The sequence below is a fragment of the Streptomyces sp. NPDC029836 genome (genome assembly GCF_055574495.1).
Map to the genome: position 1 here is coordinate 286,174 of NZ_JBVHZI010000008.1, position 56,707 is coordinate 342,880.

General features: G+C 73.0%; 48 protein-coding genes and 1 tRNA gene (3 of these 49 only partly in view). 20 read left to right on the plus strand and 29 right to left on the minus strand.

Going from position 1 to position 56,707, the window contains the following annotated elements; all coding sequences use genetic code 11:
* Window positions 1-1,699 carry the 3' portion of a 1-deoxy-D-xylulose-5-phosphate synthase gene (dxs, locus tag ACZ4XJ_RS23915; protein WP_362882308.1) on the plus strand. It extends 218 nt beyond the left edge of the window, so 1,699 of the gene's 1,917 nt are visible here — the last part of the coding sequence; the start codon falls outside the window, past its left edge; it ends in the stop codon at window positions 1,697-1,699.
* A gap of 130 nt (window positions 1,700-1,829) precedes the next feature.
* Window positions 1,830-3,332, plus strand: coding sequence for an amino acid permease (locus ACZ4XJ_RS23920; protein WP_362882310.1), 1,503 nt, complete (start codon window positions 1,830-1,832; stop codon window positions 3,330-3,332).
* Between the two features lie 42 nt (window positions 3,333-3,374).
* Here ACZ4XJ_RS23920 and ACZ4XJ_RS23925 read toward each other — a convergent pair whose 3' ends face one another.
* Window positions 3,375-4,517: an LCP family protein gene (locus ACZ4XJ_RS23925; RefSeq protein ID WP_383994816.1), complete on the minus strand. Its 1,143-nt coding sequence runs from the start codon at window positions 4,515-4,517 to the stop codon at window positions 3,375-3,377.
* A 173-nt stretch (window positions 4,518-4,690) separates the two neighbouring features.
* Here ACZ4XJ_RS23925 and ACZ4XJ_RS23930 point away from each other — a divergent pair, with 173 nt between their 5' ends.
* A complete protein-coding gene (locus tag ACZ4XJ_RS23930; protein ID WP_468497272.1) occupies window positions 4,691-5,854 on the plus strand; it encodes a PLL family lectin in 1,164 nt (387 codons plus the stop codon).
* Here the strand turns inward: ACZ4XJ_RS23930 and ACZ4XJ_RS23935 are convergent.
* The 4 genes from ACZ4XJ_RS23935 to ACZ4XJ_RS23950 form a co-directional block, all read right to left on the minus strand.
* Entirely contained in the window at window positions 5,828-6,889 is a 1,062-nt protein-coding gene (locus tag ACZ4XJ_RS23935) for a hypothetical protein (protein ID WP_468497273.1), read from the minus strand. The genes ACZ4XJ_RS23930 and ACZ4XJ_RS23935 overlap by 27 nt on opposite strands.
* On the minus strand, window positions 6,886-7,806 hold the full coding sequence (locus tag ACZ4XJ_RS23940; protein WP_468497274.1) for an N-acetylneuraminate synthase family protein: 921 nt from the start codon (window positions 7,804-7,806) through the stop codon (window positions 6,886-6,888). Before ACZ4XJ_RS23940 ends, ACZ4XJ_RS23935 begins: the two co-directional genes overlap by 4 nt.
* Window positions 7,807-7,809: 3 nt before the next feature.
* Window positions 7,810-8,583 carry an acylneuraminate cytidylyltransferase family protein gene (locus tag ACZ4XJ_RS23945; protein ID WP_362882317.1) on the minus strand — a complete coding sequence of 258 codons (774 nt, stop codon included), beginning with the start codon at window positions 8,581-8,583 and terminating at the stop codon, window positions 7,810-7,812.
* Window positions 8,584-8,725: 142 nt separating this feature from the next.
* A complete protein-coding gene (locus ACZ4XJ_RS23950; protein WP_468497275.1) occupies window positions 8,726-10,000 on the minus strand; it encodes a DUF6716 putative glycosyltransferase in 1,275 nt (424 codons plus the stop codon).
* A gap of 309 nt (window positions 10,001-10,309) precedes the next feature.
* On the opposite strand from ACZ4XJ_RS23950, the gene ACZ4XJ_RS23955 reads away from it, so the two are divergent.
* Together ACZ4XJ_RS23955 and ACZ4XJ_RS23960 are read left to right on the plus strand one after the other, a co-directional pair.
* The gene (locus ACZ4XJ_RS23955; RefSeq protein WP_468497276.1) at window positions 10,310-11,287 is read left to right on the plus strand and encodes a glycosyltransferase family 2 protein; all 978 of its coding nucleotides are present in this window, start codon (window positions 10,310-10,312) and stop codon (window positions 11,285-11,287) included.
* Complete coding sequence (locus tag ACZ4XJ_RS23960; RefSeq protein WP_468497277.1) at window positions 11,284-13,023, plus strand: polysialyltransferase family glycosyltransferase; 1,740 nt, start codon at window positions 11,284-11,286, stop codon at window positions 13,021-13,023. Before ACZ4XJ_RS23955 ends, ACZ4XJ_RS23960 begins: the two co-directional genes overlap by 4 nt.
* Before the next feature lie 94 nt (window positions 13,024-13,117).
* On the opposite strand, the gene ACZ4XJ_RS23965 is transcribed toward ACZ4XJ_RS23960, so the two are convergent.
* The 6 genes from ACZ4XJ_RS23965 to ACZ4XJ_RS23990 all read right to left on the minus strand — a co-directional run bounded on the left by ACZ4XJ_RS23965 (window position 13,118) and on the right by ACZ4XJ_RS23990 (window position 20,440).
* On the minus strand, window positions 13,118-15,247 hold the full coding sequence (locus ACZ4XJ_RS23965) for a 3-hydroxyacyl-CoA dehydrogenase NAD-binding domain-containing protein (protein WP_362882324.1): 2,130 nt from the start codon (window positions 15,245-15,247) through the stop codon (window positions 13,118-13,120).
* A complete protein-coding gene (locus ACZ4XJ_RS23970) occupies window positions 15,244-16,470 on the minus strand; it encodes a thiolase family protein (RefSeq protein WP_362882326.1) in 1,227 nt (408 codons plus the stop codon). Before ACZ4XJ_RS23970 ends, ACZ4XJ_RS23965 begins: the two co-directional genes overlap by 4 nt.
* A gap of 137 nt (window positions 16,471-16,607) precedes the next feature.
* Complete coding sequence (locus ACZ4XJ_RS23975) at window positions 16,608-17,366, minus strand: ferritin-like domain-containing protein (protein ID WP_468497278.1); 759 nt, start codon at window positions 17,364-17,366, stop codon at window positions 16,608-16,610.
* 109 nt (window positions 17,367-17,475) lie between these two features.
* Entirely contained in the window at window positions 17,476-18,756 is a 1,281-nt protein-coding gene (locus ACZ4XJ_RS23980) for a ribonuclease D (protein WP_362882329.1), read from the minus strand.
* An 89-nt stretch (window positions 18,757-18,845) separates the two neighbouring features.
* Window positions 18,846-19,508 carry a helix-turn-helix transcriptional regulator gene (locus tag ACZ4XJ_RS23985; RefSeq protein WP_007267191.1) on the minus strand — a complete coding sequence of 221 codons (663 nt, stop codon included), beginning with the start codon at window positions 19,506-19,508 and terminating at the stop codon, window positions 18,846-18,848.
* A 275-nt stretch (window positions 19,509-19,783) separates the two neighbouring features.
* Window positions 19,784-20,440, minus strand: coding sequence for a DUF3000 domain-containing protein (locus tag ACZ4XJ_RS23990; protein ID WP_362882330.1), 657 nt, complete (start codon window positions 20,438-20,440; stop codon window positions 19,784-19,786).
* Between the two features lie 91 nt (window positions 20,441-20,531).
* Here ACZ4XJ_RS23990 and hemE point away from each other — a divergent pair, with 91 nt between their 5' ends.
* Window positions 20,532-21,596 (plus strand): uroporphyrinogen decarboxylase, encoded by a 1,065-nt coding sequence (gene hemE / locus ACZ4XJ_RS23995; RefSeq protein WP_362882332.1) that lies wholly within the window; start codon window positions 20,532-20,534, stop codon window positions 21,594-21,596.
* A gap of 90 nt (window positions 21,597-21,686) precedes the next feature.
* On the opposite strand, the gene ACZ4XJ_RS24000 is transcribed toward hemE, so the two are convergent.
* Both ACZ4XJ_RS24000 and ACZ4XJ_RS24005 read right to left on the minus strand, forming a co-directional pair.
* Complete coding sequence (locus tag ACZ4XJ_RS24000; RefSeq protein WP_468497279.1) at window positions 21,687-23,066, minus strand: FAD-dependent oxidoreductase; 1,380 nt, start codon at window positions 23,064-23,066, stop codon at window positions 21,687-21,689.
* 61 nt (window positions 23,067-23,127) lie between these two features.
* Window positions 23,128-24,189: a DUF4349 domain-containing protein gene (locus ACZ4XJ_RS24005; protein ID WP_468497280.1), complete on the minus strand. Its 1,062-nt coding sequence runs from the start codon at window positions 24,187-24,189 to the stop codon at window positions 23,128-23,130.
* Between the two features lie 139 nt (window positions 24,190-24,328).
* Between ACZ4XJ_RS24005 and hemG the strand changes: the two genes are divergently transcribed.
* Together hemG and hemQ are read left to right on the plus strand one after the other, a co-directional pair.
* Complete coding sequence (gene hemG, locus ACZ4XJ_RS24010; RefSeq protein WP_468497281.1) at window positions 24,329-25,777, plus strand: protoporphyrinogen oxidase; 1,449 nt, start codon at window positions 24,329-24,331, stop codon at window positions 25,775-25,777.
* Between the two features lie 23 nt (window positions 25,778-25,800).
* Complete coding sequence (hemQ, locus tag ACZ4XJ_RS24015; RefSeq protein WP_362883806.1) at window positions 25,801-26,514, plus strand: hydrogen peroxide-dependent heme synthase; 714 nt, start codon at window positions 25,801-25,803, stop codon at window positions 26,512-26,514.
* A gap of 98 nt (window positions 26,515-26,612) precedes the next feature.
* Here hemQ and ACZ4XJ_RS24020 read toward each other — a convergent pair whose 3' ends face one another.
* From ACZ4XJ_RS24020 to ACZ4XJ_RS24040, 5 genes are all read right to left on the minus strand, one after another.
* Window positions 26,613-28,331 (minus strand): alpha/beta fold hydrolase, encoded by a 1,719-nt coding sequence (locus ACZ4XJ_RS24020; protein WP_468497282.1) that lies wholly within the window; start codon window positions 28,329-28,331, stop codon window positions 26,613-26,615.
* A gap of 173 nt (window positions 28,332-28,504) precedes the next feature.
* Window positions 28,505-29,254, minus strand: coding sequence for a TIGR04222 domain-containing membrane protein (locus ACZ4XJ_RS24025; protein ID WP_468497283.1), 750 nt, complete (start codon window positions 29,252-29,254; stop codon window positions 28,505-28,507).
* An 83-nt stretch (window positions 29,255-29,337) separates the two neighbouring features.
* A complete protein-coding gene (locus ACZ4XJ_RS24030) occupies window positions 29,338-30,357 on the minus strand; it encodes a TIGR04222 domain-containing membrane protein (protein WP_468497284.1) in 1,020 nt (339 codons plus the stop codon).
* Complete coding sequence (locus ACZ4XJ_RS24035) at window positions 30,354-31,733, minus strand: MbnB/TglH/ChrH family RiPP precursor modification enzyme (protein WP_468497285.1); 1,380 nt, start codon at window positions 31,731-31,733, stop codon at window positions 30,354-30,356. Before ACZ4XJ_RS24035 ends, ACZ4XJ_RS24030 begins: the two co-directional genes overlap by 4 nt.
* A gap of 122 nt (window positions 31,734-31,855) precedes the next feature.
* Entirely contained in the window at window positions 31,856-32,665 is an 810-nt protein-coding gene (locus tag ACZ4XJ_RS24040) for a peptidyl-tRNA hydrolase (RefSeq protein ID WP_468497286.1), read from the minus strand.
* Window positions 32,666-32,736: 71 nt separating this feature from the next.
* Here ACZ4XJ_RS24040 and ACZ4XJ_RS24045 point away from each other — a divergent pair, with 71 nt between their 5' ends.
* Window positions 32,737-33,411: an AIM24 family protein gene (locus ACZ4XJ_RS24045; RefSeq protein WP_362883797.1), complete on the plus strand. Its 675-nt coding sequence runs from the start codon at window positions 32,737-32,739 to the stop codon at window positions 33,409-33,411.
* A 44-nt stretch (window positions 33,412-33,455) separates the two neighbouring features.
* The gene (locus ACZ4XJ_RS24050) at window positions 33,456-33,647 is read left to right on the plus strand and encodes a hypothetical protein (protein ID WP_362883795.1); all 192 of its coding nucleotides are present in this window, start codon (window positions 33,456-33,458) and stop codon (window positions 33,645-33,647) included.
* Window positions 33,648-33,710: 63 nt separating this feature from the next.
* Here ACZ4XJ_RS24050 and ACZ4XJ_RS24055 read toward each other — a convergent pair whose 3' ends face one another.
* The gene (locus ACZ4XJ_RS24055; protein WP_468497287.1) at window positions 33,711-34,619 is read right to left on the minus strand and encodes a polysaccharide deacetylase family protein; all 909 of its coding nucleotides are present in this window, start codon (window positions 34,617-34,619) and stop codon (window positions 33,711-33,713) included.
* Window positions 34,620-34,636: 17 nt separating this feature from the next.
* Complete coding sequence (locus tag ACZ4XJ_RS24060) at window positions 34,637-35,575, minus strand: PPK2 family polyphosphate kinase (protein WP_468497288.1); 939 nt, start codon at window positions 35,573-35,575, stop codon at window positions 34,637-34,639.
* Between the two features lie 236 nt (window positions 35,576-35,811).
* Between ACZ4XJ_RS24060 and ACZ4XJ_RS24065 the strand changes: the two genes are divergently transcribed.
* Both ACZ4XJ_RS24065 and ACZ4XJ_RS24070 read left to right on the plus strand, forming a co-directional pair.
* A complete protein-coding gene (locus tag ACZ4XJ_RS24065; RefSeq protein WP_468497289.1) occupies window positions 35,812-38,394 on the plus strand; it encodes a hypothetical protein in 2,583 nt (860 codons plus the stop codon).
* Complete coding sequence (locus ACZ4XJ_RS24070; RefSeq protein ID WP_468497290.1) at window positions 38,391-39,266, plus strand: immunity 49 family protein; 876 nt, start codon at window positions 38,391-38,393, stop codon at window positions 39,264-39,266. Before ACZ4XJ_RS24065 ends, ACZ4XJ_RS24070 begins: the two co-directional genes overlap by 4 nt.
* Window positions 39,267-39,291: 25 nt before the next feature.
* On the opposite strand, the gene ACZ4XJ_RS24075 is transcribed toward ACZ4XJ_RS24070, so the two are convergent.
* The 3 genes from ACZ4XJ_RS24075 to zapE all read right to left on the minus strand — a co-directional run bounded on the left by ACZ4XJ_RS24075 (window position 39,292) and on the right by zapE (window position 42,478).
* Window positions 39,292-40,671, minus strand: coding sequence for an alkaline phosphatase PhoX (locus ACZ4XJ_RS24075; RefSeq protein WP_468497291.1), 1,380 nt, complete (start codon window positions 40,669-40,671; stop codon window positions 39,292-39,294).
* A gap of 217 nt (window positions 40,672-40,888) precedes the next feature.
* Entirely contained in the window at window positions 40,889-41,314 is a 426-nt protein-coding gene (locus tag ACZ4XJ_RS24080; RefSeq protein WP_362883784.1) for an OsmC family protein, read from the minus strand.
* Window positions 41,315-41,374: 60 nt separating this feature from the next.
* A complete protein-coding gene (gene zapE, locus ACZ4XJ_RS24085) occupies window positions 41,375-42,478 on the minus strand; it encodes a cell division protein ZapE (protein ID WP_468497292.1) in 1,104 nt (367 codons plus the stop codon).
* A 36-nt stretch (window positions 42,479-42,514) separates the two neighbouring features.
* On the opposite strand from zapE, the gene ACZ4XJ_RS24090 reads away from it, so the two are divergent.
* The 4 genes from ACZ4XJ_RS24090 to msrB all read left to right on the plus strand — a co-directional run bounded on the left by ACZ4XJ_RS24090 (window position 42,515) and on the right by msrB (window position 45,835).
* Window positions 42,515-43,297, plus strand: a complete 783-nt coding sequence (locus tag ACZ4XJ_RS24090; RefSeq protein ID WP_362883780.1) for a pyrimidine reductase family protein — start codon at window positions 42,515-42,517, stop codon at window positions 43,295-43,297.
* Window positions 43,298-43,446: 149 nt separating this feature from the next.
* On the plus strand, window positions 43,447-43,914 hold the full coding sequence (locus ACZ4XJ_RS24095) for an indole-3-glycerol phosphate synthase (RefSeq protein ID WP_362883778.1): 468 nt from the start codon (window positions 43,447-43,449) through the stop codon (window positions 43,912-43,914).
* A gap of 94 nt (window positions 43,915-44,008) precedes the next feature.
* Window positions 44,009-45,403: a UDP-N-acetylmuramate--L-alanine ligase gene (gene murC / locus ACZ4XJ_RS24100; RefSeq protein ID WP_383994899.1), complete on the plus strand. Its 1,395-nt coding sequence runs from the start codon at window positions 44,009-44,011 to the stop codon at window positions 45,401-45,403.
* 15 nt (window positions 45,404-45,418) lie between these two features.
* Window positions 45,419-45,835, plus strand: a complete 417-nt coding sequence (msrB, locus tag ACZ4XJ_RS24105; RefSeq protein ID WP_362883774.1) for a peptide-methionine (R)-S-oxide reductase MsrB — start codon at window positions 45,419-45,421, stop codon at window positions 45,833-45,835.
* 303 nt (window positions 45,836-46,138) lie between these two features.
* Here msrB and ACZ4XJ_RS24110 read toward each other — a convergent pair whose 3' ends face one another.
* The 3 genes from ACZ4XJ_RS24110 to ACZ4XJ_RS24120 form a co-directional block, all read right to left on the minus strand.
* A complete protein-coding gene (locus ACZ4XJ_RS24110) occupies window positions 46,139-46,612 on the minus strand; it encodes a pyridoxamine 5'-phosphate oxidase family protein (protein ID WP_362883772.1) in 474 nt (157 codons plus the stop codon).
* Between the two features lie 84 nt (window positions 46,613-46,696).
* Entirely contained in the window at window positions 46,697-47,248 is a 552-nt protein-coding gene (locus ACZ4XJ_RS24115; RefSeq protein ID WP_468497293.1) for a hypothetical protein, read from the minus strand.
* 63 nt (window positions 47,249-47,311) lie between these two features.
* The gene (locus tag ACZ4XJ_RS24120; RefSeq protein WP_468497294.1) at window positions 47,312-49,948 is read right to left on the minus strand and encodes a GTPase-associated protein 1-related protein; all 2,637 of its coding nucleotides are present in this window, start codon (window positions 49,946-49,948) and stop codon (window positions 47,312-47,314) included.
* A 456-nt stretch (window positions 49,949-50,404) separates the two neighbouring features.
* Here ACZ4XJ_RS24120 and ACZ4XJ_RS24125 point away from each other — a divergent pair, with 456 nt between their 5' ends.
* Both ACZ4XJ_RS24125 and ACZ4XJ_RS24130 read left to right on the plus strand, forming a co-directional pair.
* Window positions 50,405-52,468 carry a phosphocholine-specific phospholipase C gene (locus ACZ4XJ_RS24125; protein WP_468497295.1) on the plus strand — a complete coding sequence of 688 codons (2,064 nt, stop codon included), beginning with the start codon at window positions 50,405-50,407 and terminating at the stop codon, window positions 52,466-52,468.
* A gap of 165 nt (window positions 52,469-52,633) precedes the next feature.
* Window positions 52,634-53,389, plus strand: a complete 756-nt coding sequence (locus ACZ4XJ_RS24130; protein WP_468497296.1) for an alpha/beta fold hydrolase — start codon at window positions 52,634-52,636, stop codon at window positions 53,387-53,389.
* Window positions 53,390-53,470: 81 nt separating this feature from the next.
* On the opposite strand, the gene ACZ4XJ_RS24135 is transcribed toward ACZ4XJ_RS24130, so the two are convergent.
* Window positions 53,471-53,543, minus strand: a tRNA-His gene (locus tag ACZ4XJ_RS24135).
* 209 nt (window positions 53,544-53,752) lie between these two features.
* Window positions 53,753-55,504 (minus strand): malto-oligosyltrehalose trehalohydrolase, encoded by a 1,752-nt coding sequence (gene treZ / locus ACZ4XJ_RS24140; RefSeq protein ID WP_468497297.1) that lies wholly within the window; start codon window positions 55,502-55,504, stop codon window positions 53,753-53,755.
* A 110-nt stretch (window positions 55,505-55,614) separates the two neighbouring features.
* On the opposite strand from treZ, the gene ACZ4XJ_RS24145 reads away from it, so the two are divergent.
* Both ACZ4XJ_RS24145 and ACZ4XJ_RS24150 read left to right on the plus strand, forming a co-directional pair.
* Window positions 55,615-56,178 carry a DUF1707 and FHA domain-containing protein gene (locus ACZ4XJ_RS24145; protein ID WP_362883704.1) on the plus strand — a complete coding sequence of 188 codons (564 nt, stop codon included), beginning with the start codon at window positions 55,615-55,617 and terminating at the stop codon, window positions 56,176-56,178.
* Window positions 56,179-56,249: 71 nt separating this feature from the next.
* On the plus strand, window positions 56,250-56,707 hold the 5' portion of the coding sequence (locus ACZ4XJ_RS24150) for a GNAT family N-acetyltransferase (RefSeq protein ID WP_468497298.1). The gene runs 4 nt beyond the window's last position; only the first 458 of its 462 coding nucleotides appear in the window; the start codon lies at window positions 56,250-56,252; its stop codon lies off the right edge, out of view.
* On the minus strand, window positions 56,693-56,707 hold the end of the coding sequence (locus ACZ4XJ_RS24155; RefSeq protein ID WP_362883713.1) for a M14 family zinc carboxypeptidase. The gene runs 1,305 nt beyond the window's last position; only the last 15 of its 1,320 coding nucleotides appear in the window; its start codon lies beyond the right edge, outside the window; its stop codon occupies window positions 56,693-56,695. The two genes, ACZ4XJ_RS24150 and ACZ4XJ_RS24155, sit on opposite strands and share 19 nt — an antisense overlap.

The window sequence follows — 56,707 nt, forward strand, 5'->3', positions numbered from 1 at the left end:
GGCCTACGTGCACAAGCTGCTCACCGGCCGCCAGGACTTCGCCGACCTGCGCTCCCGGGGCGGCCTCTCCGGCTACCCCTCGCGCGCCGAGTCCGACCACGACATCATCGAGAACTCCCACGCCTCCACGGTGCTGGGTTGGGCCGACGGTCTCGCCAAGGCCAACGAGGTGCTGGGCCGCGAGGACCACCACGTCGCCGCGGTCATCGGCGACGGCGCGCTGACCGGCGGCATGGCCTGGGAGGCGCTGAACAACATCGCCGCCGCCAAGGACCGTCCGCTGGTCATCGTCGTCAACGACAACGAGCGGTCGTACGGCCCCACCATCGGCGGCCTCGCGAACCACCTCGCGACCCTGCGCACCACGGACGGCTACGAGCGCTTCCTGGCCCGCGGCAAGGACCTCCTGGAGCGCACCCCGGTCGTCGGGAAGCCCCTCTACGAGACCCTGCACGGCGCCAAGAAGGGCCTCAAGGACTTCATCGCCCCGCAGGGCATGTTCGAGGACCTGGGCCTGAAGTACATCGGGCCCATCGACGGCCACGACATCGAGGCCCTGGAGTCCGCCCTCACGCGCGCCAAGCGCTTCAGCGGCCCCGTCATCGTGCACTGCCTCACCCAGAAGGGCCGCGGCTACACCCCGGCCCTGGAACACGAGGCGGACCGCTTCCACGCCGTCGGCGTCATCCACCCGGACACCGGCCTGCCGGTGAAGACCGCCGCCGCCAGTTGGACCTCCGTCTTCGCCGACGAGATGGTCAAGCTCGGCCACGACCGGCCCGACGTCGTCGGCATCACCGCCGCGATGCTCCACCCGGTCGGCCTCAACAAGTTCGCCGAGGCCTTCCCGGACCGGATCTACGACGTCGGCATCGCCGAGCAGCACGGCGCCACCTCGGCCGCCGGCCTCGCCACCGGCGGCGTCCACCCGGTGTTCGCCGTCTACGCCACCTTCCTCAACCGCGCCTTCGACCAGGTCCTGATGGACGTCGCCCTGCACAAGTGCGGGGTCACCTTCGTCCTGGACCGGGCCGGCGTCACCGGCGACGACGGCGCCTCCCACAACGGCATGTGGGACATGTCGATCCTCCAGGTGGTTCCCGGGCTGCGGCTGGCCGCACCCCGGGACGCCGAGCAGCTGCGCGCCCAGCTCCGCGAGGCCGTCGAGGTCAAGGACGCGCCGACGGTCGTGCGCTACTCCAAGGGCGTCGTCGGCCCGGCCGTACCGGCCGTCGGCCGGATCGGCGGCATGGACGTGCTGCGCACCCCGGCCGCCGACGTCACCCGCCCGGACGTACTCATCGTCTCGGTCGGCGCGCTCGCCCCGATGTGCCTGGAGATCGCCGACCTGCTCGACAAGCAGGGCATCACCTCGACCGTCGTCGACCCCCGTTGGGTCAAGCCGGTGGACGAGGCGCTGGCCCCGCTCGCCGACGGCCACCGGGTCGTCGTCACCGTCGAGGACAACGGCCGCACCGGCGGCGTCGGCGCCGCCGTCTCGCAGGCCCTGCGCGACGCCGGGGTGGACGTCCCGCTGCGCGACTTCGGCATCCCGCAGCGCTTCCTCGACCACGCGACGCGCAAGGAGATCATGGCCGAAATCGGCCTGACCGCTCCGGACATCGCGCGGCAGGTCACCGGTCTCGTCGCCAAGCTCGACGGCCGTTACGACAGCGAGCAGGCCGCCATCGTCGACTAGTCGACGCCGGGCCACCCGCCCGGGTCACGCGCGGTTGCACGTCACGGGCCGGGAGATCACCCTTGAGGGGTGGGCCTCCCGGCCCGTTCGCGTCCGCGTGCTGCGTACGCCACCTTTCGGAGGTGCGTCGGTGAGTACGGATCTGAACAGTCCTTTCCGCACCAAATCGGTCGAGCAGTCGATCCGTGACACGGAGGAGCCCGAACACGCGCTCCGCAAATCGCTCTCGGCCTGGGACCTGACGGTCTTCGGCGTCGGCGTCATCATCGGCACCGGCATCTTCGTCCTCACGGGCATCGCCGCCCGGAACAACGCCGGACCGGCCACCGCCCTCGCCTTCGTGGCGGCGGGCATCGTCTGCGCCCTCGCGGCCCTGTGCTACGCGGAGTTCGCATCGACCGTGCCGGTGGCCGGCTCGGCCTACACGTTCGCGTACGCCTCCATCGGCGAGCTGCCCGCCTGGATCATCGGCTGGGACCTGGTGCTGGAGTTCGCGCTGGGCACCGCGGTCGTGGCCGTCGGTTGGTCCGGGTACGTACGCCACCTCCTGGAGACCAACCTCGGCTGGGAGTTGCCGAGCGCGCTGGCCGGCCCGGACGCCGGGGGCACCTTCGACCTGCTGGCGTTCCTGCTGATCCTGGCGCTGACCGCGGTCCTGGTCATCGGGACGAAGCTGTCGGCCCGGATCACCGCCATCGTGGTCGCCATCAAGGTCACCGTGGTGCTGCTGGTCATCGTCGCCGGCCTGTTCTTCATCAAGGCCGACAACTACTCCCCGTTCATCCCGCCGGCCCAGGCGCAGGAGGCGGGCGGCGGCATCCACGCGCCACTGGTCCAACTGCTCTTCGGGTACGCGCCCACGAACTTCGGCGTGATGGGCATCTTCACCGCCGCCTCGCTGATCTTCTTCGCCTTCATCGGCTTCGACGTCGTGGCCACTGCGGCCGAGGAGACCAAGAACCCCCAACGGGACATGCCGCGCGGCATCCTCGGCTCGCTGATCATCTGCACGGTGCTCTACGTCGCGGTGACGCTGGTGGTCACCGGCATGCAGAAGTACTCGGAGATGTCGCCGACGGCGCCACTGGCCGAGGCGTTCAAATCGGTGAACCAACCGTTCTTCGCCGGCGCCATCAGTCTCGGGGCGTCCGTCGGCCTGATCACCGTCTGCATGATCCTGCTCCTCGGGCAGACCCGCGTGTTCTTCGCGATGAGCCGTGACGGACTGCTGCCCCGGTTCTTCTCGGTCACCCACCCCAAGTACCGCACGCCCTACCGGGCGACGATGCTCCTCGGCGTGCTCATCGCGGTCCTCGCCGGCTTCACCAGCCTGGAGAAGCTCGCGGAACTCGTGAACATCGGCACCCTGTTCGCCTTCGTGATCGTCGCCCTCGGCGTGATCATCATGCGGCGGACCCGCCCCGACCTGCACCGGGCCTTCCGCACCCCGTGGGTGCCGTTCGTCCCGATCGTGTCGATCGCGGCGTCGCTGTGGCTGATGCTCAACCTGCCGGCCGAGACCTGGATCCGGTTCGGGATCTGGATGGCCGTCGGCGTCGTCGTCTACTTCCTGTACGGCCGGTCCCACAGTCGCCTCGGTCGCGGCGAGGTGGGCCCGCGCACGGACCGTTAGGGACGACGGGGACGACCCGCACGACCGCCGCGGGCCCGGCGGCTACGAAGAGGACGACGGCTTGGGCGCCGGGGACTTGGCGGCCGGGCCGCCGCCCTTCGCGGGGGAGTCCTTCGCCGCCGCGGGCACCTTCTGGTCGCTGCGCAGCGCGTCCCACAGTTGGGTGGCCTGCGGCTCGGCGACGACCACCCGGTTGCGGTCCACCTTGTCGTAGGCCACCGGCAGCATGATGGTCTCCATCGTCGCCGGGTCCACGCCCTTCATGCTCTGCGCGAAGTCGGAGAGCGCGGTGAGCGAGGCCAGGTCGGAGTCGGTGGTCAGCGACTTGGTGCCGGCGTCCGCGAGCTTGTAGAGGCGCGCCGGGTTGCCGAGGGCGTCCTGCTTCTTGATCTCGGAGAGCATGGCCAGCATGAACTGCTGCTGGAGGCCTATGCGTCCGAGGTCGCTGCCGTCGCCGTAGCCGTAGCGGGTCCGGACGAACTTCAACGAGTCCGTGCCGTTCAGCCGGTGCGTGCCCGCGTCGAGCTTGAGTCCGCCCTTCGCGCCGGTCATCGGCTGGTCGAGGGTGACGGTGACCCCGCCGAGGGCGTCCACCAAGCCCTTGAAGCCGGCGAAGTCCACCTCCACGAAGTGGTCCACGCGGATCCCGGACATCTGCTCGACGGTCTTGACCACGCACGCCGGACCGGCCAGCGTGTAGACGGAGTTGAACATGACCCGGTTGGCGGCGGAGACGGCCTTGCCGTCCTTGTCCTTGCACTCGGGCCGGGAGATCAGGGTGTCGCGGGGGATGCTCACCGCGGTGGCCCTGGCCCGGCCCTCGGGTATGTGCACCAGCATCGCGGTGTCGGAGCGGGCGCCGCTGACGTCGCCGCGGTCGAGGTCGCCGTTGGCGCCGGCCCGCGAGTCGGAGCCGAGCACGAGGACGTTCTGCGCGTTGCGCACCACCTTCGGCGGCCGGTTGTCGGCGCCGATCGCCTGGTTCAGGTCGACGCTGTCGATGTTGCCGTTCAAGTGGCTGTACACCCACCAGCCGGTGCCGGCCGCGCCGAGGACCACCACGGCCGCGCCCCAGGCCAGCACCCGCCGGATCCGGCGGCCGCGCGAACGGGGCGGGCGCGACGCGCGCCCGGGCGCCGGCGAGCCCTCCGGGAGCGTCGTCGTGGCGGTGCTGTCTGAAGTCATGCCCGGGGACCGGCCTTCCGAACGGGGGTGCGGGGGGATGCCGCGGCTGCAGGAGCGGGTGATGCGGCGGGTGATGCGGCGGGCTACAAGATAAGCGCACGAACGGGCCGCAAGGGCCCCGGGGTATCCTCAATTTGTTCGAATGGCGATGGGTAAGGGGTTGCGGGCGGGCCATGGCGACGCGATCCAGGCGCAAGGCGCGCACCTCCGCTCCCGACACCCCCCGACCGGGCACCGCCCGCGCACCCGCCTCCGGACCGGCGCCGACCCCCGCCGTCGCCTGGGACTCGGTGGCCCTGGGCCCCCTGACCGGGCGGTGGCTGCTCGCGGGCCGGGACGGACGCCTCACCGCCTACGCCCGCACCGAGGGCGGCTTGCTGCGCTGGACCGAGCGGACGCCCGGCGGCCCCGACTGGAGCGGCCCCGACCTGTTCCCCGTACCGGAGCTGACCGACCTCGCGGTGGGCCAGGGCCCCGACGGGTACGCCCACTTCGTGGGTCGGCGCCGGCGCCGCTCACCGAACGGCGAGGCCGTCACCGTCACCTACCACCACGCGGTGCAGTACCAGAGCGGCCGGCCGCTCGGGCCGTGGCAGGACCTCGGCACCCTCTACCGGAGGCCGGAGATGTCCCACCGGGGCGGACCTCCTGTCGTCGCCGTCGACGCCCGGGGCGCGGCCCACGTCTTCGTGCGCAACGCGGGCCGCGGGATCCACCTGAAGTGCCAGGGCGCGAAGGGCGACTGGGGCGACTGGCAGGACCTGCACGGCAGCAAGGCCTTCGAGGGGATCAGCGCCGGCTCCACCGCCGACGGCCGGGTCGAGCTCTCGGCCCCCGGCGAGAAGGGCATCTCCCGCTGGACCCGGAGCGCTCCGGGCGGCCCCGTGGACCGGGCCGAGGACCTGCCGTTCCTGGCCCGGGACGGATCGTCGGTCGTCCTGGAGACGGCCCCCGGGCGCGTCACCCACTTCTGGCACGCGGCCGACGGCAGCGGGGTGTTCGCCCACCGGGAGGGCGCCGGCGCGCACTTCCTCGGCGGCGGTCCCGCCTGCGGCGCCGTCGCCGCGACGCGCGGTGCGGTCGACGGGCACGACTGCACGGTGCTGGCGCTGCGCACGGTGGGCGGCCGCACCGCCCTGGCCGCCTATCCCACCGAGCACGAGGCCGCCGGGCTCTGGTGGACGGAGATCGGGGAGGAGGGGCTGGAGTCCCCGGCCCTCGCCGTCGACGCCCGCGGCAGGATCGTCGTCGCCTCGCTCAGTGCCCGCGGCGAACTGCTCGTCAACCGGCAGAAGGACCGCTCCGCGCTCTCACTGGGACGCTGGCAACGGTTCTGACGGGCGCCGGCAGCGCCCCCGCGGCGGGATCCTCGTCAGCCCGTGGCGGTGCACGGCCTGGGCGGAGATCCTGCGCAGGAAGTCCACCGAACGCGCCGGGGTGTCCGGGGTGATCCAGGCGTCGTCCAGCTCGCACAGCTCCACCCGCACCGGCGAACCGGCGAGCACGAGGGGCAGGGTGTAGGCGACGGTGGACGCGAAGGTCAGCACGGACAGCCCGATGGGTTGGGTCAACGCGTGCAATTCCAGCGGGAGTTCGGGCTGCACGATCTCCATCGCGGTGGCGTCGGCGATCCGGTCCAGTTTTTGCCGGCTCTCCCTGCGGTGCGCCAGGTACCGGGCGGCGCGGCGGCTCTCCGCGATCCAGCCGACCGCCTCGACGTACCGGTCCTCGTCGATGACGCCGGTCTCCACGAGGGAGCTGCCCGCGAGGTCGGACCCGGGACGCGCCCGCACCGGCCCGAAGGTCTCCCGGCTCCACGCGTACGTGTTGGCCCGGACCTCGGTGCCCGGCGGCGCCACCACCGGCATGCAGGTGAAGAAGGTGGCGCGGTCCAGGCCCGCGCGGGCCAGCCAGCGGTTGACCGGGCCCGCCTTCGCGGAGGGCCTGACCTCGCCCTGGTGCCAACGCGTCAGCTGCTGCCCGGAGGCCAGCAGGCCGACCAGCTCCGTGGTGGCCGTGCCGTCGTCCACGAGGACCACCTCACGGGCCTTGGAACGCGGCAGCAGGAGCTGGATCGTACGGGAGAACAGGTCGCCGATCACCAGGCGTTCGGCGGCCGCGACCGCCCGGCCCAGGCGCACCAGCTCCTGGGCCCGCTCCAGGTACCCGGCGCGCACCTCGTAGCGCCGCCACACCACCCCCGTCCGCGAGGCGTACCGGCACAGCAGGCGGACCTGCGCGCGCGAGCGCGGGTCCGTCGGCTGGAGGACGGCGACGGTGAGGGACGCTGCCTCGCCCGGGTGGACGTGGGCCCACTCCAGGACGTTCAGTAGTTGAGCCGGGCTCTCCACCAGGGCGAGGGTGCCTCTCATGCCGAGGCCGTCACGCCCTCGTCGGCGAGGGCGCCCTGGACGCGGCGGAGCTTCTTCATCGGCGCGAGCTCGGAGTCGTAGACCCGCTTCACGCCGTCGCCGAGGGCGGTCTCGATGGTGCGGATGTCCCGCACGAGGCGGGTGAGGCCGCCGGGTTCGACGGAGGCGGCCTGGTCCGAGCCCCACATCGCGCGGTCCAGGGTGATGTGCCGCTCGACGGCGCAGGCACCCATGGCGACGGCGGCGACGGTGGTCTGGAGTCCGGTCTCGTGCCCGGAGTAGCCCACGGGGACGTTCGGGTACGCCGCCTCCAGGCTCTGGATGACCCGCAGGTTCAACTCCTCGGCGCGGGCCGGGTACGTCGAGGTGGCGTGCAGCAGCACGATGTTCTCGCTGCCCAGCACCTCCACGGCGTGCCGGATCTGGCGGGGCGTGGACATGCCGGTGGACAGGATGATCGTCCTGCCCGTGGCGCGCAGGGCGAGGAGCAGCTCGTCGTCGGTCAGGGACGCGGAGGCCACCTTGTGGGCGGGGACGTCGAACTTCTCCAGGAAGGCCACGGCCTCGGTGTCCCACGGGGAGGCGAACCAGTCGATGCCGCGCTCGGCGCAGTGCGCGTCGATGGCGCGGTACTCGTCCTCGCCGAACTCGACGCGGTGGCGGTAGTCGATGTACGTCATCCGGCCCCAGGGGGTGTCCCGTTCGATGTCCCACTGGTCGCGCGGGGTGCACATCTCGGGGGTGCGCTTTTGGAACTTCACCGCGTCACAGCCCGCGTCGGCGGCCGCGTCGACGAGCGCCAGGGCGTTGGCGAGCTCGCCGTTGTGGTTGATCCCGATCTCGCCGATCACGTAGGTGGGCCGGCCCGCGCCGACCTCCTTGTTCCCGATCCGGCGGATGCGGCTGCTGTGTACCACTGTTCAGATTTCCTTTCCGATGTGCTGCGGGGGTACCGGCGGAGCCGGTACCCGGGGTGCGCCCTCGGGCGCGTCGAGCAGGGGGACGAGGGCCCGGGCCCGGGCGAGGTCGCCGGGTTCGTCGATCTCGATGGCCCGCTCCGGGGCCGTGGGGACGAGCTGGGTCCGGCCGAAGAAGCGGTGGCCGTGCCGGCGGAAGCCGTCGGCACGCATCGCGTAGACGGCGCCCGACTCCAGGTACTCGGGGGTGCGGTCCTGGCGGCGCAGGCGTACGGAGCTGTCGTGGTTGACGCCGTGCGCGCGGTGGCCGGGGCCGGTGGGGGAGCCGGCGGCGGGGCCTTCGGTGCCCCACAGGAACCCGTGGAACGGGACGGCGGTGAACGCGGAGTCGGCCCCGTCGCGCAGGACGGCCAGGACGGTCGCGTCGACCTCCTCGGCGGTGACGAACGGGCTGGTGCACTGGACGAGGACCAGGACCCCGACGGGTTCCGGGTACCGCTCCTCCAGCCGGTCCAGGGCGTGCAGCAGCGCGGACTCGCTGGAGGCCAGGTCGGAGCCCAGCGCGGCGGGGCGCTCGACGACCTCGGCGCCGGCCTCGCGGGCGGCGGCGGCGATGGCCGCGTCGTCGGTGGAGACCACGACCCGGGTCACGTGCGCGGCGCCGCGGCAGGCCAGCACGGCCCGGGCGACCAGGGGCACGCCCCCGACCTCGGCGACGTTCTTGCCGGGGATGCCCTTGGAGCCGCCCCGGGCGGGTATGACGGCGGTGACGTTCACGGGTTCTCCCCCTGCTCCACGGCGATCGGTGCGACCGCCGGATCGGCTGTCGGTACAGCCTTCGGTACGGCCTTCGGTACGGCCATCGGTACGGGCGTCGGTGCGGGCTCCGCGTCCGGGCGCGGCGCCCGGTGGGGCCCGCTCATACGCCGCCCCACTGCTGCATCTTCGGCGCCACCCGCTGGACCCCGAACCGGTAGGCGCCCTTCAACATCCGGCGGGAGGTGCGCCGCATCGGGCCGGCGGTGCGCGTCGGGGTTCCCGCGCCGGGGGAACCGTCCGGGTCGAGGCCCCTGCGGCGCAGCAGCGTACCGACGTATTCCGGGGCGCTCGCGGCCGTGTAGTACGGGGTGATGGGCGGCAGCGGAACGCCCCACAGTTCGTCGATACGGGTGCGGAGTTCCCCGTACGGATCGAGGGGACGGATTCCCTGGTCGGTCGTCCAGGATTCGCGGGCGAGCGGGGCCGCGCCCTCGTCTATCGCCGACCAGTCGGTGACGCAGCCGGAAGCGACGAAATAGTGGTTGCCGTGTATCTCGCGCACGCCGAGATCGCTCAATATGGCGGTCGGCATGCCCCGGTGCATGGATTCGAGGGCGGCGGTGGAACTGACGGTGACCAACAGGTCCGTACGGTCCAGGGTTTCCGACATGTTGCCGTACACGAAATGCAGATTCGGGGGCAGCGGTTCTTCGAGTTGTTCCGCCAGGACCTGGTAGTGGTGGGCTTCCACATGGGTGGTCGCCTCACCCGGTTTGCTGCGGAGTTTGACGAGCACGTCGCGGCCCGGGCGCAGTCGTGCGTGGGATATCGCCCGACGCAGCAGATAGAGGCGGCCATTTCGGTCCGCGGGTACCGAGGGTTGGACGGCGAAGCAGACCGTATAGGGGTGCCGGGCGTGCGTCCGGTTCGCGTCGTAGGGCCGCTGGTCGAGAAAGGGGAGCGCGGTCTGGACGATGCAGGAGGCGGGAATTCCCAGGGGCTCGTAGATCTCCGCGAACCGGCGCCGGTCGAAAGGGCTGTTGGCGAGGACGATGTCGGCGCCCGCGCGCAGGAGCAGCCCGTCGGCCATCTTCTCGTAGACGACGCCGACGTAACCGGTCATCACGATCGGCCGGCGCCGGGCGGTGCGGAAGCGCCGGGCCAGTGCGTGCAGGGCGGCGTGCGTGGCGCCGCCGACGGTGCCCAGGATGACCAGGTCCGCCTCGTCGAGTTCCGGGGCCGCGGCGAAGCTCGCGAGGGTGACCTCGGTGAGGGAGGCGGGGGAGATGCCGACTTCCGTGAGCTGTCGGGCCGTCGGGGTGCTGCGGCCACGCACCATGTGGGCGTGGACCGCGCTGCCGGGTGCCAGTCCCACCGCCAGACCCGCGCCCCATTTCCAGCGGGTGTCGGAGTCTGCGAGCACGTGGATGCGCACTGGTGATTCCTGGTCGGTCGGTCGGGGCCCAACTGCCGTCGGGATAGCCGCAGCTGGGCGCGGACACAGGCGGATTGCCGAGGGGTCCGTTAGACCTTACATGCTGATCCGAGCCCTACATGTCACGAATGGGCTTCGGTGGCCGCGGGAGTTGTACGTCACACCGAGGTGCCCGTACGGGGCTTCCGCGTGGTTCTGTCATGATGGCGACCTGTTACGCGAACGTAGACTGGAGGGTCGTGCGGACGGCCCGCGCGGGAGCCCTCCCGGAGTCGTGTGTGGAAAATGGGGAGAAGGTGAGTGCCTCCGATGGTGACCCTTTCGGTGATCGTCGCGATGTGTGATGTCCGGGATTATTGCCGGACGGCGCTCAAATCCTTGGTGTTGAATGCCCGGGAGGATTTCGAGTTCATCGTCGTGGACGACGGTTCCACCGACGGGACGTCCGAGATCCTGCGCGAGATGGTGCCGCGCATTCCCGGTGCGGTACTGATCAGCAATCAGCGGAACCTGGGAATATCGGCCACCCGGAACATCGGCCTCACGGCCGCCCGCGGCCGGTTCTTCACCTTCCTCGACGGTGACGACTGGTACGCGCCCGGTTACCTCGCCCAACTGGTTGGCTGGATGAGCCAGTCGGGAGTCGACTTCCTGCGCACCGGCCACGTCCGGGTGTACGGGAGGAAGCGCAAGATAGTCATGGCGCCGCTCGCCCCCCGGGCCCTTCCGCTGAATCCCGTGGACTGGATAGGCCCCGTGGACGCCTCCACCTTCATGGACTACCCCCAGTCCTGGGCGGGCATCTACGACCGCCGGCGCCTCCTCGACGTCGACGCGCTCCACTTCGACGAGAGCCTGCGCACCGCCGAGGACCGGCCCTGGTTCTACAAGCTGCACCTGCGGACCGAGTCATTCGGCGTCGTCGACCTCCACGGCATCTTCTACCGCCGCGACGTGTCGACTTCCCTCACCAAGGCCCCGGACGAACGCCAGCTCGACTTCCTCCCCGCCTTCCGGTTGATTTTCCAGGAGCTGGCCCACCACCCGCGCGGATATGAACTGTCGTTCAAGGCGATGCGCACCCTGTGCGCGCTCATCGTCATTCACCTGGACCGCGCCGAGTCCTACGAGGAGGCCACCCGCCAACTGCTGCGGGAACGCGGCGCCGGGATCCTGTGGGAGCTGCCCCAGGACGTCGTCGAGGGCACGCTGGCGGGAATGGACTCCGGACGCGTGAACAAGCTCAGGGCGCTGATGGCCCGACACCAGGGCGCCGCCGCCCGATGACCCGCGTATTCGCCGCCTCCACCCTCTACGGCGCCATGACGGTGGCCGCCGCCATCGACGCCGGTCAGCTCGGCCGGGACGACCGCGAACGCGTCCTGCTGGTGTGCAACAACGTCGAGATCCCCGAGGTCGCGACGCCCCTGCACCACATGCCGGGCGCCGCCGCCGTCCTCGCGCGCTTCCACCGCGTCGTCTACTGGAACGACCTGATCTACCCCTTCCACCCGGCGCTGTGGGCCCCGCGCGACGAGGACGCCCCGCTCTGGCGCACCGTCATGGCGGAGAAGATGGGCATCCGACCCGGTCCCCTGGAACTCGTCGTCGAATCGATCCAGGTCAAACCCGCCCAGACGCTCTGCAAGATCTTCTCGGACGCCACGCTCGCCGTGTACGCCGACGGCGTCATGAGCTACGGCCCCACCCGCAACGACCTCCCCCGGGCGATCCACGGCCGGATCGGTCAGGTCCTCTACCTGGACCTGGTCCCCACCCTGCTGCCCATGCTCCTCACCGAGTACGGCATCCCCTCCCAACCGGTGCACACCGGGGCCGTCCTCAAGCTGATGGCGGAGGTCACCGACGAGTGCCGGGCCATCCTCGACCGGGTGATCCCGCCACAGCTCGCCCGCAACGGCCCCGACACCGCCGTCCTCCTCGGCCAGTACCTCTCCCCGCTCGGCATCCTCACCGAGGAGGAAGAGGAGGACCTGCACCTGCGGATGTTCCACAACGCGCTGCGGCTCGGCTTCACCTCGGTCGTGTTCAAACCGCACCCCAGCGCCCCCTCCAGCCTCGCCGACACCCTCGGCGTCGCCGCCCGGGAGGCCGGGGTCGCCTTCCTCGTCCTGGACGTGCCCGTCCTCGCCGAGACGGTCTTCGAGTACCTCGCCCCGCGCCAGGTCATCGGCTGCTTCTCCACCGGCCTGTTCACCGCCCGCGCGCTCTACGGGATCCCCGTCGCGCAGATCGGCGCGCTGGAGGTCATCCGCAGGATGCGCCCGTACGCCAACAGCAACCGCATCCCCGCCACCCTCACCCACGCCCTGCTGCCCGACCTGGAGGCGCCCACCGGCCATCCGAGCGACCGGGTGCTGGACATCGGGCACATCCGGGCGGAGGTCACCCCGTACGTCCAGGCCGTGGGCTACTGCATGCAACCCAAGCGGTACGCCTTCCTGCGTCCGGTGGCCGAGGAGTACGTCGCCGCGGCCGTCGACCAGTGGGAGGGCCGCCCCGAGCTGTCCATGCACTTCAACGAACGCACCCGGACCCGGCTGGACCTGCCCGGGCCCCGCACCTGGAAGTGGCGCAAGGGCAAGGGCTGGACCCTCCGCGGCAGCCGGGACCGCAGCGAGCCGGACGACGTGCCCTTCACCGACATCACGCTCAGCGGCTTCGCCTCGCTCGTCGAGGCGAAGGACGACCGGGGCGTGCTGGAGGTCGGCGCCCGGCTGCTCGCCGAGCACGAGAACCTCGACCTGCTCATCGGCATGGCCCAGGCCCACATCCGCCGCAAGGAGACCGACCAGGCCGTGCGGCGCCTGAAGCGGGCCGTGGACATCTCGGCCGGCAGCGGGCGCGCGCTGGTGTGGCTGCGGATCTCGGAGACCGCCGCGAAACTCGGCAAGCCCGGTGACGAACTGCGCCGCGATGCCGCCCGCAGGGCGCTCGGCATCAACCCCGATTCACCGGCCGCCCGGCGCCTCGTCAAGAACGGCCGCCCCGGCCGCAAGTAGGGCGGGCACCGCACGGGACCCGTCCACGAGGCGCGCACGCGAAGGGGCCCGTCCGCACGAGGTGCGGACGGGCCCCTTCCTGCGCGTACGGGTGTTACGCGGGAACGCTCGCCACGCCCGGGGCGAGGAACTTCTTGCCGTTCACCCGCTCCGAGACGCCCTCACGGTCCAGGTACGGCGTGACGCCACCCAGGTGGAAGGGCCAGCCGGCGCCGGTGATGAGGCAGAGGTCGATGTCCTGGGCCTCGGCCACGACACCTTCCTCCAGCATCAGACCGATCTCCTGCGCCACCGCGTCCAGGACGCGGTCGCGGACCTGCTCCTCCGTCAGGACGGAGTCGCCCTGCACCAGGAGGGCGGCGACCTCGGGGTCCAGCTCCGGCTTGCCGGAATCGTAGACGTAGAAGCCGCGCTTGCCGGCCTTGACCACGGCCGCCAGGTTCGGGGAGACGGTGAAGCGCTCCGGGAAGGCGCGGTTCAGGGTCTCGGAGACGTGCAGACCGATCGCCGGGCCCACGAGCTCCAGCAGCACCAGCGGGGACATCGGCAGGCCGAGCGGCTCGATGGCCTTCTCGGCGGTGACCACCGGGGTGCCCTCGTCGATGACGTTCTGGATCTCGCCCATGAAGCGGGTCAGGATGCGGTTCACGACGAACGCCGGGGCGTCCTTCGTCAGCACCGCGGTCTTCTTCAGCTTCCTGGCGACACCGAAGGCCGTGGCCAGCGAGGCGTCGTCGGTCTGCTCACCGCGGACGATCTCCAGCAGCGGGAGGATCGCGACCGGGTTGAAGAAGTGGAAACCGACCACGCGCTCCGGGTGCTGGAGCTTGGAGGCCATCTCGGAGACCGACAGCGAGGAGGTGTTGGTGGCGAGGATCGCGTGCGCCGGGGCGACCGCCTCGACCTCCGCGAACACCTTCTGCTTGACGGACATCTCCTCGAACACGGCCTCGATGATGAAGTCCGCGTCCGCGAAGCCCTCGGCCTTGTCCAGCACACCGCTGACCAGGGCGGTCAGGCGGTTCGCCTTGTCCTGGTTGATGCGGCCCTTGCCGAGCAGCTTCTCGATCTCGGCGCGGACGTAGCCCACGCCCTTGTCCACGCGCTCCTGGTCGATGTCGGTGAGGACCACCGGCACCTCCAGACGGCGCAGGAACAGCAGCGCCAGCTGCGAGGCCATCAGACCCGCGCCGACGACGCCGACCTTGGTGACCGGACGGGCCAGCGACTTGTCCGGGGCGCCGGCCGGGCGCTTGGCGCGCTTCTGGACCAGGTTGAAGGCGTAGATGCCCGAGCGCAGCTCGCCGCCCATGATGAGGTCCGCCAGCGCGGTGTCCTCGGCGTCGAAGCCGGCCTGGAGGTCGCCGTCCTTGGCCGCGGCGATGATGTCCAGCGCGCGGTAGGCGGCCGGAGCGGCGCCGTGCACCTTGGAGTCCGCGATGAAGCGGCCCTTGGCGACGGCCGCGTCCCAGGCCTCGCCGCGGTCGATGTCCGCGCGGACGACCTCGGTGGTGCCGTTCAGGACGTTCGCGGTCCACAGGAGCGACTGCTCCAGGAAGTCCGCGCCCTCGAAGAGCGCGTCGGCGATGCCGAGCTCGAAGACCTGCTTGCCCTTGAGCTGACGGTTCTGGTTCAGCGAGTTCTCGATGATGACCGAGACCGCGCGCTCCGCGCCGATCAGGTTCGGCAGCAGGGCGCAGCCGCCCCAGCCCGGAACCAGACCGAGGAAGACCTCGGGCAGCGAGAACGCCGGGATGGCCTTGGAGACGGTGCGGTAGGTGCAGTGCAGACCGACCTCGACGCCGCCGCCCATCGCCGCGCCGTTGTAGTAGGCGAAGGTCGGGACCGCGAGGGCCGCCAGACGCTTGAAGACGTCGTGGCCGCCCTTGCCGATGGCGAGCGCCTCGTCGTGCTTCTTCAGCAACTCGACGCCCTTGAGGTCGGCGCCGACCGCGAAGATGAACGGCTTGCCGGTGATGCCCGCGCCGACGATGGAGCCCGCGAGGGCCTCCTGCTCGACCTGGTCGATCGCCGCGTTCAGGTTGGCGAGGGACTGCGGACCGAAGGTGGTCGGCTTGGTGTGGTCGAAGCCGTTGTCCAGCGTGACGAGCGCGAAGCGCCCGGCGCCGAACGGCAGGTCCAGGTGACGGACGTGCGCGGACGTGACGACCTCGTCCGGGAACAGCTCGGCCGCGCCCTTCAGGAGCTCAGCGGTGGTGCTCACTTGGAGTCTCCCTCGGCGTTGAAGTTCGGGTTCTCCCAGATGACCGTGGCGCCCATGCCGAAGCCGACGCACATGGTGGTCAGGCCGTAGCGGACGTGCGGCTGCTCCTCGAACTGGCGGGCCAGCTGCGTCATCAGGCGGACGCCGGAGGAGGCCAGCGGGTGACCGAACGCGATCGCGCCGCCGTACTGGTTCACGCGGGCGTCGTCATCGGCGATGCCGTAGTGCTCCAGGAAGGCCAGCACCTGCACGGCGAAGGCCTCGTTGACCTCGAACAGGCCGATGTCCTCGATCGTCAGCCCGGCCTGGGCCAGGGCCTTCTCGGTGGCCGGGATCGGGCCGTAGCCCATGACCTCCGGCTCGACGCCCGCGAAGGAGTACGAGACCAGGCGCATCTTGACCGGGAGGTTGTTCTCCCGGGCGAAGTCCTCGGAGGCGATGATCGCGGCGGTGGCGCCGTCGTTGAGCCCGGCGGCGTTGCCCGCGGTGACCCGACCGTGCGTACGGAACGGGGTCTTCAGGCCGGCCAGGTTCTCCAGCGTGGTGCCCGGGCGCATCGGCTCGTCGGTGGTGACCAGGCCCCAGCCCGTCTCACCGACCGCCTCGTTGGTGTTGCGGACCGAGATCGGGACCAGGTCCTGCTGGATCTTGCCGTCGGCGTACGCCTTGGCGGCCTTCTCCTGCGAGCGCACGGCGTACTCGTCGGCGCGGAGCTTGGTGATCGTCGGGTACCGGTCGTGCAGGTTCTCGGCGGTCATGCCCATGAACAGGGCGGACTCGTCGACCAGCTTCTCGGAGACGAAGCGCGGGTTGGGGTCCACGCCCTCGCCCATGGGGTGACGGCCCATGTGCTCGACACCGCCGGCGAGGGCGACGTCGTAGGCACCGAAGGCGACACCGCCCGCGACGGCGGTCACGGCGGTCAGCGCGCCGGCGCACATGCGGTCGATGGAGTAGCCCGGTACGGACTGCGGGAGGCCCGCGAGGATGCCGGCCGTACGGCCCAGCGTGAGGCCCTGGTCGCCGATCTGCGTGGTCGCGGCGATGGCGACCTCGTCGATCTTCTTGGGGTCCAGGTCCGGGTTGCGGCGCAGCAGCTCCCGGATCGCCTTCACGACGAGGTCGTCGGCGCGGGTCTCGTGGTAGATGCCCTTCGGGCCCGCCTTGCCGAACGGGGTGCGGACGCCGTCGACGAAGACGACGTCCCTGACGGTACGAGGCACGTTGGCTCTCCTCCAGGTGCGGGTGTGCACTGCTGCGCGGGGGCGTCCCGGGACGTGGTCCTGAGCGCCCGCTCACCCGGCCCATGCTACTTGTGGGTAACCAATGTGCACACCCCCTCCCCGAGGAGCGGCGAAGGTCACACCGCCGGGCGCCCCGCCACCGGCTCCGTCACGGGCCCGTCGGCCATCGCCGAGGCCATGACCGCCGAGGAGCGCAGCACGTCCGCGACGAACGTACGACGCCCCACGCCCAGCGCGCGCAGCGCCGGGCCGTGGTCGACGGCCACCACGACGGCCGCCCCCGCGAGCAGCGCCCGCCAGCCCGCGGTCACCGCCCGCCGCGCGGGCCGGGGGAGCGGCGCCAGGCCCTCGTTCAGTCGCCGGCAGTGGAAGGGGACGTGCCGCTCCTCGTCCGCCAGCAGCCGGCGCGCCACCTCCGCGGCCAACGGGTCCGGGCTGCCGTCGCGCAGGGCCCGGTAGTAACGCAGCGACACCACCTCGGCCACCATCAGCACCAGCAGCTCCTGCTTGAGCCCCATCAGTCGGCGCAGCCGCACGAACGCGGCGTCGCTCCAGTGCCCCTCCAGCGTTCCCGCGCCGCCGGCCGTCAGCAGCAGGGCCAGCATCCGCGCGTGGTTCTGCTCCTCGGCGACGAACAGCCGCACCGCCGCGGCGTACACGCCGTCGCCCGCCCGGTCCGCCTTGCCGGTCAGCGCGGAGCCGTCGCCGTCCTCGCCCACCTGGAACTTCTGGACGCTGCGGACGATCGCGGCGGGCAACCGTGCCCCCGGTCCCCAATCGGGGTCCCCCAGCGCCGCGCGGCGCTCCCCCTCGGCCTCGAACTCCTCGACCCACGCCGCGTACCCGGTGTCGTTCGGGCTCCCCGTTTTGATCATGTTCAAGAAACTAGCGATTGTTGAGCGTGTTCAAAAGGGCTGGGGTGTCATGGACGCGTAACAAAAAAGCCCCCGGCCGACGGCCGGGGGCTCTTTTGGGGGAACGGGCTCAGTCGGTCGCCGCGAGGGCCGTGGCGAGGGCTGCGCCGACCTGCTCGATCTGCCAGGGTCGGGCGCCGTGGGCCGCGAGGGCCTCGGTCACCGTGCCGGCGTCCAGCCGCTGCGGCGGCTCCCAGCACAGCCGGCGCACGGTGTCCGGGGTGATCAGGTTCTCCTGGGGCAGGTTCAGCCCCTCGGCGAGCGCGGACACGGCCGTACGGGCGGCCGACAGCCGGGCCGCGGCGGCCGGGTCCTTGTCCGCCCAGGAACGCGGCGGCGGCGGGCCCGCCGTACTGGCCCCGGGCTGCGGCAGCTCGTTCTCGGGCAGGGCCTTCGCCCGGTCCACGGCCGCCATCCACTGGTCCAGCTGACGCCGACCCATCCGCTGCCCGTACCCGGGCAGGGCCGACAGCGCGTGCACGTTCGCCGGCAGGGCCAGGGCGGCCTCGACGATCGCCGCGTCACCCAGCACCTTGCCGGGCGACACGTCCCGACGCTGGGCGATCTTGTCGCGGGACTCCCACAGCTCCCGTACGACGGCCATCTGCCGGCGCCGGCGCACCTTGTGCATCCCCGAGGTGCGGCGCCACGGGTCCTTGCGCGGCGGCGCGGGCGGGGCGGAGGCGATGGCGTCGAACTCCTGGTGGGCCCACTCCAGCTTGCCCTGTCGGTCGAGCTCCTTCTCCAGCGCGTCCCGCAGGTCCACCAGCAGTTCCACGTCCAGGGCGGCGTAGCGCAGCCAGGGCTCGGGGAGCGGTCGGGTGGACCAGTCGACGGCGGAGTGGCCCTTCTCCAGCACGTAGCCGAGAACGCTCTCGACCATGGCGCCGAGTCCGACCCGGGGGAACCCGGCGAGCCGGCCCGCGAGTTCGGTGTCGAACAGGGAGGTGGGCGTCATGCCTATTTCGCGCAGGCACGGCAGGTCCTGGGTGGCGGCGTGCAGGATCCACTCGGTGCCGTTGAGGGCCTCGCCCAGGGCGGAGAGGTCCGGGCAGCCCACCGGGTCGATCAGCGCGGAGCCGGCCCCCTCGCGGCGCAGTTGCACCAGGTAGGCGCGCTGCCCGTAGCGGTAGCCGGAGGCGCGTTCGGCGTCGACCGCCACGGGCCCGGTCCCGGCCGCGAAGGCCGCGACCACCCGGGCGAGGGCGTCGGCGTCGGCCACGACCGGCGGGATGCCCTCGCGGGGCTCCAGCAAGGGGATCGGCTGCCCATCGGACGAAACCGTGTCGTCCGGGGGGCCGCCCCCGGTGGTGGTGCGCAGGTCTGCTGCGGTCTCTTGGGCGTCGGTCACCGGTCAAGGGTATCCGTGGATGTGACGCGCCCGTCGCCGGAACGTTCCGGCGACGGGCGCGGGGGGGAAGAGCGGACGATCTCCGGGTCCTAGTGGATGATCCCGGTCCGCAGGGCGACGGCGACCATCCCGGCCCGGTCGCCGGTGCCCAGCTTGCGGGCGATCCGGGCGAGGTGGGACTTGACGGTCAGGGCGGACAGGCCCATCGAGACGCCGATGGCCTTGTTGGACTGGCCCTCCGCGACGAGGCGCAGGACCTCGACCTCGCGGCCGGAGAGCTCGCGGTAGCCGCCCGGGTGGCTCGGGGCACCCGGGGGGCGGCGGTGCATACGGGCGGCGGCGGCACCGATGGGGGCGGCGCCGGGCCTGGTGGGGAGCCCGATGTTGGTGCGCGTACCGGTGACGACGTAGCCCTTCACGCCGCCCGCGAGGGCGTTGCGCACGGCGCCGATGTCGTCGGCGGCGGACAGGGCCAGGCCGTTCGGCCAACCGGCGGCCCGGGTCTCGGAGAGCAGGGTGAGACCGGAACCGTCGGGCAGGTGCACGTCGGCCACGCAGATGTCGCGCGGGCTGCCGACGCGGGGGCGGGCCTCCGCGATGGACGACGCCTCGATGACGTCACGGACTCCGAGCGCCCACAGGTGACGGGTCACGGTGGAGCGGACGCGCGGGTCGGCCACGACGACCATGGCGGTCGGCTTGTTCGGGCGGTAGGCGACCAGGCTTGCGGGCTGCTCGAGAAGAACGGACACCTAGGCCTCCTGGGGGAGTGGCGGGACGAGCCGGCGGGGGAAGGGAGCCGGTGCGAACCGTGCGGATGGTCACTGACTCCTTCGGCACGTCACCCGCCCGGCTTTAGGGAATGATCACGATTTAGTGAGTAACAATTCGGGCAATTCGGACGCACGATCGATCAGGGGGCGATCAGAAGCCCGCAACGGATGCGATGTTCTGACACTCCGTGACGGACCCGATCGGTCGTTCGCGCCGCGCACGTGCGGCCGGACGGCCCCGCGGGGCCGTCCGGCTACGGGTGGTGCGGACCGCGGCGCTGTGGCAGGGACACCACGCCCGTGACGGTGTCCGTCGGCCCCGCCGGGGGCAGCCCCGCGATCTGGCAGAGCAACTCGCACCAGGCGGCGAGGTGCGCCGAGGTCTCCGGCACCCCACCCGCCCCCTCCCGCGGCGTCCACGAGGCCCTGATCTCGATCTGCGTCGCGGGGCGCCGCTCCGCGAGCCCCCCGAAGTAGTGGGAGCTCGCCATGGTGACGGTGCCGCTCGGCTCCCCGTACGTGAGCCCCCGCGCGTCCAGCGCCCCGGTCAGCCAGGACCAGCACACCTCCGGCAGCAGCGGGTCCGCGGCCATCTCCGGCTCCAGTTCCGCCCGTACGAGCGTCACCAGGCGGAAGGTCCCGTGCCAGGCGTCGTGCCCCGACGGGTCGTGGAGCAGGATCAGCCGGCCGTCGGCCAGGTCGTCCTCGCCGTCGACGACCGCCGCCTCCAGGGCGTAGGCGTACGGTGCCAGTCTCTGCGGCGGCTTCGTCGGGTCGATCTCGATCCCGGGACGCAGCCGCGCCATCCTCAAGCCGTCGACCGCCCGCCGGAACGGGAGCGGGACCGAGCTCTCCTTCGCGCTGTCCACACCGTCAGCGCCATCTGAAAATCGTCCCTGAGCCGCAGCCATGCCGGGAAGACTAGGCGGAACGAGCGCCCCTACGGCGCAGGGACACCCGCACCGGGTCGGACACTTCTTCATACGTGCGAAGATTTGGGTCGTGAGTGCCAACGAACGCCCCACGGGCCAGCCGAGCCAGACGTACGATTCCGCCTTCCTGAAGGCGTGCCGGCGGGAGCCGGTTCCGCACACGCCGGTGTGGTTCATGCGGCAGGCGGGGCGCTCGCTTCCGGAGTACCGCAAGGTGCGCGAGGGCACGGCCATGCTGGAGTCCTGCATGCGCCCCGACCTGGTCACCGAGATCACGATGCAGCCGGTGCGGCGCCACCGGGTGGACGCGGCGATCTTCTTCTCCGACATCGTCGTCCCTCTGAAGGCCATCGGCGTCGACCTCGACATCAAGCCGGGCGTCGGCCCCGTCGTCGCCCAGCCGATCCGCCGCCGCGAGGACCTCGCACAGCTGCGCGACCTCACCCCGGAGGACGTCTCGTACGTCACCGAGGCGATCGGCATGCTCACGAGTGAACTCGGCAGCACGCCGTTGATCGGTTTCGCCGGCGCGCCCTTCACCCTCGCGAGCTACCTCGTCGAGGGCGGACCGTCCAAGAACCACGAGCACACCAAGGCCCTGATGTACGGGGACCCGCAGCTGTGGGCCGAGCTGCTGGACCGGCTCGCGGAGATCACCTCGGCCTTCCTGAAGGTGCAGATCGAGGCGGGCGCCTCGGCGGTCCAGCTCTTCGACTCCTGGGTCGGCGCGCTCGCCCCCGCCGACTACCGGCGCTCGGTGATGCCGGCGTCGGCGAAGGTCCTGGAGTCCGTGGCCTCGTACGGGGTCCCGCGCATCCACTTCGGCGTGGGCACCGGTGAGCTGCTCGACCTGATGGGCGAGGCCGGCGCGGACGTCATGGGCGTCGACTACCGGGTGCCGCTCGACGAGGCCGTCCGCCGCGTCGGTCCCGGCAAGGCGCTCCAGGGCAACCTGGACCCGGCAGTGCTCTTCTCCACCACGGAGGCCGTGGAGGCCAAGACCGACGAGGTCCTCGCCGCCGCCGCGGGCCTGGAGGGCCACATCTTCAACCTCGGCCACGGCGTGCTGCCGACCACCGATCCGGACGCGCTGACCCGCCTGGTGGAACACGTCCACACCCGCACCGCCCGCTGATCCCCGCCGCTCCCGACCGGAGCGGCGGCGACGCGCCGCAGGACCCCGGTCCTGCGGCGCGTCGTCGTTTCCGGGCCCGTCGGGACGGACCTACACGGCCGCCCGGACCGCCGAGACGGCCTTGCGGGCCGCCACCAGGACGGGGTCCCAGACCGGGGAGAACGGCGGCGCGTAGCCCAGGTCCAGGGCGACGACCTGCTCCACCGTCATGCCCGCCGTCAGGGCGACGGCCGCGACGTCGACCCGCTTCGCGGAGCCCGCGCCGCCGACGATCTGCACGCCCAGTAGGCGGCCGGTACGGCGCTCGGCCAGCATCTTGACCGTCATCTCCGTGGCACCCGGGTAGTAACCCGCCGTGTTGGTGGAGTTGATGGTGGCCGTCACGAAGCGCAGGCCCGCTTCCAGCGCGTCCCGCTCGCGCAGTCCGGTGCGGGCGATCTCCAGCTCGCACACCTTGCTCACCGCCGTGCCCACCACCCCGGGGAAGGTGGCGTAGCCGCCCCCCACGCCGGCGCCGATGACCTGGCCGTGCTTGTTGGCGTGCGTGCCCAGCGGGATGTGCCGGGTGCGGCCCGCCACCAGGTCCAGGACCTCCACGCAGTCACCGCCCGCCCACACGTCCTCGTGACCGCGCACCCGCATCGAGAGGTCCGTCAGGATGCCCCCCGAGGTGCCGAGCGGCAGTCCCGCCGCGCGGGCCAGGGCCGTGCGCGGTTCCACGCCCATGCCGAGCACCACCACGTCCGCCGGGTACTCCTCGCCTTCCGCCGTCGTCACGGCGCGGGCCCGGTCCTCCTCGTCGGTGAGCACCGCCGTCACCTCGGCGCCGGACACCGTACGGATGCCCATCCGGTTCATCGCGCCGTGCACCAGGCCGCCCATGTCGGGGTCGAGGGTGGCCATGGGCTGCGCGCCGCGGTGCAGGACGGTGACCTCGAAGCCCCGTCCGACCAGGGCCTCGGCCATCTCCACGCCGATGTACCCCGCGCCCACGACGACCGCCCGGCGGCCCCGCGCGCGTTCCAGGGACGTCATCAGGCGCTGACCGTCGTCCAGGGTCTGTACCCCGTGCACCCCGTGCGCGCCGATGCCCGGCAGTCGGGGGCGCACCGGGCGGGCGCCCGTCGCCAGGACCAGCTTGTCGTACGCCGTCCACGACTCGGCCCCGGAGTCCAGATCGCGGGCGCGGACCCGGCGCCCGGCCAGGTCCAGCTCGACGACCTCCGTGCGGGTGCGCAGGTCGATGTCCCGCTCCCGGTGCTCCTGCGGGGTCCGGGCGACCAGGTCGTCCCGCTCGGCGACGAGGCCGCCGATCCAGTACGGGATCCCGCACGCCGAGTACGAGGTGAAGTGCCCGCGCTCGAAGGCGACGATCTCCAGCTCCGCCGGGCCCTTCATCCGCCGGGCCTGTGACGCCGCGGACATCCCCGCCGCGTCACCGCCGACCACCACCAGTCGTTCCGTCGCCATCGTCCGCCCCGTTCCGTGCCGTCGTCGTCCTACGGGGCCACGGTACGGGCGCCCCGCGCGCTCAGCCCTCCCGGTCCGCTCCGGATCCACCGGCGTCCCGGCCGGGGGCGGCGTCCGGGGCCGGGGCGGTGGGCGCCTGCGCGGCCGGCGCCTGGGCGACGCGCTCCTGGCGCGGGACCCACGTGGGGTCGGCGGCGGGCTTCGGCTTCGCCGGGCGCAGCCGCCGGTAGGCCCGGAACCCGAGCGCGAGCAGGGCCGCGGCCACCGCGAACGGCAGGACCGCCGCGAGGGCGAGCAGGAGGTAGCGGACCACCGTGGCGAACACCGACCAGCCGGCGGCCAGCGCGTCACCGAACCCCGTCTCCTCGTCCTTCTTCTGCTCCGGCGTCGCCGGCGCGGGCTCCGAGACGGACAACGTGATCGTGCCCAGGGCGGTCCGGTCCTTCAGCGCGGCCTGCTGCGCCAACAGCGACTCCAGGTCGGACTGGCGCCGACTCAGTTCGCCCTCCAGCATGACCACGTCACCCAGCGCCGTGGCCTTCTCCATCATCTCCCGCACCCGGGCCACGCTGGCCTGCTGTGACTTGACCCGGCTGTCGACGTCGGCGACCTTCTCGGTCACGTCCTGCGCCTCCACCTTGCGGTTCAGGAGCTTGCCGCTGCCCTCCAGCGCGCCGATCACCGCGTCGAAGCGTTCGCCGGGCACCCGCAGGGTCAGCGTCGAGGTCATCCGGCCCGCCTTGCCGCGCTGGGTGGACTCGTTGCCGACGTACCCGCCCGCGCCCTCCGCCGCCGTCCGGGCCGCCGCCCGCACCTTCTGCGGCTCGGCCGTCTCGATGCCCAGCGTCCCGGTGCGGATCACGTGCGGACGGACCGCGGTGGGCGCCTGCGAGGCGTTCGGCGCGTTCGGTGTGTTCGGGGCCTTGGCGTCGGCCGCGGCCGGCGGGGCCACCGCCTCCGCCCCGGCCCGCCCGGCCCCGTCCTCCTTCGGCGCGGCCGCGGCCGCGCCCCGGTCGGCCGAGGAGTCGGAACCGTCCGCCCCGCAGCCCGTGAGTGCGAGGGCCCCGGCCAGGGACAGGGCCGCGAGGGCCGCCGCCGAACGGTGTCTGTTGAGCGTGCGCATCGTGAGTGCCCCCGAGGATCCGTCGAATGTCGCCCGTTCGACGTGCGGGGCCCCGTCCCCGGTTTCGTACGCCCGGTCCCGGACCGGTAGCGATGAGGTCACGGTCCGGCCTCACCGGGTGGTCTGAGACGATGTGTCCATGCATGAAGCGGACACGCGTACGGACCGCCCGGCAGTCCCGGGGCACGCCGTCGTCATCGGCGGCGGCATCGCGGGCCTCGCCGCGGCCCACCGGCTGCTGACCGACGGCGTCCGCGTCACCCTGCTGGAAGCCGGACCGCGCCTCGGCGGCAAACTGCACGCGGGCGAACTCGCGGGCCTCCCCGTGGACCTGGGCGCCGAATCCGTGCTCGCCCGCCGCCCCGAGGCGGTCGACCTGGCCCGCGCCGTCGGCCTCGCCGACGCCCTCCGGACGCCCGCCACCGCCACCGCCCACCTGTGGACCCGCGGCGCCCTGCGCCCCATGCCGCGCGGCCACGTCATGGGCGTCCCGGCCGAACCCGGCCCGCTCGCCGCCTCCGGCGTGCTCTCCGTCGAGGGACTGGCCCGCATCGGGGCCGAACGCGACCTGCCGCCCGTCGAGATCGGCGAGGACGTCGCCGTCGGCGAGTACGTCGCCGCCCGCCTCGGTCACGAGGTCGTCGACCGGCTCGTCGAACCCCTCCTCGGCGGGGTGTACGCGGGCAACGCCTACCGGATCTCGATGCGCGCCGCCGTGCCCCAGCTCTTCGACGCCGCCCGCTCCCAACCGATGCTCGGCGAGGCGGTACGGGACCTCCAGGACCGCGCCGCCCGACAGCCGCAGGCCGGCGGACCCGTCTTCGCCGGCATCGACGGCGGCATCGGCCGACTGCCCCTGGCCGTCGCCGAGGCCTGCCGGGCCGCGGGCGCCGACCTGCGCACCGGAGCCCCCGTCCGCGAGCTGCTGCGCACCGCCGCCGGCTGGCGCGTGGTCACCGGCTCCGAGGTCATCGACGCCGACGCCGTGGTGCTGGCCACCCCGGCGGGCCCCGCCGCCGACCTGCTGGCCGGCCTCGCGCCGGCGGCCGCCGCCGAACTGCGCGGCGCCGAGTACGCCTCCATGGCCCTGGTCACCATGGCCTTCCGCCGCTCCGATTTGCCGCCCCCCATCACCGACGGCGGCGCCAGCGGGTTCCTCGTACCGCCCGTCGACGGCCGCACGATCAAGGCCTCCACCTTCTCCAGCAACAAGTGGGCCTGGGCGGGGGCCGATCCGGACCTCTTCCTGCTGCGCACCTCCGTCGGCCGGCACGGCGACGAACAGGACCTGAAGCGGGAGGACGCGGAACTCGTCGACGTCTCGCTCGCCGACCTCGGCGAGGCCGTCGGCCTGGCCGCCCGCCCCGTGGCCTCCACGGTCACCCGCTGGGACCGCGGCCTGCCCCAGTACCCCGTCGGACACCTCGCCCGGGTCGCCCGGATCCGCGGCGCCGTCGCGGCCCTGCCCGGCCTCGCCGTGTGCGGCGCCCTCTACGACGGCGTCGGCATCCCGGCCTGCGTCGCGAGCGCGGGGAAGGCCGCCGATGTGGTGATCGCCTCGTTGGCCACCCCTGGCGCAGACCACTGATCAGCACACGGGACAATGGACGCATGACTGCACCGGAGAAGATTCCCAACGCGGGGAAGAAGGCGAAGGACCTCAACGAGGTCATCCGCTACACCCTGTGGTCCGTCTTCAAGCTGAAGGACGTCCTGCCCGAGGACCGTACCGGCTTCGCCGACGAGGTCCAGGAGCTGTTCGACCAGCTGGCCGCCAAGGACATCACCGTCCGCGGCGCCTATGACGTCTCCGGCCTGCGCGCCGACGCGGACGTCATGATCTGGTGGCACGCCGAGACCGCGGACGAGCTGCAGACCGCATACAACCTGTTCCGCCGCACCAAGCTGGGCCGCGCCCTGGAGCCGGTCTGGTCGAACATGGCGCTGCACCGCCCCGCCGAGTTCAACAAGTCGCACATTCCGGCCTTCCTCGCCGACGAGGTCGCCCGCGAGTACGTCAGCGTCTACCCCTTCGTGCGCAGCTACGACTGGTACCTGCTGCCCGACGAGGACCGTCGCCGCATGCTCAAGGACCACGGCATGATGGCCCGCGGCTACCCGGACGTCCGCGCCAACACCGTCGCCTCCTTCTCGCTCGGCGACTACGAGTGGATGCTGGCCTTCGAGGCCGACGAGCTGTACCGCATCGTCGACCTCATGCGTCACCTGCGCGCCTCCGAGGCCCGCATGCACGTCCGTGAAGAGGTGCCCTTCTACACCGGGCGCCGCAAGTCCGTCGCCGATCTGGTGGCCGGACTCGCCTGATACCTCCCCTGGGGGGAAGGACCGGAGGACTCGACCTCCTCCGGGGATCGGGAGGCCCTGCCCCCGAATCGACGCAGCCGGAGACCCCGCCCGGAAGTTCAGACGACTGGCGGCAGCAGCGCCCTGGGAGCGCCCACTGCCCGGTCGTCCAGCGACACCGGTGCGGGCTCCGGATGCGGCGCACACGTGGTGCGCCACCCCGGCGTGACGCCCGTCAGCAAGTACCGCTCCACCCGACGGTCCACGCACGCGTTGAGCCCGCCGGCCACCCCGTGGTGGCCCGCGCCCTCCTCGGTGACCAACGCCGCCCGCGGGCCGAGCCGCCGTTGCAGCTCCAGCGCACCCCGGTGCGGCGTCGCCCCGTCCCGCTCCGCCGCCACGATCAGCGTCGGGGGCAGGCCCGTCGGACCCGCCCCCACGGCCACCGGCCGCTGCCGCCGCTCCACCGGCCAGAACGCGCACGGCAGGTTCAGGAACGCGTTCGCCCAGGTCTCGAAGGGCGCCCGACGCGCCAGCTCGGTGTTGTCCCGGTCCCAGGTCTCCCAATCGGTCGGCCAGGGCGCGTCGTTGCAGAGCACCGCCGTGTAGACGGCCGTCGCGTTCGCAGCCCGGGCCGCGTCCTGCGGCCGGATTCCCGCCTGGGCGACCAGCGGCCCCGGATCACCCCGCAGGAAGGCCGCCAGCGCCGCCGCCCGCGCGGGCCAGACGTCGTCGTAGTAGGCGGTCTGGAGGTACGCCGCGTGCAGTTCGCCCGTCCCGACGACCCCGTCCGCCGGTTCCCGGGACACGGCCGCCCGGACCCGCTCGTAGCTCTCCCGCACGGCCCGCGCGGTGGCGCCGAGCCCGTACGTGGCGTGGTGGCGGGCCGCCCAGGTCCGGAAGTCGGACCAGCGCCGCTCGAAGCCCGGGGCCTGGTCGAGGTTGTTGCGGTACCAGACGCGCCGCGGGTCCGGGTCCACGGCCGAGTCGAACACCATGCGGCGCACGTGCCCCGGGTACCGGGTGGCGTACACCGCCCCCAGGTACGTGCCGTACGAGGCCCCCATGAAGGTCAGCCGGTCCTCGCCGAGCGCGGCCCGGAGCACGTGCAGGTCGCGGACGTTGTTCAGGGTCGTGTACTGCGCCAGGGCCCCGCCGGCGTGCCGCGCACAGCCGAGGGCGTACGTCCGGGCCGCCGCGACCCGCTCCCGCTTGTACGCGGCGGCCGGCTCGACGGGCACCCGGGTCGGCCCGGCCGACGCCGGCGCGGCCGGGTCCCGGCAGACCAGCGGGGCGGACCGGCCGACCCCGCGCGGGGCGTAGCCGACCAGGTCGTAGGCGGCGGCGACGCCCCGCCAGGCCGGGAGCCCGGCGTACAGCGGGAAGTACATCCCGGAGGCCCCCGGGCCGCCCGGGTTGTGGACGAGTGCGCCCTGCCGTGCGGCGCCCCCGCGCCCGGTGGCCGGGACCCGGCTGACGGTGAGCGGGATCTGCGGGCCGTCGGGGCGGGCGTAGTCGAGCGGGACGCGCAGGACGGCGCACCGCACCGGCGCCGGTAGCTCCTCGACGGCGGGGCAGCGGCCGAAGACGAGCCCGCCGCCGGCTCCGCCCCGTGCCGGGAGGGCGGCGCGCAGGGCGACGCGGACGGCCCCGGCGTCCTCGACGGTGGTCCGGGCGTCGGCGGAGGCGCTCCCGGCGGCCTCCACGGTTGCGCTCCCGGCGGCCTCGGTGTTCGCGGCGACGGCGGCCGGGGAGGGCAGGCACAGGGTGAGGGAGAGGACCGCCAGGGCGGCGGCGCGGCGGCCGGGCGTCGTCCGGGGGAGGGCGGGCGTCGGCATCCGCACGGCAGCTCCTTCGTCTCATCGGTTGGTCCGATGAGATGCCAGGCCCGCCGCCCTGTACAGGCGCACCGCCGGGCGGCGCGGGCCCGGCCGCCGTTACCGCCCGATCGGCCCCCGGCCGGCGGGCGCCGCGTCGAGGTTCCGGCGGGGGCCGCCGGGGTGAGGGTCCGTCAGGCGAGCGCGGCCCGTAGTTCCGGATCCGTCACGGCCCGCACCCCGTGCACGGCCACCGCGGTGAGGGGGTCGGGCGTGCCGTCGGCGCCCGCGTCGCGAAGCAGCTCCAGCAGCAGCCGGCGGCCCGAGGGGGACGCCCAGGGGGAGTTGCGGTGGCCCTCGAAGCGGGCGACGGCCTGGCAGCTCAGGGTGAGCAGCAGCGGCAGCGAGAACCACCACAGCACGGTCACCGTGGTGCCCCGGTCGGAGGGGGCCGCGGCCAGCGAGGCCGCCGCCATGGCGAGGACCAGCCAGGTGGCCCGGCGGACCGCCCGGAGGCCCTCCACGAGATCACCGCGTACCGCCTCGGGGACGGTGAGCCCCGCCGATCCCAGCCGGTCCGCGAGTTCCCGTACGGCCCCGTGCGCGGCGGCCGCGGCCCGCAGCTCCCGGACCGGGGACTGGCCCTGCGGGTCGAACGCCGCCAGCAGGGCCCGCTCGTGCGGGTCCCGCCCGATGGGATCGACGACGGTGGCCCAGCCGGTGTGGGCCAGCAGCAGCCGCCGCCCGCGCGCCATGGACAGCAGCGTCACCACGGCGACCCGGTCCGGGCCGCCGGCCAGGTACGCGGCCTCGTACAGGCTCAGCCGGTGTTCGATGGCGAAGCTCTCGGCGGAGCCGGCGGCCTCGGTGGTGGCGCGCAGGAGCCGGACGCCGGCCAGCAGCACGCCGGCCCACGCCAGCAGGAGGAACAGGACCCAGAACATGCCTGCCTCCTACCCGTTGTCGGAGCCGACGGTCAGGGGCGCCGCACACCTGTGAGCACCTCGTGACCTGTGATGACGGACGTTCAGGAACTGCTGCTGCCGCAGCTGGAGCTGCTGCTCCCGCAACTGGAACCGGACGACGAGCAACTGGAGCCGCCGCCTCCGCCACCTCCGCAGCTACTGCCCGAGGACCCGCAGCCCGGCCCCGAACCGCAACCGGACCCGCCCCCGCCGCCCGCGCCACCGCCGGAGGACGCGCACCACACGACCGGGACCATGAACGCGTCGGAGGACCCGGACGCCCCCGAGGAGTGCCGCCGGTGCCCGGCCGCCCGCGTCTGGGCCGCCGCGAGCCGGGCCTCGCGGGCCGCCGGCACCAGGTGCGAGCGCAGGTACGGGTCCTGCAGACCGCGCAGCCCGAACAGGGCGGTCTGCACCTGCGGTGCCGGATTGCCCAGGTGCTGCGCCCGGATCTCGCGGAGCGCGGCCCGCCCGGCCGCGGTGATCCGCCGGTCGGCGCGCTTCGCGCAGACGATGCCCGTCACGAGGCCGCCGATGAGCGCGGGCAGCACCGCCAGGGCGAACGGGATCCGGGGACCGGCGTCCAGCGCGAGGGTCACGATGGTGATCGGGATCGACGCGAACGCCATCACCGCGCACAGCAGGGCCTGGAGCATGCCCCAGCGCCGCCGGCCGCGCCCGGAACCGGGTGCGGCGACGAGGCCGCGGGCGGCCAGCGCGTCGCCGATCTCCTGCACGGCCGGGTCGAGCATGGCGGTGTAGCGGATCCGGTAGAGCCAACCGGACGCCGCAGCCCGAACGGCCAGCAGCACGGCCCGCTCGGCGGGGTCGCCGGCCCGGGCCCCGGGCCGTACGTGGATGATGCCCGGCCCGCCGATCGCCAGGCGGCCGTCGCCCAGGAGGGAGACGAGCGCGGCGTCGACCACGGCTCCGGGGCCGCCCGCCATGAAGGCGGCCTCGGACAGGTCGTGCAGCCGCGGCGCGGGTTCGGCCACCGGGGGCCGGGCGCGGCGCAGGGAGATCAGGAGCAGGGTGGTGGAGGTGACGACGGCGATCCACACGAGGGCGATCAGGATGCTCACGCGGCTCTCCCCACCAGGGCGCGGGCCCAACGGACGATCGGGTGGGTCGGCCGGGCGCCGGCCCGGTCCCGCCACCAGGCGGTGAGTCGGCGCCGGGCGGCCGGGTCGGCCGGCAGGTCCTGGATGAGCAGGTGTTCGGCGAAGTCCAGGGCGTCGCGGCGGTAGCCGGCCGTCATGGGGCGTTGGCGGGCGTAGGCGAGGAACGCCGTGCGGTAGGCGGCGGGGCCGCCGAGCAGCTCGGGCAGTTCGGGCGCGACCTTGGCCACGACGGAGGCCCGCTTGGCGGCCAGCGCCCGGGCCTGGACGCGGATCCGCTGCCGGTCGAAGCCCTCGGGCACCGGGGTCCCGGCGACCAGCGCCGACAGCAGGGCGGCCTGCCCGAGCCCGAGCCGGGTGCGGGCCGCCCCGGTGTCGGGGGCTTCGTCGGGCGCGGTGGCGCGGGTGTCCGGGGCGGCGGTGTCCCGGACGGTGTCCCGGGCGGTGTCCCGGGCGGTGCCCGCGCCGGGCGCCGCGTCCGGTCCGGGGGCCGTTCCCGTCCGGCCCGGTCGGCGACCGGTGGGGGCGGCGCCCACCACGGCCCGGATCCGCTCCAGTTCCCCGGCCAGCTCCACCTCCGGCGGGAAGTCGTCGTCGCGCTCCAGCAGCACCCCCGGCGGGTCCACCCGCTCGCGCAGCTGCGCGAGGACGTCGAGCACCACCGGCGGCACCGGGTGCGCGTGCGTGTCGTGCCAGACGCCGTCGCGCTCCACCCCACCGGCGACGTGCACGTACGCGAGCGCCTCCAGCGGAATGCCGTCGAGGACGGTCGCCGGGTCCTCGCCGCGGTTGACCCGGTTGGTGTGCAGGTTGGCCACGTCGATGAGGAGCCGTACGCCGGTCCGCTCGACCAGCTCCGTCAGGAACTGCCCCTCCGTCAGCTCCTCCCCGGGCCAGGCGAACAGCGCGGCGATGTTCTCCAGGGCCAGCGGCACGGGCAGCGCGTCCTGCGCGATCCGTACGTTCTCGCACAGCACGGCCAGCGCGTCGCGGGTGCGGGGTACGGGCAGCAGGTGGCCGGCCTCCAGCGCGGGCGAGGTGGTCCGTACGAAGGCGATGTGCTCGGTGACCAGCGGCGCCCCCAGCGCCACCGCCCGCTCCGCGAGCGCGGCCAGCTTCTCGGCGTCGGGCCGGTCGGCTCCGCCGAGGCCCAGCGAGACCCCGTGCGGGACGACGTGGACGCCGCGCTCGCGCAACCTCAGCAGTCCCGGGTGCAGGTGGCCGGGGCAGGCGTTCTCCGCCACCACCTCGACCCAGTCCAGGGCCGGCAGCCGCTCGACCGCGTCCGCGATCTCCGGCCGCCAGCCGATGCCCACCCCCAGGCGCGTCATGGGCTTCATGTCGCCGCCCCCCTCTTCTCTTCGGTCCGTCGGACCGTGTGCCGGTGTGATGACCCCGTCGGAGCCCGGCCAACCCGTGTGGGGGGACGTTCAGAGCATGATTTGAGGTTCCCGCCGCGGCCTCAGAGCCGTGCCCGCAGCGCCGGATGGTCCGCGACGACCGTGCAGGACCCCGGAGCGATCTCCGTGAACCCGGCGTCCCGCACCACCGGCAGCCCGCTCCCACCGAGCTCGGCCCACCGCTCGCGCGGGGCCGTGCGCACGGCCAGCCGGAAACCGGAGTCCCGCCACGCCGTCCGCTCGGCCGGGGACAGCTCCCACCAGGCAAGCTGCGCCGCGTGCCCGACCTGCGCCATCGCCTTGCCGGCCGACATCCCGAGGTCCGGGTTGAGCCATAGCACCGGCAGCTCGGCGGCGGCCGGCGGGACCGGCTCGGGGTCGTCCAGGTCGGTGCCGGAGACCTGGAGCTTCGCCAGCTCCTTGGGCCAGCCGTTCAGCGGCACCGGCGGGAAGACCCGGACCAGGGAGGCCTCGCCGCTCACGGTGATGCCCGGCAGGGTCTGCGCCTTGCGCCACTCCGCGCCGCGCGCCCGCCGGACCACCTTGCGGATCCGGGCGTCCTGCCAGTCGCGGACCGCCTCGGCCCACTCGCCCCCGCCGTGCGCCCGCTCGTCCGTCAGCAGGACCAGCACGGCGCGGGCGGCCGTCTCCAGCGCGTCGGTCCGGGTGGGCGGCTCGGCCTTCTCGATCCGTACGACCAGCGGCAGCACGAACTGGGGGGCCTCGTCGCGCGGTACGTGTTCCAGGCGGAAGGGGCTGTCCGCGCCGACGGCGGGAACGGCGGCGGGGGCGTCGGTGGGGCCGTCCGCGAGTACCGGCGTGTGTCCGCCCGCGGGTACCTCTGTGGTCTCGTTCGTGTGCCGGCTGCTCATCCTGCCAAGGATGCCGGCCTCCGACCTGAGGAGGATGCTCCGGGTCCCCTCCGCGGGCGAGGATCGGAGCCATGAAGAGTGACCTGTTCGCGTCCGAGAACCTGGCCCAGCCCGCTGCCGCACCCGGCATGACCCTGCAGAACGCCAAGTCCGTCAAATACACCGTCAACGGAGAGGTGCTCGCCCGTCAGGGCGCGATGGTCGCCTTCCGGGGGAACCTGCAGTTCGAGCGGAAGGGGCAGGGCATAGGCGGCATGCTCAAGCGAGCCGTGACCGGCGAGGGGCTCGCGCTGATGTCCGTACGCGGCCAGGGCGAGGCCTGGTTCGCGCACCAGGGCGGCAACTGCTTCATCGTCGACTTCGAACCCGGCGACGCGCTGACCGTCAACGGCCGCAACGTCCTGTGCTTCGACCCGACGCTCTCCTACGAGATCAAGATGCTGAAGGGCGCCGGCATGACCGGCGGCGGCCTCTTCAACAGCCTGTTCACCGGTACCGGCAAGCTCGCCGTCGTGTGCGACGGCAGCCCCATCATCATTCCCGTCACCCCGCAGGAGCCGGTCTTCGTCGACACGGACGCGGTCGTGGGCTGGAGCGCCCGGCTGGAGACCGGCCTGCACCGGTCCCAGTCCGTCGGCTCCATGATCCGCGGCGGTTCCGGGGAGGCCGTCCAGCTGAAGCTGAGCGGCGAGGGCTTCGTCATCGTCCGTCCCAGCGAGGTCACCGAGGCGGCGGCCGCGCACTGAACCGCCCCGGGCCGGCCGCGGCCGGGGTGAGTAGGCTCGTACGCATGGACCAGCCGCAGGAGAACGCGCCGTACTGTCCCGCCCCGGCCGCACCCGCCGGGCGGGTGCCCGGGCCGCCGTACGCCGACTGCGTGGAGTGCGGCAAGCCCACCGAGTACGGGGTCGCCACCCCGGGCATCGTGCTGTGCCCGGTCTGCGAGTGGCAGGAGGCACAGCGCACCGCCTGCTCCGGCTGACCGGGCGGTGTGCCACGGCCGACCGGGCGGTGCGTCGGCTGAGCCGGCGGGCGCCGCCCGGGGCTACTTCCCGATCAGGTCGGACACCTTCACGAAGCGGTACCCGCGCGCGCGGAGCTCCGGGACGACCTTCCGGATGGCCTCCTCGGTGACCGGGGCGGCACTGCGCGTGCAGTGCATGACCACCACCGAGCCGGGCTTCACCCCGGCGAGCACCTGCTCGGCCACCGCGTCGGGGTCCTGCGCGAAGGCGTCCCCGCTGACCACGTCCCACTGCACGGCGGTCACCTCGGCCTCGCGGAGGGAACGCAGCGCCCGGTCGTCGTAGCAGCCGCCGGGGAAGCGGAAGTACGGCACGGTGTTGACCGCGCCGGCCGTCCGGAACGCCGCGAAGGCCCGGTCGACGTCGGCCCGCGCGGCCTCGTCGTCGAGGGTGGGGAGCCCGTAGCAGGGCGCCTTGAAGGCGTGGTGGCTGTACGAGTGGTTCGCGATCTCGAAGTTCGGATCGGTGCCGATGGACTTGGCCTGGTCCGGGTACTCCTCGGCCCAGCGGCCGGTCATGAAGATCGTCGAGGGCACCTGGAGCCGGCGCAGGGTGGAGATCAGCTCGGGGTTGTCGAAACGTTCTCCCGAGGCGGCGCGCGGCCCCTGGTCGGAGGTCATGTCGGCGTCGAACGTCAGGGCGACGGTCTTGTCGGTCCGCTGTCGCGCCCGCTCGAAGACCGGGGTCAGCCCGTTCGGACCGGGGGCCATGGTAGGGGCCCGGCCCGGCGGGCCGGCCTGCGGGGAGGCGCCGGAGGGAGCCGGCGAGGCGGCCTGCGAGGCGGCCGGGGCCGAGGCCGCCGGGCTCCCCGGGCGGGCCTGGCCGTCACCCCGGGACGGAGCGGTGCCGCCCGCGCATCCCGCGAGGGCGGCACCCAGAGCAGCACCGAGGACGGCCACGACGGCCGCTTTGCGCACAGAAGTGGTCACATAGGCAAAATATATGACTATGTGGCAATCAGACGGGTGCGGCACTCCTCCACGTCGAAGTCACCCGGCGGGTAGACCGGATCGATCGCCTCCAAGTGCTCCAGCAGGAGCCGGCCGACCGCCCAGTTCCGGTACCACTTCCGGTCGGCGGGCACGACGTACCAGGGCGCCTCCGTCGTCGAGCAGCGCTCCAGCGCCAGCTCGTACGCCTGCTGGTAGGCGGGCCACGCGGCCCGCGCCTCGATGTCGTCCGGGCTGAACTTCCAGTGCTTGTCCGGGTCGTCGAGCCGCGCCAGCAGACGCCGGCGCTGCTCCTCGTAGCCGAGGTGCAGGAAGACCTTGACGACGCTCACCCCGTCGTCGGCGAGGTCCTTCTCGAACCGGTTGATCTCGGCGTACCGGCGTTTCAGCTCGCTGCGCGACACCAGCTCGCGCACCCGGGCGACGAGGACGTCCTCGTAGTGCGAACGGTCGAAGATGCCGATCTCCCCCGGCAGCGGGAGGGCCTTCGTGACGCGCCACAGGAACGGGTGGTCCAGCTCCTCGGGCGTGGGCGCCTTGAAGGACCTGACCCGGCAGCCGGACGGGTTGAACAGGCCGATCACGTGCTTGACCGTGCCGCCCTTGCCGCTGGTGTCCATGCCCTGGAGGACGAGGAGGACCCGGCGGCGGTCGCCCGCGGTGCTCGCCGCGAACAGCCGGTCCTGGAGGGAGGCGAGCCGTTCGGCCATCCGGGCGGTCGCGGCCAACCCGGACGCCTTGTCCGTGGGACCCTCGGGCGTCCCCGCCGGATCCAGGGCCGACAGATCCACCCGCTCCCCGACGGGAACCCGGAGCGCCGCCCCGAGCGCCGCCCCGTCGAGGCGGCCACCGTCCCCGCCCTCGCGCTCCCGACCCTTGTGCCGGGCCTCCTTGCTCTTCTTGCCCCCGTCGGCTTCCTTGTCCTTCTTTGCCATGGCCGGTACCTCATTCGATTGGTTCCGTCCGATCCTCCGGCAGGTCGAACAGATTCGCGACACGGAGTGGACGGGTGTCGAACCACTCCCACCGGTTCCCGAGCGCACCGCAACGCCGGTGCGGGGGTGACGGGTTTGTGATCGACACTCTGATTGAGTAGACAGGTGTGCGATTGCGCGATGCGAGTGCGAAGCAGTGACAGCCGAAGAGCGAACTCCCCGGGGGCGGGTCAGAAGTGACGGATCACGTACCGATCAATCCGTGCACGATCCCGCAGTTCACGGGTGATCTGGCGGCGTTGGAGTCGGACCGGGCGAAGTTGGATTCGGCGGCGGGGACGTTCCGTGATGCCGGGTCGAACGTGGATGCCGCGTTCCAGGGGTTGTCGGCGTTCTACACGGCGCCGGAGGCGGCGCAGTTGTTCGCGACGACGAAGCCGGTGAAGACGGACAGTGATTTCTTCGCCGACCAGTTGGAGTCGGCGGCGAAGGCGTTGGGCGAGTACGTCACCGAGGCGCGGCCGATCGTGGCGCGGTTGAAGGAGCTCCAGGCGAAGGCGACGACCTTCACGGGGAAGATCGCCGGGGACGAGCACTGGAAGGACGACGGGGACAAGATCGATGAGAACAACGATCTGATCCACGACGTCAACGCGGCGGTGTCGGCATTCTGGGCGGCGGAGCGGACCTGCGCGAACAAGATCCGTGCGTTGTACTGCGCGCCGCCGTTGACGACCGATGACGGCAGTCACGGCGCGAACATGTACGGGTACAAGGGTGAGGACCTCAACAACGCGCAGGACCTGCCGTGGGGTTCGCAGTTGGAGGAGACCCACCGGGCGTGGGAGATCGGGTACTGGGTCAAGTCGTTCGTGTGGGACGGGCTGATCGTCGACGGTGTGTGGGGCACGATCAAGGGCCTCGGCACGCTGGTCGGTTTCGGCGGGCTCGACGCGATGGGTCAGGCCTGGACGGGGTTGGCGAAGCTCGCCACGGGTCTGGCCATCACCATGAACCCGAACCCGGCCATAGCCCTGCAATTCTGGACGGCCGACGAAGCGTCACTGTCGCCCTGGGAACGCGACTCGCGCAACGCGATGAAAGAGACCGGCAAAGCGTTGGTCGCGTGGGACGAGTGGGGCAAGAACCCGGCGCGCGCGGCCGGAACGGTCACCTTCAACGTCCTGACGACGGTGTTCACGGGCGGCGTCGGCGCGGCGACCAAGACGGGATCGGTCGCGAAGGTCATCGCGACAGCCGGCAAGGCCGGCCGCCTGATCGACCCGATCACGTACATCGGCAAGGCCGGGTCACTGACCAAGCTGAAGGTCGGCGATCTGTTCGCCAACTTCGGCAAGGTGGACGGGGCCTTCCCGAAGATCGACGGCGTGGTCTGGAAGGACCTCCCCAAGGCCGAGGCTCCGGGGGGCGTCACCTTCCCGCACCCGGACGACACGGTCCGCCTCCTCGACGACCCGCTGGGTCGCCCGCAGTACTACGACAGGACCACCCACCAGCTCCTGGACCACAAGGGCGTCCCGAAGCAGGACCTCACCTCGGTCCCGAAGGGCCCCGACCACCCCTTGGCGGAGGTCCCGGTCCGCCAGGAGGTCCCGGCAGCCGTCGGTGCCCACACCCCGGGCGGAGCGGTGTCGCACACCCCGGGCGGCGTCGCGGACAACACGGTCCGCAACAGCCACACCGAACCGGGCGGTGGCGGAGCCACCGGCGGAGGCCGGGACACGACCCCCACGGGTGGCCACGGTGACGGGGTTCCGCACCAGGGCGGTGGCGGAGGAGGAGGTGTCCCCCGGCAGGGTGGCGGAGGGGTCCCGGACAACCTCGGCCGCGAGCCGGGCGGCGGCGCGGGCCCCGGCACCGACGGCACCGGGCCGGCAAGGCCTGGCCACGGCGAGCGGCCGCCGCTCCCGCCCCACCGGGACAACCCGCACGACTACACGATCGCCGAACGCAAGCAGATCATGGAGTACCAGGTCCACCGGGTGAACGACCCGACCGACGGGTACCGCCAGCAGTACCTGAACAAGCTCGGACACCGGCTCCGGCTCGTCCCGGACCACACCGGACTGGTCCCGCCGCAGATGATCGAGGTCACCCCGGGCCACTGGGTGCCGAAGTCGAAACTGCCGCCGCCGGTCCCCCCGAACTACCTGGATGACGCCAAGACGGTGGAGCACGACCACCCCACGGTCACCAAGGAGATGACCGAGACCCTCGACCGCGCGGCGAAGGAGCGCCACGACGCCATGGAGGCGGACCGCAAGCCGCACACGGACTACAGGGACGCCAAGGAGGCGCACAAGGCCGCCGGCACGGACGAGACCCTGGCCGCGATGGAACAGGCCAAGGCCCACCACAGTCCCTTCCACCGCGCGCTCTCGGAGAGGAGCGAGGCATTCGGCGAAGCCATCGCCCGAGAGCACGCGATACCGAAGGAGTTCCCCGGCGCCAAGGAAGAGACGGTCTTCGGCCCGGCCAACGGCAATGACCAGTTCGACCAGGTCTACCGGCACGGTGACCGTTACGTGGTGGTCGAGGCCAAGGGCAACGTCCGCACCGAGCTGGGGGAGCGGCGCGTCGGGGGCGACCGGGTGTCTCAGGGCACCCGTGCGTACTTCAGGGACATCCTCGACCAGATGGAGAAGCGCGGCGAGGCGAACCCGCTGGAGAAGGAGCTCTTCGACAAGCTCGATGCCGCGTTCGACGCAGGCAAGATCGACTATGTGGTGGTCAAGGGCGCGGACAACACCGGCACCTACGCCGGGCATACCATCCAAAGGTTCGACATCAGCAAGTGACAGGGGAAGATATGACGGTCATCGTGGAGAGCCACGCCGCCCCCCGGCCGGCGAGCGCCGACTGGGTCCGGGGCCAGGACGAGCGGTTGGTCGCGCGTATCGAGCAGCTCGTCGAGCGCCCGGTCAACCTCGACCGGGTCTGGGGCCAGGTCAACCTGCACGTGCAGTCGCGCACCCTCGTGGATCCGAGCGCGACCGAACTGACCACGTGGGAGACGGTGGTCGACGCGGCCCAGTTGGGTTCGGCGCTCTTCCGTACGGCGGGGATGACCGAAGGCACCACGCAGTGCCGCATCCACCACGCGATGCGGACCCTGCCCGCGACGGGTCCGAACCACGAGGCCCGCCCGTCGTCGTGGCTGCGAGCGTTCTGGTACGCGATCATCACGCGCGACCAGCCGCGGATGACGGAGCTGTGCGAGCTGCCCCTCGACGTGCTGCGGGCGTCGGGCGCGGACCACGACGACTACCTGTACCACTGGGTGGCGACGCTCCAGGCGTACTGGCTGAAGCGGCCGGAGCTGGTGGAGGAGCTGACGGCCACGTTCGACAGGTCGCACCCGGACGTCGCGGTGATCGCGGGCCGGGAGTACATCCAGCATGTGGCCTATCCGCCGATCAACCTCTTCTACAAGTTCCTGCGCAAGGACGAGGAAGGATTCCACACGGCCCTCGTCGAGGCCCTGGAACTCCACAAGCAGTACTGGACGACCACGCCCGAGCGGACCGAGGACATCGACGGCCGGGTGCCCGTCGCGATCCTCGCCATCGCCTGCCTGGCATACGACGGCGGCATCCCGGTCCGGGTGGAGTCCGCGTACCTGCCCGAGCACCTGCTCCGGCGTTCCTGGGTGGGGGAGTTCGAGGTCTGACGGGCCGGGCCGCGCGGGGTTCCGTTCAGCGCCAGGGGCCGGTGACCGCGAACGTCGTGCCCGGGGTGTAGGCGTTCACGAACATGGTGCGGCCGTCGGGGGAGAAGGTGACGCCCGCGAACTCCCCCCATTGCGGGTCGCCGGGCGGGCCCACGTCGTCCGCGTTGCGGGCCACCGGGTGGACCGCCCCGCCGGGGGTGACGCCGAAGACGTACTGTTCCCCGCCGCCGTCCTCGCAGACCATCAGGCCGCCGTCCGGGGCCAGACAGATGTTGTCGGGGGAGTCGCCGGGCAGGTGCGTCCCGGCCGACGGGCCGAACAGGACGTCCAGCCGGAGCCGGCGGCGCAGCGGGTCGTAGAACCAGACCTGCCCCTGGTGGTCGGCTGCCGAACCCTCCCGGCTGCGCGCGTAGCTGGAGACGAAGTGGACGCCCGCACCGCCCCAGTAGCAGCCCTCCAGCTTCTGCGCGTGGGTGATGCCGCGCGGCCCGAAGTCCTGGAGCCGGACGGGCGTCACGCGGGCCGACGGGTCCGGTACGGGCACCCACTCCACCGGGAACTCGGCCCCCGGCCGGTCCACCCGGGAGAGGTCCGCGAGCCCGGGCACGCGCAGCGCCTCCAGTACGCCGCCCGCGCGCAGCGAGCCGGGTCCGCCGAGGGGGCGGGCGGGCAGGAACCGGTAGAACAGGCCGAAGGGTTCGACGAAGGCGTCCTCGGTCTCGTAGACGACGCCCCGGTACGGGTCCACGGCGACGGCCTCGTGGGCGAAGCGCCCCAGCGCGGTCAGCGGCACCGCGCCGAGGCGGCGGGGGTCGGCGGGGTCGACCTCGAAGACGTACCCGTGGTCGCTGGCGTATCCGGCGTCACCGGCCCGGTCCTCGGTCTCCTCGCAGCTCAGCCAGGTGTTCCAGGGGGTCCGGCCGCCCGCGCAGTTGACGGCCGTACCGGCGAGGGCGACGCGCTCGGCGGTGACGGTGCCCGCCGGGTCCAGTTCCAGGACGGTGCAGCCGCCCAGGGCCGCCGGGTCGTACGTCAGGCCGTCGACGGCCGGTACGCGCAACGCGGCGGTGGTGCGGTTCTCGTGGTTGCGCACCAGCCGGACGCGGCCGGCGCCCGCCGCCCCGCCCGCCCCGAAGGCGGCCATGCCGTCGCAGTTGGCCGGCGTCGTGCCCTCGCCGGAGCGCAGCGGCCGGCCGGCGCGCGAGAGGACCCGGTACGAGAACCCGGCCGGTAGGTCGAGCAGCCGGTCCGGATCGGGCAGCAGCGGCCCGTAACCGGGGGAGCCGGTGCGGCCGGTCACGACCGCGGCGGAGCCGGCGGGGACACCGGAGGCGAACAGCGCGCCCAGGGCCCCGGTGAAGGAGACCGCGCCTGCCGCCAGCAGGCTGCGTCGGGTGACGGACATCGGCAACTCCCCGCTGTACCCATGGAGATGTGACCGGCCCGTGGTACCACGGGGCGCCCGCCGGCAACCGGCGGCGCGTGCGCCCCCGGTGGCCCGTCACCCCACCGGGCCCCGCCCGACGCGACGACCGGGCCCGGGGGGACGCGCGGGCCCACCGCGACGCGCGGGCCCGTCCGGCCGACGGGGCGGGCCGGACGGGACCCGTGTACGACGCGGATCAGACGAGCTCGGCGCTCAGGGTGATCGTCGTACCGGTCAGCGCCTGGCTGACGGGGCAGTTCTTCTTGGCGTCCTCGGCGGCGGCGGCGAAGCCCTCCGCGTCCAGGCCGGGGACCTCGGCGCGCACGCTCAGGTGGATGCCGGTGATGCCCTCACCGGGCTGGAAGGTGACGTCGGCCTTGGTCTCCAGGCGGGTGGGCGGGGTGCCCGCGCCCGCGAGGCCGTGGGAGAGCGCCATCGAGTAGCAGCTGGAGTGCGCGGCGGCGATCAGCTCTTCCGGGCTGGTCTTGCCGTTCGCCGCCTCGGAGCGGGAGGGCCAGGAGACGTCGTACGAGCCGAGGCCCGAGGAGTCGAGGGTGACGACACCCTTGCCCTCCAGCAGGTTGCCTTCCCAGACGGTGTGCGCGTGACGCGTGGTGGCCATGGTGATCCCTTCGCAGGTGTGGAAAAGCCGGACCGCGAAAGCGTGCCGGCCCAGCCAAACCTACTGGGAGACCAGGGGCTTCGCGTCGCGGGCGAGGGCGGTGAGCCGCGATATGGCGCGGAAGTATTTCTTCCGATAACCGCCGTTGAGCATTTCTTCACTGAACAGCCGGTCGAAGGGCACCCCGGAGGCCAGCACCGGGACCTCCCGGTCGTACAGCCGGTCGGCCAGCACCACCAGGCGCAGCGCGGTCGACTGGTCCGGCACCGGGCCGACGTCGGTCAGGCAGACCGCGGCTATGCCGTCGGTGAGCGCGCCGTAGCGGCTCGGGTGGACCTTCGCCAGGTGGTCGAGCAGGCCGGGGAAGTCGTCCAGGCTCGCGCCCGGGGTCGCGTACGCGGCCTTCGCGACCTGTTCGTCCGAGAACGGGGCGGGGGCGTCGGGCAGGCCGCGGTGGCGGTAGTCCTGGCCGTCGATCCGCAGCGGTCGGAAGTGCGCGGACAGCCCCTGGATCTCGCGCAGGAAGTCGGCGGCCGCGAACCGGCCCTCGCCGAGCTTGCCGGGGAGCGTGTTGGAGGTGGCGGCGAGCGCCACGCCCTGTTCGACCAGGCGGCTGAGCAGCGAGGACACCAGGACGGTGTCGCCCGGGTCGTCCAGTTCGAATTCGTCGATGCACAGCAGCCGGTGCCCGCCGAGGGTCTGCACGGTCTGCTGGAAGCCGAGCGCGCCGACCAGGTTGGTCAACTCCACGAAGGTGCCGAACGCCTTGAGCGCGGGCTCCGCCGGCGTGGCGTGCCACAGGGAGGCCAGCAGGTGGGTCTTGCCGACGCCGTAACCGCCGTCGAGGTAGACGCCGCGCGGTCCGGCGGGGGCGGTCTTCGGGGCCTTGGAGAACCAGCGGCGCTTGCCGGAGCCGCTCGCGTGGGCGCCGCCGAGGCCCGCGGCGAAGCCGCTGAGCACGGTGACGGCCTCGGTCTGGCTCGGCTGGGCGGGGTCGGGTTCGTAGGTGTCGAAGCGCACCGAGTCGAAGCGCGGGGGCGGCACCATCTCGGCCACCAGCCGTTCGGCGGGCACGCGGGGTTCGCGGGCGCACAGGGCCAGCGGGCCGGCGTCGGCCGTCGGGTGCCCGGAGGCAGAACCGGAGGTGGAGAGAGAGGTTGACACAGCTCTTAACTCTACGGGGCGTGGCACACTGCACCGATGCGACGCCTGTTCCCTGTGACCGATCAGACATCAGCCCCGTCCCAGGACCCGGCCGACCGCGAGTGGTCGCTCGACGAGCTCGCGGACGCCTACGCCTACCCGGAGCTGGCGCCGGACGCGCACTGGTTGCGGGCGAACATGGTCTCCACCCTGGACGGGGCCGCCCAGCACGACGGACGCTCGCAGCCCATCTCGGGCGAGACCGACATGCGCATCTTCGGCACCCTGCGGGCGCTGGCCGACGTGGTGGTCGTCGGCGCGGAAACGGTTCGCCAGGAGGGGTACCGCCCGGCCCGGGCCCGGGAGGTCTTCGCGGCGCGCCGCGCGGCCGCCGGCCAGGGGTCCGCGCCCGCCATCGCGGTGATCACCGCGAGCATGGAGCTGGACTTCGACCTGCCGCTCTTCACCTCCCCGCTGGAGCCGACCCTGGTCCTCACCGGAGCGGCGGCGCCCGCCGAACGGGTGGCGCGGGCCCGCGAGGCCGGCGCCGAGGTGATCGTCGCGGGGGACGGGTCCGCCGTGGATCCCCTCCGGGCGGTACGGGAGCTGGCCGGGCGCGGGCTGCGCCGCCAGCTCACCGAGGGCGGTCCGCGGCTGCTGGGCCAGTTCGTGGCCGCCGACGTCCTCGACGAGCTGTGCCTGACGATCTCCCCGACGCTCACGGCGGGGGACGCCCAGCGCATCGCGGGCGGGCCCGGCGTCACGGTTCCGCACCGGCTCTCACCGGCCCGCGTACTGGAGGAGGCCGGGTTCCTCTTCACCAGCTACCGTCGGATCTGACAAAGAGGCGGAATTTGACGTTCCGCTTTGCTTCCGCCGGGCACATACCTGGGCACACATATCCGCGCACGGCCCCGCGCGACAGCGGGGCAGGATGGTTTCCGCAGGGGCCGGCCGACCGGCCCCGGCCCATGAAGGAGAGGGCGTCCGTGTTCACGAGCGTATTGATGATCGAGCAGCCGCTGACCACGGTGGACGTGGACTTCGTCACCACCCTGCACGGAGACGACCAGGTCTCCTTCGTCGTCCTCATGCAACCCCGGGGAGACCAGGACCGACTGCTCCGCGCCATCGACGACGTAGCGCTCGGTGAGCTCCCCGAAGCCCTGCACGAGGGCGACCGACCCGAGGGGGAGCAGGCCAGGGGACCGGCCGCCCAGGCCCTCGAACACTCCCTGGCGGCCCTGCGCCACAAGGGGGCCACCGCCGTCGGGCAGATCATCGAGGACCATCCCCTCGACAAGCTGAAGGCCGTCGTGGACGAGACCGGAGCCGACGAGGTGATCGTCCTGACCGCCCCGCACTTCGTCGAGGAGTTCTTCCACCGGGACTGGGCCTCCCGGGCCCGGCACAAGGTCGGGGTTCCGGTGCTGAAGCTCTTCGCCCACAACGAATAGGCTGGTGCGGTCACACCCCACGGCCCGCCGCAGCCGGCCGCGCCCCGCACACGGCGGTCAGCTGCACCCCGCACACGATCCAGGAGCGACCTGAATGAAGCCCGGCCTGCCGACCGCCATGGAACGGCCCCACTTCATCGGCATCGGCGGCGCCGGCATGTCCGGCATCGCGAAGATCCTCGCGCAGCGCGGCGCGAAGGTGGCCGGCAGCGACTCCCGTGACTCCGAGACCGCCCGGGCGCTGCGCGCCCACGGCGCGACCGTCCACATCGGGCACGCCGCCGACCACCTCGCCGACGACTCCACCTGCGTGGTCGTCTCCAGCGCCATCCGCGCCGACAACCCCGAGCTCGCCCGGGCCGCCGAACTCGGCATCCCCGTCGTGCACCGCTCGGACGCCCTCGCCGGCGTGATGGAGGGCCTGCGCCCCATCGCCGTCGCCGGCACGCACGGCAAGACCACCACCACCTCGATGCTGGCGGTCTCCCTGTCGGCGCTCGGCCTGGACCCCTCGTACGCCATCGGCGGCGACCTGGACGCCCCCGGCTCCAACGCCCACCACGGCGAGGGCGACATCTTCGTGGCCGAGGCGGACGAGAGCGACCGCAGCTTCCACAAGTACACCCCGCAGGTCGCGATCATCCTCAACGCGGAACTCGACCACCACGCGAACTACGCGTCGATGGAAGAGATCTACGAGTCCTTCGAGACCTTCGTCGCCAAGATCGTGCCCGGCGGCACCCTCGTCGTCGCCCACGGCCAGGCGGGCGCCGCCGAGATCGCCGCCCGGGTCGCCGGCAACCCGGACCTGCGGATCGTCACGTACGGCGAGGAGGACACCGCCGACGTCCGGATCACCAAGATCACCCCGCGCGGTCTGACCAGTGAGGTCACCGTCGTCCTCGACGGCCGGATGCTCACCTTCACCGTGTCCGTGCCCGGCCGCCACTACGCGCACAACGCCGTCGCCGCCCTCGCGGCCGGTGTCGCGCTCGGGATCCCGGCGCACAACCTGGCCTCCGCCCTCGGCAAGTACACCGGCGTCAAGCGCCGCCTCCAGCTCAAGGGCGAAGCGGCCGGCGTGCAGGTCATCGACTCGTACGCGCACCACCCCACCGAGATGACCGCCGACCTGGAAGCCATCCGCGGCGCCGTCGGCGACTCCCGCATCCTGGTCGTCTTCCAGCCCCACCTCTTCTCCCGCACCCAGGAACTCGGCAAGGAGATGGGCCAGGCCCTCGCCCTCGCCGACGCCTCCGTGGTCCTCGACATCTACCCGGCCCGCGAGGACCCGATCCCCGGCATCACCAGCGAGCTCATCATCACCGCGGCCCGCGGCGCGGGCGCCGACGTCACCGCCGAGCCCTCCAAGGAGGCCGTGGCCGACGTCATCGCGGGAATGGCCAAGCCCGGTGATCTCGTTCTCACGATGGGAGCGGGCGACGTCACGGATCTGGGACCGCAGATCCTCGCCCGCCTGTCGAACTGAGGGAGCGGGAACGTCATGGCGTACGAGGTCCACAAGACGGACGAGCAGTGGCAGGCGGAGCTGACCCCGTCCGAGTACCAGGTGCTGCGCCTGGCGGGCACCGAGCCGGCCTTCCGCGGTGAGTACACCGACACCAAGACGGAGGGCGTCTACTCCTGTCGCGGCTGCGGGTCGGAGCTGTTCCGCTCCACGGAGAAGTTCGAGTCGCACTGCGGCTGGCCGTCCTTCTTCGACCCGAAGGACACCGAGGCCGTCGAGCTGATCGCCGACACCACCCACGGCATGGTCCGCACCGAGGTCCGTTGCGCGACCTGCGGCTCCCACCTGGGCCACGTCTTCGACGGTGAGGGCTACCCGACCCCCACCGACCAGCGGTACTGCATCAACAGCATCTCCCTGCGCCTCACGCCGAAGGAGGCCGCGGGGAACTGAGGTGGTCCTCCAGGGTCCGGCGCGGGGTTCATCCCCGCGACCGGGCCCTGCTCACGTCCGGCGCAACGCGGTGCGAGCCGCCGGTTCGTGCGCGGTGGCGGGCCTTCAGACCCAGGCCTCCGGTTCCCAGGCGTGGAGCAGGTCGAGCAGCTTCGGGTCCCCGTCGAGTCGCAGGGCGGTCCACCGAAACCTACTGCCGCGGCTGATCGACGACCGCGCGACCGCCTTCCGCGCCGCGATCGCCTCCGCGCCCGGATCCGTTTGCCCGACAGTGATTTTCGCCGCCGCCGCGGCGGGGAGAATTCACTGGACCAGCCACTTCCCGTCGCGCATCAGGGTCCGTCCGGCCAGCTCGGGAACGGTTCCCCACGCCTGGAGCACCTGCGGGGTGACCTGGTAGAAGACGTACGACGGCCCGCTCTTGCGCGGGTCCCAGCCGTCCTTCGCGGTGAACGCGTCGCCCACCCCGGCCGGCAGCTCCTCCTGGGGCACCGTGCGCGCGGTGCCCCGGACCAGGACCACGTCCCGGGTGTGGCCGAAGGACAGCCGGACCCGGCCGGAGGCGCTCAGGTTGCGGCCGGTCGGGTTGGTGCCGCGGGTGGCCAGCCACACCGCCTCGCCGTCCCACCAGAAGGTCAGCGGTACGAGGCAGGGCTCACCCTCGGCGTCGGCCGTGGCGACCCACACGTCCACGTCCCGCGCGAGCCGCTCCAACGCCTCCCGCTTGCGTTGTTCGGGGCTGCGGGGTCCGTCGGGGAGGGAGTCAACTTCCGTCATGGGGTGAGGTTATGGCCTGATCCGCTCGTTCGCATCGGGCGCCGGACCTACGCCGTCGGCCGGAGGACCGTCCCCGTCCTGAGGTCAGTGGCTCCGTCGCCGTCCGAGCAGGCGGCCCTGTTCCCGCATCAGGTCGGTGAACCCGCGGTGCGCGTACGCGGCGAGTTCCTCGCTGGGGAACGGCACCACGGACAGGTGCTCGTCGAAGTCGCCGCGTTCCCACCGGGCCGCCGTGATCTCGTATCCGGAGACGTGAGCGCTGAGTTGGAGCAGGATCGGCGGCATCTCCGCCTCGCTCAGCAGGTCGGCGTGTTTGAGGACGAGGTCGCGCATCCGTTGGATGTTGGGGAGGAAGACGGTCGTCACCCACAACCGCCATTCGGCGAGTTCCTCTTCGGTGGGGGACAGTTCGTGCGCGAAGGGCGACCGGCCGTCCTCGCGGGCGTTGCGCGCCATGAACGCGTGGAAGATGCGGCTGTTCGCCTCGGTGAGCGCGAACAACGGTCCGTAGAAGTCGCTGAGTTGACGGTTCAAGCGCGCGAGCCGTTCCTGTCGTTGCGACAGGCGCAGGCCGTTGAGATAGGCGACGGTGTAGCCGACGAACGCCAGTGAGATCGTGACGACCACAGTGATCATGAGGCGCAATCCTAAGCGCGCGCCCCGGGCAGCGCCGGGCCGGTCCACCCGGGCCCGAAGGGCTCAGTGCCCCCGGGGCGGCTCGTCCGGCCGTGGCGGTAGCACGCGGCGGCGGGTGACCCCGGCCCAGTCGCCGCCCGCCGGGCGGTCGGGGGCGGAAGGCGAGGTGCCGGGTCCCGGAGTCGGCCCGGGGGGCGGCGGGAGCGGGCGCCGGCGCCACACGTCCGACAGCCGGTCGCGCAGCCGCGCGAGGGGCTTGGGCCGCCGCCAGGCGCGGAACTCCTCCGCCCGGCGCGCGCCGAGACCGGCCAGTTCCTCCTCGGCCTCCAGGAGCCGCTCGGGCGGCAGGTCGCGTACGGCGGGCCGGAGCACGCCCTCCAACAGATCGATCCGGGTCTCCCGCCACAACGGCCCCGCCTGTGGGTGCGAGGACCAGAGCGCGAAGCAGTCCGCGAGGTAGCGCGGCGAGCGGCGCAGCAGATCCCCGACGCGGGGATCGTGCGCGGTGTGCCGGTACGCCGCCAGCAGCTCGGCGTCCTCGCCGTCGATGAGCGCCCGCAGTCCGCCCGCCCCGGACCGGTCCGGCGCGAGCAACCGGGCAGCCCTCGCCGCGAGGGCGCCGGCCCGGGGATCCGGGTCCGGTGCGGGGCTCCGCTCGGGGTCGGGCCGTACGGACCGGGGTGCGTCCGCGTCCGCCCCGACCGGCAGCTGGACGTCCCGGCCCGGTACGGGCGCGTCCCGCCGGGCGGTGAGCGCCCGCGGCACCGGGTCCGGCGGCCGGCCGACGCCGTCGTCCGTACGGGCGCTCCCGCGCGCCGCGTCCCGTCCGGCCGGCCCGGCGTCGTCCGGCCCGGGGCCGGCCTCCACCCGCAGGAGTTCCCGACGCAGCCGCTCGGGGAGCTCCGCCGCGAACCGGCCCAGCACCTCCCGCGCGAGGTCCGCGGCCACCGGGCCCCCGGCCGGGGACCCGGTCGCCGCCAGGGCGAGCAGGTCCCAGGTACCGGCGTCGCGGTGCACGGGCGCGCCCGTCGTCGCCAGCACCAGGCGGGCCTCCTCCGCCGGGATCGGCTCCCCGCCCCACACCAGCCGCATCCCGGTGCGCAGCACCAGCGGCTCGGCGTACAGGGAGACGCCGCACTCCTTCAGGAGGGCGTCCAGCGCGACGACCCGGTCGGCCCGCGCCCACGCCGGCTCCGCGGCCCGCGCGCACATCCGCAGGTGCGGTACCGCCTCCGCCGCGCCCAGCCGCAGCCCGGTCTGCTCGAACAGGCGGACCCCGGCCGGGGGATCGCCGGCGGAGAGGGCGTCCAACCGGTCGAGTACGAGGATCCGCAGGGCCGGCGATTCGGCCAGCCCGTCCCGTACGTCCCGCCCGTACGCCCGCTCCGGATCGGCCAGCAGCGCGAGCGCCAGCCGCCGCGCCACCTCCGGCAACGGTGCGGCGGAACCCAGCCCGAGGGCGAGGGCGAGGCGCGTGAGCCGGTCCGCGCCCGGCTGCGGGTCGTCGGCGCCCGACCCCGGGCCGGGCGGGAGCGGCGCGTCGTCGCGTACGTCGCCCCGTGTGGGCTCGGGCCCGCCGGTCGGCGCCGGTGCCGCCCGGCCGGGCCCGGCGCCCCGGAGGTCGGAAGCCGCCGCGTCCCGAGCCGGCGGCATCCGTCGGGGGCCGGCCGGCCGGGACGGGGCCTCGGGGCGTACGCCGTCCAGCGCGTCCCCGTGCTCGGCGGTCCACTCGGCCGCCTCCGCGTGGGCCACCGGGTCCAGCGGGAGCCCGGCGGCCAGGGCGAGCGCGGCCAGCGGGCCCGCGTCGTAGGGATCGCCGGGCAGTCGGCGCACCTCCGCGAACAGGCGGGGCCGACCCGCCAGCCAGACCAGCGCCGCGGTCCGGGCCCACGGGCCGGCGGACGCGCCGGTGTCGGCCGGCGTGACGGGCTCGTGGGCGGGGTCGAGGATCCGGTGGCGGTGATCGCGCCCGGGGAGCGGGGCGAGTTCCGCCTCGTCGCCGGGGCGTACGCCGATCAGCTGCTGCGGGGCGTGGCCGGGCCGCCGCGTGTAGGTGGTGAAGGTGAGCCACTGCCCGCGCCGGTGCGGCAGCACGCTGCACGCCAGCATCACCCAGCGCGCCACGTCCTGGCTGTCCCGCTCCACGAGCACGATCCGCGGGGCCTCGGGATCCTTGCCGAGCCTTCGTACGTCGGCGAAGAACCCCGGGAGCCACGCGCCCCGCGCCGCGACGAACGCGGCCAGCGCGGCCGCGTCGTGCCGCCCCGGGGCGGGCACCGTGGCGAGCGGCGCCGGCGGCCCGCCCGTCGGGGTCCACGAGGCCCACTGCGGGGAGCCCCAGGCCGTGATCGGCAGGGCGCCCTGGACCGCCCCGGAACCGGCGGCCCCGGGCAGGTGCACGGCGTGCGCGTGGAAGGCCGGGCCCGGTCCGGCGCCGTCCGGCCCGCCGCCGGTGGCCACCGACCGCGCCAACAGCCGGCTCCCGTCCGAGAGGATGCTCAGGCTCAGCGCCACCGGGAGCGCGGCCAGTTGTTCCTCCGTCGGGTACGGCGGGGTGTCGGCGGGCGCCTCGTACCCGATCAGCGGCCCTGCCTCGCGCAGCAGCGCGGCGGGCACGCCCGGGGTGACCGCGGTGAAGCGCGGGCCGGAGCCCTCCGCGCCGGCCGGCGCCGAGGCGTAGTGGAGCTGCGCGAGGTTCATGCGTCCTCCTCCGACCGCGCGGCGGCCCCGCCGGGCATCCGCGCCGGCCCGTACCGGGGCGCGGCCGCCCACCGGGCCGTGCGCGCCCGCCCGTACCGCGACGCGCCGTCCCGTCCCGGCCGGGGACGCACCCCGAACTCCCTTGTCGCACAGGGCTGGTGTCCCACCCGGGGCGCCCCGTACCGTTCCACCATCGCGGCGGTCGGGCGGTCGGTGGGTGTGCCGGAGCGGCCCCGGGCGTGCCCGCACTCGGTCCCCGCCATACGTCTGCGCCCCCCGTGCAGTGTGTGAAGGTCATTCCAGCAGATGCGGGAGCCGGGCGGGAGCCGTTTCGCGGGGCTTTCCGTTCGTCCGCTGTACGGCCCGACGTCAGACGGGGATCTCCGCCCGGTACCCCGGGGCGGCTGTCCTTGGGGCGCCCCTCGACTCCCCCCTCACCCTCGGAGGTCGTCACCCATGGCCGAAATCAACCGCCGCAGGTTCCTCCGGATCGTCGGCGGGACCGCCGCCCTCACGATGCTGAACGAGAGCATCGCGCGCGCCGCCGCGATCCCGGCGGCGCAGGGCGGCACCGGGACGATCCAGGACGTCGAGCACGTCGTCGTCCTCATGCAGGAGAACCGGTCCTTCGACCACTACTTCGGGGCCATGAAGGGCGTCCGCGGCTTCGGGGACCCGCGCCCCGTGGTCCAGGACAACGGGAAGTCGGTCTTCCACCAGTCGAACGGGACCAAGGACGTCCTGCCCTTCCACCCACAGATCGAGGACCTCGGGATGCAGTTCCTGGAGGGGCTGAACCACGACTGGGCCGGCGGCCACCAGGCCTACGACAACGGCAAGTACGACAAGTGGGTCCCGGCGAAGACGGCCACGACCATGTCGTACATGACCCGGAACGACATCCCGTTCCACTACGCCCTCGCCGACGCGTTCACCGTCTGCGACGCCTACCACTGCTCGTTCATCGGCGCGACCGACCCGAACCGCTACTACCTGTGGACGGGACACACGGGCAACGACGGCACCGGCGGCGGCCCGGTCCTCGGCAACCAGGAGCTGGGCTACGGCTGGAAGACCTACCCGGAGCGGCTGGAATCGGCCGGAGTGTCCTGGAAGGTGTACCAGGACATCGGCGACGGCCTGAACGCGGCGGGCCACTGGGGCTGGATCAACGACGCCTTCCGCGGCAACTACGGCGACAACTCGCTGCTGTACTTCAACTCCTACCGCGACGCCCGGCCGGGCAGCCCCCTGTACGAGAAGGCCCGTACGGGCACGAACGCGGCCGCCGGCGAGGGTTACTTCGACCGGCTGCGCGCCGACGTCGTGGGCGGCAGCCTGCCCCAGGTCTCCTGGATCGCGGCGCCCGAGGCGTTCAGCGAGCACTCCAACTGGCCGACGAACTTCGGCGCCTGGTACATCTCGCAGGTGCTGGACGCGCTGACCGCGAACCCGGCGGTCTGGGCGAAGACCGCCCTGTTCATCACCTACGACGAGAACGACGGCTTCTTCGACCACGTCGTCCCGCCGTACCCGCCGACCTCTTCGGCGTGGGGCCTGTCCACGGCCGACGTCACCCGAGACCTGTACGCGGGCGGTGGCGGCTACGCGGCCGGCCCGTACGGGCTCGGCCCGCGCGTCCCGATGATCGTGGTCTCGCCGTGGAGCAAGGGCGGCTACGTCTGCTCCGAGACCTTCGACCACACCTCGGTGATCCGTTTCATGGAGCAGCGGTTCGGCGTGCGGGAACCGAACATCTCGCCGTGGCGCCGCGCCGTCTGCGGTGACCTGACCTCGGCGTTCGACTTCACCCGGGCGGACGCCGCACCCGCCGCGCTGCCCTCCACGGCGGGCTACGTACCGCCGGACAGGGACCGTCACCCCTCCTACCACCCGACGCCGCCCGCGACCGGCGCGCTGCCCAAGCAGGAGGCGGGCGGGAAGCCGACCCGCGCTCTGGGCTACAGCCCGTACGCGGACGGCAGGGCCACCGTCTCCACCGGCAAGTTCACGCTGACCTTCTCCTCCGGGCCGTCGCTCGGCGCCCACTTCCACACCACTTCGGGCAACCGCACCGACGGCCCTTGGCCCTACACGGTGGAGGCGGGCAAGACGCTGTCCGACACCTGGAGCACCAGCGCGTCCACCGGCAACCGGATCGACCTCAGCGTCTGGGGCCCGAACGGTTTCCTGCGCACCTGGCAGGGCCCGGCGAAGAAGGCCGGCCCCGAGGTGACGGCCCGCCACGTGGCCGCGACCGGCAACCTGGCCCTGACCCTGACGAACGGGGGCACGACCGCGGTGAACCTCACGGTGACCAACGCCTACGGGGGCGCCGCCCAGACCTTCAAGGTCAACGCGGGGGCGAGCGTCTCCCACACGGTGGACCTGCGCGCCACGGGCCGCTGGTACGACGTGAAGGTGGTCTCGGATGCCGACGCGACGTTCCTGCGCCGGTTCGCCGGCCACGTGGAGACGGGCGCCGCCGGCGTATCCGACCCGGCGATCAGGACCGTCTGACCGACGGGACCGGGGGCTCCGCGGCCGGGTCGCGGAGCCCCCGGTCCGGCTCGGCGCGGGTGGGAGCCGGGGCGGGGCGGGACGGCCCCGGCGCGCGGTGTGACGGCGGGCCGGATGGGCAGAGGTACCGCGTCGCTTTCTTCGCCCGTCACCGAGGGGGAACGCATGGCCATCGCCCATCGCAGGATCGGCAGCGGACCCGTCCGCGTCATCGTGCTGCACGACTGGTTCGGGACCTCCGAGAACTGGGGCTCCGTCCTGGACCACCTGGACCCGGAGGAGTTCTCGTACGCCTTCCTCGACTACCGCGGCTACGGCGAGCGGCGGGACATCCCCGGCCGCTACAACCTTCCCGAGATCGCCGACGACGTCCTGGAACTGGCCGACCAGCTGGGCTGGAACACGTTCTCCCTGCTCGGGCACTCCATGGGCGCCAAGGCCGCGCAGCAGGTGCTCGTCCGGGCTCCCGAGCGGATCGAGAAGCTGATCGGCGTGGCCCCCGTACCGGCCGGTCCGTACGCCATGGACGACCGCACCCACGCCCTCTTCTTCGGCGCCGCCGAGGACCGGGACAAGCGCCGCGCCATCCTCGACCTGGTCACCGGCCACCGGACGAGCCGGCGCTGGCTGGAGGGGATGGTCGCGCACTCGCTCGCGATCTCGCGCCCCGAGGCGTTCGCCGGGTACCTCGCGAGCTGGCAGCCGCTCGACCTGTCCGCGGCCGTCAAGGGCAGCACGGTGCCGGTGCTGGTCCTGGTGGGGGAGTACGACCCGGCGCTCACGGCCGACGTGATGCGCGCCACGTGGCGGCCCTGGTACTCCAACTGCCGCGTCGTCACGGTCCCGGGCTCCGGCCACTACCCGCCGCACGAGACCCCGGTGGCCTTCGCGACCGACGTCGAGGCCTTCCTCCGCGGCTAGGCCGGCCCTCCTCGATCTTGCCGGGAGCATGAAAAATCCCGTGGGGCACGAGGAAACCTCGTGCCCCACGGGATCGAAAAGGGTGAGTGACGGGACTTGAACCCGCGGCCACCTGGACCACAACCAGGTGCTCTACCAACTGAGCTACACCCACCACGAAGGGCGGCGGAACCACCCGTTCGATGTGCAAGCACAGCATAGCCGATCAGAGGGGTGGTTCCGCGACCCGTTATCCGGCGGACCGCCGCTGGTCGGAAGGCGTGGGCCCGCTGGGGGTAGCCCCGTGATCACGGAACGTGAGACGGGCGTGGCACCCGCGACGGCACGTCGGTGTCGGCACGCCCGGCCGCCGGGTCCGGCCGGTCAGGGGCCCAGGACCAGCGCCGACTCGCCCGGTACGTGGATCCGGCCGTCCGGCCCCGGGTGCTCGGCGGGCTCCCAGGAGGCGAGGACCCGTACCCCGTTGCGCCCCAGCGCGATCGTCACCGGCTCCGGGGAGAGGTTCACCGCGACCCGGATCTCGCCCCGGCGGAACGTCAGCCAGCGGCGCTCCTCGTCGTGCGCGACGCGGACCGCCGCGAGGTCCGGATCGCGCAGGTCGGGCTGGGTGCGGCGCAACGAGACCAGGGTCCGGTACCAGGCCAGCAGCCGGGCGGGCGCGTCCCGTTCGGGCTCCGCCCAGTCCAGGCAGGAGCGGTCCCGGGTCGCCGGGTCCTGCGGGTCCGGGATCTCCTCCGCCTTCCAGCCGTGCGCCGCGAACTCCCGGCGCCGCCCGGTCCGTACCGCCTCCGCGAGCTCGGGATCGGGGTGGTCGGTGAAGTACTGCCAGGGCGTGCCGGCCCCCCACTCCTCGCCCATGAACAGCATCGGTACGAACGGCCCGGTCAGCGCCACCGTCGCCGCGCAGGCCAGCAGGCCGGGGGAGAGGGAGGCCGAGAGCCGGTCGCCCAGCGCGCGGTTGCCGATCTGGTCGTGGGTCTGGCTGTAGCCGACGAAGCGGTGCGCGGGGGTGCGCCGCCGGTCCACCGGGTGGCCGTGGGTCCGGCCGCGGAAGGAGGACCAGGTCCCGTCGTGGAAGAAGGCCCGGGTCAGGGTCTTGGCGAGGGCGCCGAGCGGGGCCTCCGCGAAATCGGCGAAGTAGCCCTGGGACTCGCCGGTCAGCGTGCAGTGCAGGGCGTGGTGGAAGTCGTCGTTCCACTGCCCGTGCAGGCCCAGTCCGCCCTGGGCGCGGGCGGCCGTGGTGCGCGGGTCGCACCGGTCGGACTCGGCGATCAGGAACAGCGGACGGGCCGTCTCCGCCCCCAGTTCGTCGACGGCCGCGCCGAGTTCCTCCAGGAACGTCAGCGCCCGCCCGTCGACCAGCGCGTGCACCGCGTCCAGTCGGAGTCCGTCGATCCGGTAGTCCCGCAGCCAGGCCAGCGCGCTGCCCAGGAGGTACGCCCGGACCTCGTCGGAGCCCGGTGCGTCCAGGTTGACCGCTGAGCCCCACGGGGTCTGGTGGGTGTCGGTGAAGTACGGCCCGAAGGCGGGGAGGTGGTTGCCGGAGGGACCCAGGTGGTTGTGGACCACGTCCAGCACGACGCCCAGCCCCGCCGCGTGCGCGGCCTCGACGAACCGGGCCAGCCCGGCCGGCCCGCCGTACGGTTCGTGCACGGACCAGGGCGCCACCCCGTCGTAGCCCCAGCCGTGCCGGCCGGGGAAGGAGCAGACCGGCATCAGCTCGACGTGCGTCACCCCGAGGGCCGTCAGGTGTCCCAGCCGGGTGGCGGCCGCGTCGAAGGTGCCCTCGGGGGTGAAGGTCCCGACGTGCAGCTCGTACAGGACCGCGTCCTGGAGCGGGGTGCGGGGCGCCGGGCCGCGCGGGGTGAGCCGCTCGAAGTCCACGACCGCGGACAGGCCGTCGGGCCCGTCCGGCAGTCTGCGTCCGCGCGGGTCGGGGCGGACCACGGGATCGTCCCCCAGCAGGAACCCGTACCGGTCGCCGTCGGCGGCCTGGGCGTCCAGGGTCCACCAGCCGGCGCGGCCGGGATCCCGATCCGGTGTCATCTCGTAGGCGGCGTCGTTCAGTCGCATGGCGACCCGACCTGTCAGCGGTGCCCATACCTCGAACTGCACGGACGGTCCCCTCGTCTCCGGCGGTGTCCAGCATGCGTATCGTGCCCATCATTCCGGGCCTTCCGGAGGACTTCTGGACACTCCGCACCCGACGGGCCGACAATCACCCTGTGACATCGAGTTTCGAGTTCCCCCCCTTCCCCGCGCCGCGGCTCTCGGACGCCGAGCGCGACCGGGCGCTGGGCCAGCTCAGAGAGGGTGCGGCGCTCGGCCGGCTCTCGCACGACACCTTCATGCGCCGGATGGAACTCGCGCTCGCCGCCCGCCGGGCCGAGGACCTCGCCGTCCTCACCGCCGACCTCCGGACCCGGGAGGCGACCGAAGCCCCGTGGAGCCGTCGGTTGTTCGGCTGGGTGGGCCGCGCGTCCGCCGTGTCCGCCGGGGTCCGCCGCGCCTGGCAGGTCGAACGGCTGCCCCGACTGCTGCTCCCGCACCCGGGCGCCGGACCGCTGCGGATCGGCCGCGACCCGGGCAACGGCCTGCGGCTCAGCCACGACACCGTCTCGCGGGCGCACGCGGAGCTGAGCATGCGCGACGGCCTGTGGGTGATCAAGGACCTCGGCTCGACCAACGGCACCACCGTCAACGGCCGCCGCGTGTCCGGCTCCGCCGTGGTCCGCGACGGCGACCAGATCGGCTTCGGCAGCATGAACTTCCGTCTCTCGGCGACCTGACGGGCCGCTCGGCGGGCGACCCTGGTGGGGCCGGCGGCGCGACCCGCCGGTCCGGGGCGCAGGATGGCGGCATGGATGAACCCGCAGCCGTGGTGCGCCCGGCCCGCCCCGAGGACCTGCCGCGCCTCGTCGAACTGATCCACGAACACATCGCCCACGAGCGCTCCGCGCCGCGCCCGCCCGGTCTCGCCGCCCGGCTCGGCCCGCGGCTCTTCGGGCCGCGGCCGCGGCAGTGGGTGCTGTTGGCCGAGACGCCCGAGGGCGTCGTCGTCGGATACGCGGCCTGCTCCGCCGAGTTCGCCTTCTGGGACGCCCGGCACCACCTCCACATGGACTGCCTCTACCTGGCCGACGGGGCCCGGGGCCATGGCCTCGGCCAAGCCCTCATGGACGCCGTCGCCACCCTCGCCCGGGAACGGGGCCTGGACCACGTCGAGTGGCAGACCCCGGACTGGAACGAGGGCGCGATCCGCTTCTACGACCGCCTCGGCGCCACCGGCCTGGCCAAACGCCGCTACGCCTGGCCGGT

Coding starts and splice junctions, on each gene's coding strand:
- ACZ4XJ_RS24050 (WP_362883795.1), top strand. CDS start 33,456: ATGGACCAGCCGCAGGAGAACGCGCCGTACTGTCCCGCCCCGGCCGCA.
- ACZ4XJ_RS24075 (WP_468497291.1), bottom strand. CDS start 40,671: ATGTCCGTCACCCGACGCAGCCTGCTGGCGGCAGGCGCGGTCTCCTTC.
- murC (WP_383994899.1), top strand. CDS start 44,009: ATGAAGCCCGGCCTGCCGACCGCCATGGAACGGCCCCACTTCATCGGC.
- ACZ4XJ_RS23990 (WP_362882330.1), bottom strand. CDS start 20,440: ATGGCTGCGGCTCAGGGACGATTTTCAGATGGCGCTGACGGTGTGGAC.
- ACZ4XJ_RS24120 (WP_468497294.1), bottom strand. CDS start 49,948: ATGAACCTCGCGCAGCTCCACTACGCCTCGGCGCCGGCCGGCGCGGAG.
- ACZ4XJ_RS24090 (WP_362883780.1), top strand. CDS start 42,515: ATGCGACGCCTGTTCCCTGTGACCGATCAGACATCAGCCCCGTCCCAG.
- ACZ4XJ_RS24045 (WP_362883797.1), top strand. CDS start 32,737: ATGAAGAGTGACCTGTTCGCGTCCGAGAACCTGGCCCAGCCCGCTGCC.
- ACZ4XJ_RS23925 (WP_383994816.1), bottom strand. CDS start 4,517: ATGACTTCAGACAGCACCGCCACGACGACGCTCCCGGAGGGCTCGCCG.
- ACZ4XJ_RS24080 (WP_362883784.1), bottom strand. CDS start 41,314: ATGGCCACCACGCGTCACGCGCACACCGTCTGGGAAGGCAACCTGCTG.
- ACZ4XJ_RS24115 (WP_468497293.1), bottom strand. CDS start 47,248: ATGATCACTGTGGTCGTCACGATCTCACTGGCGTTCGTCGGCTACACC.
- ACZ4XJ_RS24000 (WP_468497279.1), bottom strand. CDS start 23,066: ATGGCGACGGAACGACTGGTGGTGGTCGGCGGTGACGCGGCGGGGATG.
- ACZ4XJ_RS24025 (WP_468497283.1), bottom strand. CDS start 29,254: ATGTTCTGGGTCCTGTTCCTCCTGCTGGCGTGGGCCGGCGTGCTGCTG.
- ACZ4XJ_RS23935 (WP_468497273.1), bottom strand. CDS start 6,889: ATGAGAGGCACCCTCGCCCTGGTGGAGAGCCCGGCTCAACTACTGAAC.
- ACZ4XJ_RS24005 (WP_468497280.1), bottom strand. CDS start 24,189: ATGCGCACGCTCAACAGACACCGTTCGGCGGCGGCCCTCGCGGCCCTG.
- hemQ (WP_362883806.1), top strand. CDS start 25,801: ATGACTGCACCGGAGAAGATTCCCAACGCGGGGAAGAAGGCGAAGGAC.
- ACZ4XJ_RS23955 (WP_468497276.1), top strand. CDS start 10,310: ATGGTGACCCTTTCGGTGATCGTCGCGATGTGTGATGTCCGGGATTAT.
- ACZ4XJ_RS24040 (WP_468497286.1), bottom strand. CDS start 32,665: ATGAGCAGCCGGCACACGAACGAGACCACAGAGGTACCCGCGGGCGGA.
- hemG (WP_468497281.1), top strand. CDS start 24,329: ATGCATGAAGCGGACACGCGTACGGACCGCCCGGCAGTCCCGGGGCAC.
- ACZ4XJ_RS24020 (WP_468497282.1), bottom strand. CDS start 28,331: ATGCCGACGCCCGCCCTCCCCCGGACGACGCCCGGCCGCCGCGCCGCC.
- ACZ4XJ_RS24060 (WP_468497288.1), bottom strand. CDS start 35,575: ATGGCAAAGAAGGACAAGGAAGCCGACGGGGGCAAGAAGAGCAAGGAG.
- ACZ4XJ_RS23975 (WP_468497278.1), bottom strand. CDS start 17,366: ATGATCAAAACGGGGAGCCCGAACGACACCGGGTACGCGGCGTGGGTC.
- ACZ4XJ_RS24125 (WP_468497295.1), top strand. CDS start 50,405: ATGGCCGAAATCAACCGCCGCAGGTTCCTCCGGATCGTCGGCGGGACC.
- ACZ4XJ_RS23930 (WP_468497272.1), top strand. CDS start 4,691: ATGGCGACGCGATCCAGGCGCAAGGCGCGCACCTCCGCTCCCGACACC.
- ACZ4XJ_RS24110 (WP_362883772.1), bottom strand. CDS start 46,612: ATGACGGAAGTTGACTCCCTCCCCGACGGACCCCGCAGCCCCGAACAA.
- ACZ4XJ_RS23960 (WP_468497277.1), top strand. CDS start 11,284: ATGACCCGCGTATTCGCCGCCTCCACCCTCTACGGCGCCATGACGGTG.
- msrB (WP_362883774.1), top strand. CDS start 45,419: ATGGCGTACGAGGTCCACAAGACGGACGAGCAGTGGCAGGCGGAGCTG.
- ACZ4XJ_RS24035 (WP_468497285.1), bottom strand. CDS start 31,733: ATGAAGCCCATGACGCGCCTGGGGGTGGGCATCGGCTGGCGGCCGGAG.
- ACZ4XJ_RS24130 (WP_468497296.1), top strand. CDS start 52,634: ATGGCCATCGCCCATCGCAGGATCGGCAGCGGACCCGTCCGCGTCATC.